The sequence below is a fragment of the Hydrogenophaga sp. IBVHS1 genome (assembly GCF_002127265.1).
In the GTDB taxonomy this organism is placed as follows: domain Bacteria; phylum Pseudomonadota; class Gammaproteobacteria; order Burkholderiales; family Burkholderiaceae_C; genus Hydrogenophaga.
In genome coordinates, this window is sequence record NZ_NFUU01000002.1 from 221529 (window position 1) to 277799 (window position 56271).

Sequence of the window (56271 nt, forward strand, 5' to 3'; positions counted from 1 at the left end):
CGTAGCCGATCTTGGTGTCCTTCAGGCTCTTGCCGTCGAACAAAATCTCGCCGCTGTCGATCGGCACCAGCCCGGCGATCATGTTGATCAGCGTGCTCTTGCCGCAGCCGTTCGGCCCGAACACCGACACGATCTTGTGCTTGGGAATGTCGAGGTCGAAGTTCTCGTACAGCGGCCAGCCGGCAAAGTACTTGGTAAGCCCGCGAATGGTGATGTGCGTGCCGGACGGCCCGGGCTTGAATTCGGGCGCCGGCACGTCAGCGTCAAAGGCCGGGGCATTGAGTACAGCGTTCATCTTCCGCTCCAGTGGACGATCTTCCGTTCGATCAAGAGAAAGAGGACATTCAATGCGTACCCCAGCGCACCGGCCGCCAGGATGGACGCGTACATGTCCTTCACGTTCATCACCTGCTGCGAGTTGATGATCCGGTTGCCCAGGCCGCTGTCGGCACCAATGAACATCTCGGCCACGATCACGATCACGAGCGCCATGGACACAGCCGAGCGCAAGCCCACGAAGCTCGGTTGCAGGCTCTCCCACACCAGCACGTCCTTGAACACCTGCCAGCGCGTTGCGCCCATCACCTTGGCCGCCATCACGCGCTGCTTGCGCGCATTGATCACGCCGTACGCGCTGTTGAACACCACGATCAGCAGCGCGCCGAAGGCCGCAATGGCGACCTTGTTGATGTCGGACACGCCGAAGATCATGAGGAACAGCGGGATCAGCGCCGACGACGGCGTGGAGCGGAAGAAGTCGATCAGAAACTCCACGCTGCGGTAGGCCTTCTCGTTGCTGCCGAGCAGCACCCCCAGCGGCATGCCGACGATGGCCGCGATCAGAAAGGCCTGCACGGTGCGCCACACCGTCACCGCGAAATCACCCAGCAGCGGACCACCGGCCAGGCCACCCAGCAGCGCGCCGAGCGCGTCGATCGGCGGCGGCAGCAAGATGGCCTTGATGAAGCCGGTGCGCACGGCCAGGTCCCAGATGATGAAGAGCACGACCGGTCCCACGAAGGGCAGGGCCTTGCCCCAGTCGGTCTTTTTCGACACCACCGGTGCCGCGTTGGCGGCCGGGGGTGTCCAGGGCTTACCGGTGGCCTCGGCGCTGGCGGGCGTGGTGGCAGCCATCGTGCTCAGCCCTTGTAGAGCATGGTGTCGACCATCAGGCGCGAGCTGAAGATGCCCTTCTCGCTGAACAGGTCGAAGAACTTCTGGAAGTGCGCCACGTCGGCGGGGGTGAACTCGTTGTACATGGTGTACGCGGCCAGCGGCACCTCGCCGGTGAGCGCGCCCTCGATGGCGGTGTAGCCCTTCAGGTATTGCCGCGCCTCCACCGACTTGGTGCGCACGTAGTTCACGCCCTTGCCGTAGGCCGCCACAAACTTCTTCGCCGCGTCCGGGTTCTTCTTGATGAAATCCGAAGCGAGCGAAGCCGAGCCGCCGAACCATGGCGCCTTGGGATCGCCCAGCACGTAGCGCGCGATCACGCCGGCTTCCAGCACCTTGGTGGTGCCGTTCATGCGGCCGATGGTGCCCGTGGGTTCGAGCGTGTAAGCGCCGTCGATCTGGCCGGCCGCGAGCGCGGCCACATGCTGGCCGATCGGCAGCTCCACCACCGTGGCACCCACTGCGCCGCCGCGCTCCAGCACGGTTTTGGCCAGCGTCACGTTCTGAATGCCGGGGCCGGACGCGACGCGCTTGCCCTTCAGGTCAGCCATCACCTTGGCCGGGCTCGCCACCGGCACGATCACTTCGTCGAGCACGTTCTTTACGTTGCTTGGGTTGGAGCAGAAGATCTTGAAGGTGCCGGGCTGGGCGATTTCACCGATGGCGATGTTGGCCGAGCCGGTGCCATTGGCGGTGCCGTCGGCGCGGCCCGAGAGCACCGCTTCCATTACCTGCTGCGCGCCAGCGAACTTGAGCGGCTCCACTTCCAGACCGGCTTCCTTGAAGTAGCCCAGCTCGATCGCCGAGTAGAACGGCAGCCCGGCGGCGATCGGCCAGTAGCCGATGCGGATCTTCGGCCCGGTCTGCGCGCGCAGCACGTTCGGCGTACCCAGTACACCCAGCACCGCACCGGCAGCGCCGATCTGCAGCACGCGGCGGCGGCGCGCGTCGGCGGGGGAAGGCAAAGGGGCTTGAAAGTGTTTCATGGAGAACTCCTGCTGGGTTGAAAACAATGGAATGGAAACCGTTCAGGTGGTGGCCACAGGCGCGGCCTTGAGCGAGGCGATGTAGGCTCGCCAGCCGCCCAGGTGGGTGATGTCGGTGGCACCATCGAGCGCCAGCGGCTCGCACAGGAAACCCTGTACCTGGCTGCCATCGGTGAGCGTGAGCGTGCCGATAGAGAGCGGCTGCGGCACCAGCGCGACGAAGCTGCCGTAGTGCGCCAGCGGCATGTTCCACACCTCGACCTCGATGCACTCGCCTTCGCCGCTCGCCACCCGCAGCAGGCCAGGCTTGGGCGGTGTGGTGCGGGGCAGGGCATACAGGCGGTACTGCGCGGCGGTGTGAGTGCGCGCGGCCAGCGTGGCGCCGCGCTCGGTGAGCTGGGCATTCAGCGGCATGCCCGAGAGGTGCGCGCCCACCACCGCCACCCGCACCGTGGGCGCGCTCGTCAGCCCTGGTATGGGCTGCGGCGCGTGCAGCGGCACACCCGTGGCGCCCTGCGTGAGGCCGGTGGCGTGGTGAAAGCGCTGCCCGAGTTCGGCCAGTTGCCAGTCCGAACCGCAGCGGCCAATGAGCGTGATGCCGAAGGGCAGGCCGTCGGGGCGCATGCTCGCTGGCACCGAGAGCGCGGCGTAGTCGAGCAGGTTGACGAAGTTGGTGTAGGCACCGAGCTGGCGGTTCAGCACCACCGGGTCGGCCTGCATGCGCGCGATGGTGTGGTGCGTGGGCGCGGTCGGCACCACCAAGAGATCGATGCCCTTCCACAGCGCCTCTGCCTGCTGGCCCAGCTCGGCCAGGCGCGTTTGCGCGGCCACCAGATCGCTCGCGCTGTAGCCTCGGCCCGATGCAATGATGCTGCGCACCGGCTCGATCACCTCGACCTCGTGCACGTCGAAGAAGTTGCGAATCGCCTCGTGCCGCTGCGCCACCAGCGCGCTGCCGTAAAGCATCTCCGCGCAGGCCGAGAGCGGCGCGAAATCCAGCGGCACCGCTTCGCCGCCCTGCGCTTTCAGTTGCGCCAGCGCGTCGTCGAAGGCGGCGCGAGCGGCCTCGTCGCCAAAGAACTCCAGCTCGGCAGGCACACCGAAGCGAAACCGCGTGCTGAATGGCTCGCTGGCCAGGCCCAGCGTGCGCGAATAGGGGTCTGCGGCGTCGTGGCCCAGCGCCGCCGCCAGCACGCGCACGGCGCCGGCCACCGTGGGGGCAAAGATGGAGACGCAGTCCACCGCCTGTGCGGCCGGCACCACGCCGCGCGCACTGATGAGCCCCCGCGAGGGCTTGAGGCCGACGATGTTGTTCAGCCCCGCCGGCACCCGGCCCGAGCCGGCGGTGTCGGTGCCCAGCGCGAAGTCGACCTGGCCCGTGGCCACCACATAGGCCGACCCCGAACTGGAGCCGCCCGACACATACAAGGGGTTGATCGCGTTGGGCACCGCGCCGTAAGGCGAGCGCGTGCCGCTCAGGCCGCAGGCGAACTGGTCGAGATTGGTTTTGCCCAGCACCAATGCACCAGCTTCGAGCAAACGGCGCACCACGCTGGCGTGGGCATCGGGCCGGTACGCAAAGGCCGGGCAGGCCGCCGTGGTGGGCCAGCCTGCCACGTCGATGTTGTCCTTCACCGCGAAGGTCAGGCCCGCCAGTGCACCGGTGGGCGCCCCGGCAATGGGCTGCGCCGGGTGGTGAATCCACGCCTGCGGCGCCAGCGGAGCCGCAGGGGTCGGGAGGGTTTTTTCTTGCACCATGTTTAAGCATTCCATCTTGGATACAAGATCACATGCAAGATGAATGCCAGCCGATGACTGGAAAGTCCCGCCACGGTCCTGACACAAAGCGCCGCTCCAATCGGCGCATGAAGACCGTCGACCTGATCTATTTCAATGCCGGTGGTGGCCACCGGGCCTCGGCACTTGCGCTTCAGGCCGTGCTGGCCGCGCAGGAATGGCCCTGGCGGGTGCGCCTGGTGGACCTGTTCGAGGTGCTCGACCCGCGCCAGCGTTTTCGGGCCATGACCGGCAAGGCCCCGGAGGACTGGTACAACCGCCGCCTGGCGCGCGGCTGGACCATCGGCATGGCGCAGGAACTCAAGCTGCTGCAGGGACTCATTCGCCTGTCTCACCCCATGCTGGTTCGCCAGCTCCAGCAGCACTGGCTGCACACCGAGCCCGACCTGGTGGTCTCGCTGGTGCCCAACTTCAACCGCGCCATGTTCGAGAGTCTGGCCAGCGCATTGCCCGGCGTGCCCTACGCGACCCTGCTCACCGACCTCGCCGATTTCCCGCCGAACTTCTGGATCGAGCGCGACCAGCCGCAGCACTTCATCTGCGGCACGCCGCGCGCGGTGTCGCAGGCCCGCGCCATGGGACACGACGCCAGCCGCGTGCACGCCACCACCGGCATGCTGGTGCGGCCCGAGTTTTATCTGCCCAGGAGCAGCGCCGACCGGTCCCATGCGCTGCGCCAGCTCGGGCTCGACCCCGCGCGTCCCACGGGCCTCGTCATGTTTGGTGGCCACGGCTCGAGGGCCATGCTGGGCATCGCCGAGCGCCTCTCGGCCAGCACGCAGCTCATCTTCATCTGCGGCCACAACACCGCACTGGCCACGCGCCTGCGTGAACTGCCCACCGGTGCACCGCGCCATGTGGTCGGCTTCTGCAGCGACGTACCGGGCCTCATGCAGTCCGCCGATTTTTTCATCGGCAAGCCCGGCCCGGGCAGCCTGAGCGAAGCGGTGCAGATGGGCCTGCCCGTGATCGTGACGGACAACGCCTGGACCATGCCGCAGGAGCGCTACAACGCCCAGTGGGTGCGCGAGCAGCGGCTGGGCATCGTGCTCCGGAGCTTCAGAACCATCGAGCGCGCGGTGGCTGAACTGCTGTCGGATCTGAACGGGTTTCGGCACAGCGTGCGCCGGGTCAACAACCGCGCGCTGTTTGAGGTGCCGCACATCCTGGACCGCATCCTCGCGCAGGCCGACACAGTGCGTTCGCCCGCGCTCCCCACGCAACGTTTCACCTCGACACCCGGGGGATAGGCACAACATGGAGCGCCGGTCAGAATGGTGCCCATGCTCCTGGCCCAGATCTCCGACCTGCACATCAAACCGCCCGGCCGGCTGGCCTACGACAAGGTCGATACCGCCGCCTTCCTGCGCGCTGCGGTGGCGAGCCTCCTGCAGCAAAACCCGATGCCCGTTGCGATCCTGGCCACCGGAGATCTGGTGGACGGGGGCCACGCCGAGGAATACGCCCACCTCCAGGAGATCCTCTCGCCGCTGGGCCTTCCCTGTTACGTGGTGGCCGGCAACCACGACGAACGCCATGGCCTGCGCACGGCATTTGACGGGCCGGGCTTCGAGTACCTGAATCAGACCGGTGAATTCCTGCAGTACGCGGTGGACCTGGGTGCGCTGCGCCTGCTGGTGCTCGACACGGTGGTGCCCGGCGAAGGCCGTGGACAACTCTGCGAACAGCGCTTGCGCTGGCTGGACGAACGCCTGGCCGAAGATCGCCGCCCGACCCTGGTGGCCATGCACCACCCCCCTTTCGCCAGCGGCATTGAATACATGGATCACTTCGGCCTGGAGAACGCCGACGCGTTCGAGGCTGTCATCTCACACCATCCGCACGTGGAGCGCATCCTCTGCGGCCACCTGCACCGCAGCATGCAGTGCCGCGTGGGCGGCGCTGTGGCCAGTGTGTGCCCCAGCACCGCGCACCAGGTGGCGCTGGATCTGCGCCCCGGTGCCACCGGCGCCTTCGTGATGGAGCCGCCCGGCTACCAGCTGCACCACTGGCACAGCGGGCGCCTTGTCACGCACACCTGCCCGGTGGGGGATTTTGCGGGGCCGTTTCCGTTTGGCTGACTGCTGCTGTCGAAGCGGTGACAGTGCAGGCTTATTTTTACAAAGCGCACGCTTGCTATAAATAGAGCCCGCTGCTAAGGTGCGCTCCATGAATCTGGAGACACCCGATACCGAAGCGCCGCGCCGGGCCCGCGGCCGCCCGCGCAAGACCGCCGATGAACGCGACGATGGCAACCGGCGGCGCGAGCTGATCGAAGGCGCGGCGCGGCTCTTTCGGCAGCAGGGCTTTGGTGCCACCACCACGCGCGACATCGCAGCTGCCGTGGGCATGCAGGCGGGCTCGCCGTTCTATCACTTTGAAAGCAAAGAGGCGCTGCTGGCAGCGGTGATGCTCGAAGGCATGCAGGGCGCGCTGCGGCGCCAGAACGCCGCGCTAGCCAAGCTCGCCGAAAACGCCACCGCCCGCGAGCGCCTGCACACCCTGGTGCGCAACCATTTCGACGTGCTGCTGGGTCCCGACAGCGACTTCATTCCCGTGATGCTTTACGAGTGGCGTTCCATCGACGCGGCGCAACGCGGCGAGGTGAACCGCCTGAAAGACGAGTACGAGGGAGCGTGGTCGCCGGTGTTGCAGGCCCTGCACGAAGAGCGCCGGCTCGCGGCCGATCCGGCGCTGGCGCGACTCATGATCTTCGGCGCGCTCAACTGGTCGGCCCAGTGGTACGCGCCGCCCTCGGGCCGCAGCGCAAAAGCGCGCGGGCGCGCCTCGCTCGATGAACTCACCACCTCGGCGTTGCAACTCTTTCTGAAGGAGCCGACATGAACCCGCACGACCACAAGGGCTACCGCTCGGCGTTCGCATCGGGTCTTTTTGCGGGCCGCGTGGTGGTCGTCACCGGTGGGGGCTCGGGCATAGGCCGCTGCACCGCGCACGAACTGGCCAGCCTGGGCGCGCATGTGGTGCTGATTGGCCGCAACCTCGCCAAGCTGCAGGACGTGGCCGGCGAGATCGTGGCCGATGGCGGGCGCGCCAGCTTCCACGCCTGCGACATCCGCCAGGAGGACGCGGTGCGCACCGTGGTCACCGCCATCGTCGGCGCGCACGGCCGCATCGATGGCCTGGTGAACAACGCCGGCGGCCAGTACATCACGCCGCTGGAGAACATCAGCGCCAAGGGCTGGCAGGCGGTGGTGGACACCAACCTCACCGGCGGCTTCCTCATGGCGCGCGAATGTTATGTGCAGAGCATGCAGGCGCACGGCGGCGCCATCGTCAACATCATTGCCGACATCTGGGGCTCCATGCCGGGCATGGGCCACAGCGGCGCAGCGCGCGCGGGCATGGTGAGCTTCACCGAAACGGCGGCCATGGAGTGGGCCCGGAGCGGTGTGCGTGTGAACGCGGTGGCGCCGGGCTACATCGCCTCCAGCGGCATGGACCACTACCCCGCCGAGGCCGGCCCCATGCTGCGCGAGATGCGCGAGACCGTGCCTGCCGGTCGTTTCGGCAACGAAGCCGAAACCTCCGGCGCCATCGTCTACCTGCTCTCGCCGGTGGCCAGCTTCATCAGTGGCACGGTGCTGCGGGTGGATGGTGCGCGCCCTCAGGTGCGCATGGGCTGGGGCCAGGTGGCCGCGCCGGTTGACGTGCAGACGCGCGACGCCGTGAAACCCTTCGATGGGTTTCACCGGTATGTCACGCCGAAGGTGTTCCAGGAATGACGTCGCACGATGTTTGAATCTTCATTCAACCCGAAGAGCCCGCAGGCCCTGCAGCGGCGCGAAGCCATGCTCGCGCGCATCGCGCAGCTCCGCGCGCTGGAAGACCGCGCCGCGCAGGCCTCGGCCAAATCGAAGCCGGTGTTCGACAAGCGAGGCCAGTTGCTGCCGCGCGAGCGTGTGGCCTTGCTGCTCGATCCCGGCACACCCTATGTGCCGCTGTGCTCGCTGGCCGGTTTCCTGCAAGATACGAAAGACCCCGAAAAATCCGTGCCCGGTGGCGGCATCGTGGCAGGCATGGGCTTCATCTCGGGTGTGCGCTGCATGGTGGTGGCGAGCGATTCGGGCATCGAGGCCGGCGCCATCCAGCCGCGCGGGCTGGAAAAGATCCTGCGCGTGCAGGAGATCGCGCTGCAGAACAAGCTGCCCTTCGTGCACCTGGTGGAGAGCGCCGGCGCCAACCTCACGAAGTACAAGGTGGAAGGCTTCGTGCAGGGCGGCTCGCTGTTCCGCAACCTGGCGCGCCTCTCGGCCGCGGGCATCCCGGTCATCACCGTGCAGCATGGGTCAGGCACGGCGGGTGGCGCGTACATGCCGGGGCTGAGCGACGTGGTGATCATGGTGCGCGGGCGCTCACGCGCTTTCCTGGCCGGGCCACCGTTGTTGATGGCGGCCACCGGCGAGGTGGCGACCGAGGAAGAACTGGGCGGGGCGGAGATGCACACCGGGGTGTCGGGTTTGGGGGAGTACCTGGCGGAGGACGATCGGCAGGCGTTGGGGTTGGCTCGGAAGGTGCTCGAACAGTTGGCGCAGGGAGCCCCCACCCCGACCCTCCCCCAGGGGGGGAGGGAGTTTGAACCCGACGACCTCCTCGCCCTCATGCCCCCGCACCACCGCGAACCGGTCGACATGCGCGAAATCATGGCCCGCATCGTCGACGCTGCCGACCTGCTCGAATTCAAATCCCTCTACGGCGCCGCCACCCTTTGCGCGCAGGCCCGCATCGGCGGCCACGCGGTGGGCATCATCAGCAACAACGGCCCCATCGATGTGGCCGGTGCGAACAAGGCCACGCACTTCATCCAGTGGATGTGTCAGCTCGGCCATCCGATCATCTATCTGCAGAACACCACTGGCTACATGGTGGGCAAGGACAGCGAGCAGGGCGGCATGATCAAACACGGCAGCAAGATGATTCAGGCCGTGACCAACGCCACCGTACCGCAGATCACCATTCAGTGCGGCGCGTCTTTTGGTGCCGGCAACTACGGCATGTGCGGGCGCGGCTACGAGCCGCGTTTTCTCTTCAGCTGGCCGCAGGCGAAAACGGCGGTGATGGGCGGCGAGCAGGCGGCGCGCACCATGCAGATCGTGGCCGAGGCGGGCATGGCGCGCAAAGGCATCACGCCAGACCCGGCTCAGATGCAGGCGCAGTTCGACCAGATCGTGAACGTGTTCGAGACGCAAGCCGACGCGTTCTACACCAGCGGCCTCGTGCTCGACGACGGCGTGATCGACCCGCGCGACACGCGCGCCGTGCTCGCCTTCTGCCTCGACACGGTGGTCGAAGCCCACGCAAAAACCCTGCGACCCATGCAGTTCGGTGTCGCGCGCATGTAAATCACAAGGACGACAAGGAGACACCCATGCAGTTCACCCACGAACACCGCGAGATCCAGAAAACGCTCAAGCGTTTCATCGACGAGCAGATCAACCCGCATGTGGACGAATGGGAGGCCGCCGAGATTTTTCCTGCGCACGAGGTGTTCAAGGGGCTGGGCAAGCTCGGCTTGCTGGGCCTCACCAAACCCGAGGCGCAGGGCGGCGGCGGGCTCGACTATTCCTACGGCATGGCCATGGCCGAAACGCTGGGGCACATTCACTGCGGCGGCGTGCCCATGGCCATTGGTGTGCAGACCGACATGGCCACGCCCGCGCTGGCCCGCTTCGGCAGCGATGAACTTAAGCGCGACTTTCTGGCGCCCGCCATCGCTGGCGACATGGTGAGCTGCATCGGCGTCTCCGAACCCGGCGCTGGCAGCGACGTGGCTGGCATCAAGAGCGTGGCCCGCAAGGACGGTGACGACTACGTGATCAGCGGCCAGAAGATGTGGATCACCAACAGCCTGCAGGCCGACTGGATGTGCATGCTGGTGAACACCAGCGACGGTCCCGCGCACAAGAACAAGAGCCTGGTAATGGTGCCCATGCGCGAGGGCGGCAAGCTCGTGAAAGGCATCGAGGTCGCGCAGAAGATCCGCAAGATCGGCATGCACAGCAGCGACACCGGCCTGATCTATTTCGATGAAGTGCGCGTGCCGCAACGCTACCGAATCGGCCAGGAAGGCGCGGGCTTCATCTACCAGATGCAGCAGTTTCAGGAAGAGCGCCTGTGGTGCGCCGCCAGCACGCTGCAGAGTCTCACCAACTGCATCGAATGGACGGTGGAGTGGGCGCAGGAACGCAAGCTGTTTGGCGCCTCGTTGTCCGATCAGCAATGGGTGCAGTTCAAGCTGGCCGAGCTGAAGACCGAGGTGGAATCCCTGCGCGCACTCACCTACCAGGCCTGCGAGCACTACATTGCCGGGGAAGACGTGACCGAGTGGGCCACCATGGCCAAGCTCAAGGCCGGCCGTCTGAACCGCACCGTTCCCGACACCTGCCTGCAGTTCTGGGGCGGCATGGGCTTCACGCTGGAGAACAAGGTCTCGCGCATGTACCGCGATGGCCGGCTCGCATCCATCGGCGGCGGGGCGGACGAAGTCATGCTGGGCATCCTTTCAAAAATCATGGGCATCGCGAAGAGACCCGTCAAATGAACAACGTCTTTCAGATCGATCGCGATGGCGGCATGGAGCGCTGGACGCTCAACGACCCCGACACCCGCAACGCGCTCAGCGACGCCATGGTGCTCGGCCTGTACGAGGCCACGCTGCGCGCGCAGAAAGATACCTCGCTGCGGATCGTGGTGCTTACCGGTGCGCCCGGCGCCTTCAGTGCTGGTGGCAGCCTGGGGAGTTTTGCCAGCGCCATTGGCCAGCCGCTGGCACCGGGCGAGGCCGACCCGGTGATCCCCATGAGCCGCCGCTTCGGCGATGTGCTGCATGCGCTCTGCGCGCTGCCGCAGATGCTGGTGTGCGCTGTAGACGGCGCGGCCATGGGCGGTGGCTTTGGTTTGTTGTGCTGCGCCGACCACGTCATCGCTACCCAGCGTTCGGTGTTTGCGACGCCGGAAGTGACGCTCGGCCTGCCACCTGCGCAGATCGCGCCCTTTGTTTGGCAGCGCCTGGGCGACGCGCGTGCGCGCCAGTGTCTGCTGCAGGGGCGCAGCTACCGCGGCGCCGAGGCCGAGGCGTTCGGCCTGGTTGATGAACTGGTGGCCGACAACGCGCTCGAATCTGCGCTGCGCCACCGCCTGACGGAGATGCTGCGAACCGCGCCCGGCGCCATGGCCTGCTCCAAACGGTTGTTGCAGTTGCTGCGCGATGAGGTCGCCGACCTGCGCGACGAAGCGGCCATCGCGTTTGCCGATGCCCTGCGTGGCCCTGAAGCGGCGGCCGGCATCGCTGCGTTTGCCAGGAAGCAGCCCGCGCCGTGGGTGGGTGGGGGCGAGAACAAGTGAAGCGCCTGCTGATCGCCAACCGGGGTGAGATCGCCCGCCGCGTAATCCGCACCGCGCACGCCATGGGCATTGAAACCGTGGCGGTGTATTCGGAGCCCGATGCGGCGGCGCTGCATGTGCGCGAGGCCACCACCGCGTTCGCACTCGGCGGCGCCCGCTCGGCCGATTCCTACCTGCGCGTGAGCCGCCTGCTGCAAGCCGCGCGCGCCACCGGCGCCGATGCTGTGCACCCGGGCTACGGCTTTCTCAGCGAGAACGCGGATTTTGCGCAAGCCGTGATCGACGCCGGTCTCATTTGGGTCGGGCCGCCGCCAGCGGCCATCCGCGCCCTCGGCAGCAAGTCGGCCGCGAAGGCGCTGGCACACCTCCAGGGCGTGCCCTGCCTGCCCGGTTACTTCGGCAGCGACCAGCAAGAAAGCACCTTCATCGCTGAGGCCGAGCGCGTCGGCTTTCCGCTGATGGTGAAGGCGGTGGCTGGTGGTGGTGGGCGCGGCATGCGGCTGGTGACCGACGCATCGCAATTGCCGGCTGCGCTGCAGGGCGCGCGCTCCGAAGCGCTGGCGGGTTTTGCCAATGGCGACCTGCTGATCGAGCGCGCGCTGCTGCGTCCCCGGCATGTGGAGGTGCAGGTGTTTGCCGATGCGCACGGGCACTGCATTCATCTGGGCGAGCGCGATTGTTCGGTGCAGCGCCGGCACCAGAAGATCGTGGAAGAGTCGCCCAGCCCGGCGGTGTCGCCGGAGTTGCGCGAAGAATTGGGCCGCTGCGCGGTGGCACTGGCGCAGGCGGCGGGGTATGTGGGCGCGGGGACGGTGGAGTTTCTGCTGGAGGGCAATGCGTTCTACCTCATGGAGATGAACACGCGCCTGCAGGTCGAACACCCCGTCACCGAAGCGCTCACGGGGCTCGACCTGGTCGAGTGGCAGCTTCGCATCGCGCGCGGTGAAGCCCTTCCCCTCACACAAGACCAGGTGCAGCTCAACGGCCACGCCATCGAAGTGCGCCTGTGCGCCGAAGACGTGCACTACACGCCCCACACCGGCCGCGTGCTGCACTTCGTCGAACCCGTCCTGAGCAAAGGTCTGCGTTTCGACCATGCCCTGGAAGCCGGCTGCGAAGTCACCCCGCATTACGACGCCATGCTCGGCAAGCTCATCGCCCATGCACCCACCCGCGCAGAGGCCAGCGAACGCCTGGCCCACGCGCTGGACGACCTGCAGTTGCTCGGCCTGCCCACCAACCGCGCGTTCCTCGCCGCCTGCCTGCGGCACCCGGTGTTCAAAGCCGGCGATGCGTTGATTCCCTTTCTGGCCGAACACGGCGACAGCATCCGCGAAACCCTGCAGCCACCGGCCGAAGCGGTGCTGGCCGCCGTGCTGGCGGCTGCGTTTCACCAGCGCCCCCCGGCGCAGGCCCTGCCGTGCCCGTTTGCGCGCTCGCTGCGCTGGCAGCACGGCGAGCAGGTGGTGGAGCCCGTGGTGCGCGAAACCGGCCACGGCGATTTGAGCGTGGCGCTGGGCGAACGCAGTGCGCAGGCCAGCTTGAACACCGACCGCGTGGTCATCGACGGCATGGCGTGGCCCGTGGCCGCTGCGGCACTGGGCAACGGCCGATGGCAAGTGCAGGCCGGCGCACACACACTCGAACTCACCGACCTCAGCCTCGCACCCCGCGAACGCGCCGGTGGCGCCAGCGCCGCGCGCGAACTGCGCGCCCCGTTCAACGGCAAGCTCATCGCCGTGCACGCCGAGGCGGGCGTGATCATCGCCAAGGGCGCGCCGCTGCTGGTGATCGAATCCATGAAGCTCGAGCACACCCTGGCCGCCCCGCGAGACCTCACCGTCGAAGGCATCTCGGTGACGGCAGGCCAGCAGGTGGCGCCGGGTCAACTTCTGGTGACGTTCTCCGCATGAACACGGCAGAAGACCGCGCCGCGCTCGTCGACACGGTGAAGCGCTTCGCCACGCAAGCCATTGCCCCGCACGTGACCGCGTGGGACGAAGCCGGCGAGTTTCCGCGCGCCCTGCACCAGCAGGCCGCCGAGCTCGGCCTTCTCGGCCTGGGCTACCCCGAGCACCTGGGCGGCACGCCGGCGCCCTGGCGCGCGCGCAATGCCTTGTCTCAAACCCTCGCGCGCTTTGGTGGCAGCGGCGGCGTAATGGCCAGCCTCTTCACCCACAACATCGGTCTGCCGCCCATCTTGAAACACGGCACGCCCGAGCTGCAGGCCGAGGTGATTCCGCCCGTGCTGCGCGGTGAGCAGATTGCCGCACTCGGCATCACCGAACCCGGTGGGGGCTCCGATGTGGCCGCGCTGCGCACCACCGCGCGGCTCGATGGCGACCACTATGTGATCGACGGCGAGAAAGTGTTCATCACCTCCGGCATGCGCTGCGACTGGATCACGCTCGCCGTGCGAACGGATCTGCAAAGCAAAGGCGCCAGCGGCATCAGCATGGTGGTGGTGCCCTGCAGCGCACCCGGCATATCCCGCAGCCGGCTGGAGAAGATGGGCTGGCACTGCTCCGACACCGCGCACCTGCGCTTCGACGGCGTGCGCGTGCCGGCGCGCTACCTGCTGGGCGAAGAGGGCGCAGGCTTTCGCATGGTCATGACCAACTTCAACGGCGAACGGCTGGCCATGTCTGCCATGGCGCTGGGCTTTGCCGAGGCGTGTTTTGATGAAGCCCTGGCCTGGGCGCGCCAGCGCAGCACCTTCGGCGCGCCCCTCATCGAACGTCAGGTGATCCGCCACAAACTCATGGACATGCAGATGCGCATCCACTCCACCCAGGCCTGGCTCGATGCGCTGGGCGACCGAGTGGACGCTGGGGATGATGGCAACGTTCCATCGCCGGGCCGCCCCAAGGTGGAACAGCCCCCCTGGGGGGCAGCGACCCATGCGGAGCAGGGGAGCGTGGGGGCACACAGTGATTGGGTCGCGCAAGTGTGCCTGCTCAAGAACCACGCCACCCAGACCATGCAGTTCTGCGCCGACGCTGCGGTGCAGATCCTCGGCGCCATGGGCTTCATGCGCGGCACCGTGAGCGAGCGCGTGTACCGAGAAGTGAAGGTGATGATGATCGGCGGCGGCGCCGAGGAAATCATGAAGGAACTCGCCGCACGACAATCGGGCCTATGAGCAAGACCACCACCACCATCCCCGCCAAACCGGTTGAATTTGAACCCGAGTTCCTCGCGGCTCTCACGCAGATGTTCGAGGAAAGAATCGTCTTCAACCACGTGCTCGGCTTGAAGATCACCAGAATCCGCCCCGAGATGGTCACCGCCCGCATCGACATGAAGCCCGAGCTGATGGGCAGCTTCGTGCACAACCGCCTGCACGGCGGTGTGGTCAGCGCCGGGCTCGACGCCATGGCCGGCCTCGCCTGCATGGCCGCCATCGGCGCCCGCCACATGGACGAAGCCCCCCTGCAACGCCTGCACCGCTTCGCCAAGCTCGGCACCATCGACCTGCGCGTGGACTACCTGCGCCCCGCCATCGGCGACCACTTTGAACTGCGGGCGGAAGTGATGCGCCTTGGCTCGCGTGTGGCCAGCACCCGCATGGAGTTTCTGGGGGCGGATGGGAAGTTGTTGTCTACCGGGGCGGGCGCTTACATCGTGTCTTGATGGGTCACAAACATGCAACCACCAAATATGTTCCCTTCATCGCTGAGTTCGTGGGTCCCTGCGCTTGCGCTCTGTCTTCTCGCCCACGCTCCGCATGCCCAGGCACAGTCCTACAGGGAGTCCATGAGCGCGATGGCGGCGCAGGAGTTCTATGGCGACGTCCAGCGGCGAATCAGCGCTTCCACGCACGATGGCCCTACCTACTACCTGCGTGGAAACTACACGCTCACGCCGGAGCAGGAGCGTTACCTGGAAGAACGGCGCCAGAACGACGAGAAGCTCAACGAGCTCCGCAAAGACCCCGTGCTCATGCGCTATGTCAATGGCCACTGGCAGCACTACCAGGCCAGGGCGTCGGCCCAGCCTGGCGAGTTCTGCGCCGCAACGTACACCAACCTGCACGGCTCCATCACCCTGAACGGGGTCGACAAGTCGTGGGAGGGCGGCCTGCTGACGTTCATTGGCAAGAACATCCCCAAGCCGAACCAGTTTCGTGAGATCACGGCCACCCTCACGCAGTCGGGTGACGCGCCCGCCACCGTGAGGATCTTCAACGCCCAGGCAAGCCCAGCCATGCATGGCCACGGAACGCTCATCTTTGCGGTTCCGAGCATGAAGGCCGCGCTGGCCGGCATGTCGGAGAAGCAAGATTTCGTCATCACCATCGAAGGGCAGGAGGTGTTCCGGATGGGGTGGAAAGAAGGCAAGTCTGCCCGTGACAACTTGCAGAAGTGCATGCGTCAGAGCTGACAAGCCTCAAGCGCGTCCTCCGTTGCTAGCGATCAACCCGCCTTGTCCTTCGGCGGCTCCGGCGCCGCATCGAACAAATCCACCGGCGGCACCTTCAGCAGCGCCTGCGCCTCCGCCACCGTGCCCGCCAGCCACTGTCCCACGTCACCCCGCTCGATTGGGATCACGCTGCGCTTGTCCTGCAAATCGGGCGGCAGCGGCTGGCGCGTGGCCGGGTCCACCTCGGGCTTGTGCATGCGGCCCATGAGCGGGTGGCCGTTGGCGTGCAGCGTGAGCATGGTGTAGCTCTCGTGCGCCTCGCCCGAGCGGCGGTCCACCCAGCGGTGCCACAGCCCCGCCAGACCCCAGGGCTCGCCATCGGCCCGCTGGAAGCGCCACCACACATTGCGGCCCGTCTCCCAGTTGGGCTCGTAGAACGCCGTGGCCGGAATGATGCAGCGCTGCCCCCGCGCCCACGCATCCCGAAAACTCGCCTTGCTCGCCATCTCTTCCGAGCGCGCGTTGTAGGTGGCGAACTTCACATCCGGCGACACCGCAAACGGCGGAATCAACCCCCAGCGCCCCGCCACCAGCTCCAGAGAGAACCCCTCCACATCACCGCGCGAGCGCCGCAGAAAAGGACCCGTCTGCCGAGGAAACAACTCCACCCCGAACACCTGCCGCAACCAGGTCTCGCTGTTGTCGCGGCCGATGTGCCAGCCGCGCTCGATGGCGGCTTGTTCGGGGGAGATGTAGCGGGTGCACATGGGGGCGGCGGTGCCTAGTGAGCGCGAAACACCACGCTTCGATGGAATTCCATGAACGGCTGGTGTTGGGCATGCAGGGACACGCGCATGTCGGCGGAAATGCCCAGCTTCTCGGGCTCCGTGAGCTGTGGAGACAGCGTGATTGGCCCGGCAGGGGAGAACGTGATCAGCCCCGAGTCAAACGCCTTGTCCAGGTTCGGCGTGAGCAACAAGCCGTTAAACCCTTCGAGCCGTTCCTTGCTGTTGCAGTCGCGCCAAGGCTTGATGTGCGACGCCACCAAGAGGTTCGTGTCTTTGAAGCCTGTGACCGCACAAACCTTCCAGTGCGCCAGTACCCTTTGCCGGAACACGCCTTGGCCAATGCGCGACTTCACCAAGTTCAAGCGTTCCGTCGCGTCCAATCCCGGGTCGCTCAAGATTTGGTCGATGTCCTCTTCCACATCGCCGCTGTGGCCGTCGGCCAAGTACTTGGCGAACTGCGCCAAGGCGGCGCTGTACATCTGCTTGCCGGTCTCGTTTCGCTGCAGAAAGTTCGGCAACCGCTGAATCCCCACCGTCACAGCCTTCAGGGCCGCCTCGCTCCGCAGCGCAGTGAGCGGGCCGTCGGTCAGCTTGGCTTCCATTGCCCAGGCTGACAGCGGCCCTTTGATGGTCCCCGCGTAGTTGGAGATCGACTTGTCGCTCAGGCCGCGAAGGCGCATCCAGTCTTCAAACGTCATGACGCGCCACTCCCTGGCCGTTGTGTTGGCCTTAAGGATACCGTCAGGGGGTATGGGGTATCGTGGCTTTTCGCAAGCCGCTTCCTGGGGAAAAACCGAATACCCGTCGCTATACTGCGCCGGTCACGTCACAAAAAGGCGTGATCGGGCTTGGCAGCCCGATGCACCGCGGCAACGCAAGCCGCAGTTTTCTATCCGCAGAAGCCCTGCGGCTTGCCTGTTCGTGCCCCAGTTTTGGCGGCTCGATCAGGGAGCCGTGAGGCTCGCCGGTTCGTGCAAGCGGTGCCCGGTCTGCCAACCTGTTCGAGCCGCCGCCCTCGCTTCATCGCGAGGGCGGCGGTAGATGCAATCACCGCACTCGCAGGGAGGCTGACATGGCCAAGTTCAATCTTCGTGGCGCATTTGCTGGCGCCGACTCCAAGCCCATCAATCCCAGAATCGTCATCCTGGCCACAGAGGCAGCCGATCAGGCTTCGCTTCTGGCCGTGATGGTGAAGACGTACACGGCACTGGAGAGAATCGTGACGTACGACCAAGATTCACTGGAACGAGCGGCCACGCGAGAGGGTCTTGGCTCGTTGATTCGAGCGCTGAATGTGGAGATGGAGAGGCAGGTGGGGACGTTGGTCCACAGCACGAGTGCACTGCGTGACTTTGCGCTGAATGAGTGTGACGGATGGTGACGAAGATAAAAGGGCCTCACAGCCGGAACATTCAAGGCCCGTCCTTCCGGTCAATATGCAAAAACAAGGATTGACCTGCGCGGTCGATCTGCTGTATATCTACACAGTCTTCGTGGAGGGCGAATTGACGCGCAATGAAGATGTTTGCCTTAGCGCGTTGACAAGCAGAGGCTGGATACACAAACAACAATCACAGACCAACGAAGATGCAAACCTTTCGATTCATCGACCTGTTCGCCGGCCTCGGCGGGTTCCATCTGGCGCTGGACCGCCTCGGTGGCAAGTGTGTCTTCGCAGCCGAGTGGAAGGAGCACCTTCGCGACCTCTACAAGGAGAACTTCGGCCTGAGGCCGGAAGGCGACATCACGCTTGTCCATCCGCAGGATGTCCCGGATCATGACGTTCTGACTGCGGGCTTTCCATGCCAGCCATTTTCCAAGGCTGGCGAGCAGTTGGGCTTCGAGTGCACCGAGCAGGGCAATCTGTTTTTCAATGTCGCCTCCATCCTCCAGGAGAAGAAGCCTACCTACTTCATCCTCGAGAACGTCCCCAATCTACTGAAGCATGACGAAGGCCGTACGTGGGAGGAAATCCAGAAGATTCTCACCGAGCAACTTGGGTATCACGTGCGAGCCGAGCGCTTCTCACCACACAACTTCGGCATTCCGCAAATTCGTGAACGCGTCTACATCGTGGGCTCCCTACTGCCGTTGGATGCATTCGCTTGGCCTAAGACCAGCGACGCCGACACTAACATCGATACGGTGCTCGACGATAAGCCCGCCGACGCGAAGAAGCTGTCTGCCCAAGTAAATGAGTGCCTAGAGGTCTGGGCCGAGTTCCTGAATGCCGTCCCGTCCACTGTAGAACTTCCGTCGTTTCCGCTCTGGTCCATGGAGTGGGGCGCTACCTACCCGTACGAAGAGACCACACCCCACGAGCTACAAAGGCAATACGGATACGACGGACTGAAGGGCTTCAAGGGGAGCCACGGGGCAAAGATGGGGTACCTGAAGACTTTCGAAGAGCGGTGGGCGGCGCTTCCTAGTCATGCTCGAACGCCACAGGCAAAGTTCCCAAAGTGGAAGCAGGACTTCATCCGGCAGAACCGCCAGTTTTATGAAGACAACAAGACTTGGATTGACCCTTGGCTGCCAAAAATTCTGAAGTTCCCGTCAAGCCTCAAGAAGTTCGAGTGGAACATCAAAGGCGGTAAGAGAAACATCTGGGATTACGTCATTCAGTTCCGAGCTTCTGGCGTTCGTGTCAAGCGCCGCACTACCGCTCCCAGCTTGATTGCGATGACGGACACTCAGGTCCCCATCATTGGCTGGCAGCGGCGCTACATGACCCCTCACGAGTGCGCGCGCCTCCAGAGCCTCGACGGGCTCAAGAAGCTCCCTGATAGCCCCACGAAGGCGTTCGCTGCCCTTGGCAATGCTGTGAATTCGAAGGTGGTGGAAATGGTGGCCAAAGCACTGCTCGGCACTCACACACCGGCCGAGGTAAAGCGTAAGCGCAAAGAACTCGAGGAGGCCTAATGCCCGCAGCAGGCGACCTGGGACCTATCGAAATCCGGCCTGAAGTAACGATGCTGTCGGTGCTTCGGCACCTGAACTACAAGCCATGGTTCGCAATCGCGGAGTTCATCGACAACGCGGTGCAGAGCTACGTTAGCAACCGAGATGCGCTTGTTGCCTTGCACGGCCCCGACTACAAACTTAAGGTAGATGTCCGTTTGGACACCTCAGGCCCAGGCAGCATTGTCGTTACCGACAATGCTGCCGGCATCTCCGCGGCCGACTTCCCACGTGCCTTCCGAGCTGCACAGGTCCCTACCGACCGGAGTGGCTTGTCCGAGTTCGGAATGGGCATGAAGAGCGCGGCGTGTTGGTTCGCGCAGACGTGGAGCGTGCGCACGAAGGCGATCGGGGAGCCGGTAGAACGCACCATTGCCTTCGACATACGGCACATCGTTGACAACTGCATCGAAAGCTTGGACACGATTGTTCGAGAGGAGTTGTCACCTGCGCCGTACACCGTCGTGACGCTGCGTGGCCTGCACCACGTTCCGCAAGGCCGAACCGTCGGCAAGATGAAGGAGCACTTGGCGAGTATTTATCGGATGTTCTTGCGCGACGACCGGCTTGAGTTGACCTTCAACACGGAGCCATTGGCGTACACATCTGCGTCGGTCCTTACGGCCGTTCCGTACTCGTCGCCAGGCGCGCCGATTCCAGATACCGAGCCGGTCGAATGGACGAAGTCGATAAACCTGGACTTTGGCAAGGGGCAGCGAGTCACAGGTTTTGCTGCGCTCAGAGAGGTCGGCTCGACGCCGTACGCTGGCTTCGCACTATTTCGACGTGACCGCCTCATCGAGGGCAGTTACGACGAAACCTACCGGCCCAGCTTCATCTTCAAGCAGACCAACAGCTACCAATACCAGCGCATATTCGGTGAGTTGCACGTTGAAGGCTTCGAAGTCAGCCATACAAAGGATGGCTTTCGCTGGGAAGAGTACGAAGACATCTTCCTGGAGTACCTCAAAGCCGCTCTCGAAGCAGAGCCGCTAGACCTGATTGCGCAGGCTGAGAACTATCGGGCGCTGCCGTCCCGCAAGACCATTGGGGCTCGAGCCGCCGCTGCGACTGAGACGGTCGCCAAGCACCTCTCGGATGACGTCGCTCCTCTACTGGTCGACGCGCGCAAGCATCCTGCGGCCCCTGAGTCGCTGCCACCGGCGTTGGCGGATGTCGACCTCAAGGCCTCGGAGCGCACGGTAACGCTTGACGATGGAACGTACAAGTGGATCGTTACGCTCAGAACGTCTATCGACCCTGCACGCGAGGATTGGGTCTCCGTCTCCAAGGATGATGTCGTAGTAGGAGATGAGGACAGAGTGCGACGCCTCGGTATCGACCTTTCCCTGGCGCATCCATTCTCAGCCGAGTTCCTTGGGGCAAACAACGAGAACGTGGAGTTGTTTTTGCGCGTCGCCACAGCAGTGAGCATCTCGTTAGTGCTCTCCGAGGACCTTTCGGGAAACCCACCCGAGAGTGTCCTATACCACTTCAACTACCTGCTGAGGGGTACGCTGGCCCGTGCCCCAATGACGAATGGCAACCACAATCCAAATACTGAAAACCGTGAAGCCTCCCCTGCTGTGGGAGCCTAAGCCCAAGGACTTCACCAACGCCTTCCTCGAAAGCAAGGCGGCGGAACCGAACGGTCCGAATATCAATGAGCTGACGTCCGGACCCAAGTCAGTACTGCACGAGTCCTTGTGCATCCTTGGCCGCTGCTTGCCTCCCACTGAACCTGCCGGCCGCGAGACTGGCCTGGTAGTGGGGTATGTTCAAAGCGGCAAGACAATGTCGTTCGAGACCGTCATCGCTCTGGCTCGGGACAATGGCTATGGGCTTGTCATTGTGTTGGCAGGCACGAAGAATACGCTCCGAAGCCAGTCCGAGGACCGCTTGAAGAAGGACCTCGGTCTGGTGAATGGCAGCGACCATTGGCACCACTTCTCCAATCCAACCAAAAAGCTGCGCTCGAAAATCGAAGGCCGGATTGATGACTGGAGCAAGAAGCATTCGCGCAAGTCGCTGCTAGTCACGGTCCTCAAGCATGGCGGGAACCTCGACAAGCTCACCGAGGTACTTGGCTCCGTAAACCTCACCGAAGTGCCTACGCTCATCGTGGATGATGAGAGCGACCAGGCGAGCCTCAATACGAACGCCAGCAGAATTCGTACGAACCGGGTGCCGGCAACGGCAATGAGCACGACCTACGAGCGCATCCTCGGTTTGCGCGACGTGCTGCCGCATCACTCGTACCTTCAGTACACGGCAACACCTCAGGCCAATCTGCTTTTGGCCCAGACAGATCTTCTCAATCCTTCGTTCTCCGAGCTCGTAACGCCGGGCGACGCCTATACGGGGGGCTATGCCTTCTTCAAGGGAGCTGCGGGCTTGACGGTGGACATACCTCCCGGCGATGTACCGACCGCGCAGACTCCGCTGAAGAGCCCACCGAAAAGTCTTCTGAGTGCGCTCCGATGTTTCTTGCTTGTTGCGGCTCAGCACGCGTTGACGCGTGACCGAAAGAGCCTCAAGCCGAAGGACCGGAACCGTTCGATGATGGTTCATCCTGCTGCGGCTACAGCATCACACAAGGTCTACAAAGGCTGGGTGGAGAGGGCGTACCGAAGCCTGAAGAAGATGATTGGCGACGAGCACACGACGAAGCCGGCAGCCGTAGCGGCCATCTTCCAATCGGAGTACGCCTCGCTCTCCAAGACCCACCCGGGCATCAAGCCACTGGGGGACCTCATCGAGGCAATGGTCGAGGATGTCTTCACAGATCTCGACCATGCGGAGGTCAACAGCACTCCCGAGGCCAATGAAGTCGATTGGACAGCCACGCGCTACTGGATTCTCATCGGCGGTGCCAATCTTGACCGCGGTTACACCGTGGAAGGACTCTGTATTACGTATATGCCCCGTGCGCTCGGTGGCTCACCCGCTGCGGATACGTTGCAGCAGCGGGCGCGTTTCTTTGGCTACAAGAAGTCCTATCTCGGTCTGTGCCGGGTGTTCTTGCAAGCGGGTGTACGGCAGGCATTCACCGAGTACATCGAGCACGAGGACTTCATCCGCGAGGCCCTCGAGAAGCATCGAGGGAAACCCCTGCGGGACTGGCGGCGGGACTTCATCCTGACCCAGATGCTTAGGCCCACACGACTCAACGTTATCGGCCTCGGCACTCGTCGAGTGCTCGTCGACGAGTGGATGGTTCCGAGGGTCCTTCATCGAGATGCCGCGGCGGTTGCGGTCAATCACAAGCTGTTGGATGATGTTGAAAATCACTGGAGCGCAGGCTTCACACGCGTTAACGCGGCGACGATTCCGCAACTAGCGCCTGCTAAGGGGCAGTCTCCCAATGACCTCATCGAAGCCGTCCCGCTGAAAACAGTGCTCGACGATTTTCTACTGAAGGTCGAGGTGAAGGACCCCGGCGATGCCGAGGAACACGGTGCAATGCTTGTAGCGCTTGGCAGTCTGCTGGCCAAGGACCCATCACTGAAGGTTGATGTGTACCTGATGAACAACCTTAAAGCGGGCTACAGAAGTCGTGTTGGTACTGGAAGTCTCGCCGCCAGCCATCCTTGGGCACCCATCAACCAATACTTCAGCGCGAGCGCGAACTCAGTCAACGACAAGAGCTTCTTCACCCCAGACCGCCTTTCGTTACAGCTGCGGCGGTTCAATCTTGGTCACCACCTCAACCGGGCTGACTTGGCCGATATCCGAAATGTCGCCTGGTACGCGCTGCGTGTGCCCAAGCGCTTCGGTAAAGACTTGCTGGTAGAAGCGCGCGGCTGATGGACTTGTACGACGAGTTTCAGGCGCTGGTATCCGCCACATCCTCTACCGAGTTCGCGGCGGTACCGGTCGGCGCGCGCCAGAATGACTTCTTGGCAAAGAGTGCCGACGGTGCGCCCATCTTTCTCGTCAGCGACTCCAGCGCCGCCGCATACACGCCCGGGACTACTCTGAAACACCTGAGCGTCCAGTTTCACCTGACCTGCCGAGTGCAATCTGCAGCGGGCCCCGTTGACGGGCAGTTCGCGCTCATCGCGTGCGACGCGGAAGTTCCAGAACTGTACGAACTTTTCGTCAGGTGTGTGGGAGCCGCGATCAATCAGCTCCCAGACGCTGCGAAGACTCCGGACATCGAATCGAGTGTGAGGTCGTTGCTGAACCTTTTTCGCGCAATGAACGCTCCGGGTGGGCGCGAGATTGCCGGTCTTTGGGCAGAACTCTTCGTCATCGTCCAATCCGTCAACGTTTCGGCCGCAGTTCGGGCGTGGCACGCGAACACATTCGAGCGATTCGACTTCTCATGGCCTGGTGGCGTACTTGAAGTGAAGGCCACGCAGAGTGGGGCGCGTGTTCACGAGTTTTCGCTCGAACAACTGGTCGTTCCGTCAGCGGGTCTTGGGCTGGTCGCCTCGCTGCTTCTCCAACCTCAGACGAACGGCGTTGGTGTTATGGATTTGGCGAGCAAGGTTGACGCGGCTCTTCACGATGAAGGCGACCTTCGACAACGTCTTTGGTCGAACATCGCGACTTCACTTGGAAGCGAATTCAGCGAGAAGTTGGATCGGCGCTACGACCTGAGCTTCGCGGAGCGCCAAGTGGCAATGTTCAACATGGCTGACGTCCCAGCGCCGGAGCGGCCGATTGATCCCCGTGTCACCTCCCTCCGATTTCGTTCCGACCTGACAACAGTGACTTCAACTGTTGCCGAATCAGGGCTCAAAGCCCTATCGTGCCTCTTCCGGGCTACCTGAAGCCGTCGCTTGCGAGGGATGGCGCCTGACTTGTCTGGACTTGATCAGAGGCGCAAGGCTACGCGAAGCGCGCCGCCAGCAGTGGCCGGCGTCAACTGCACTTCGATCAGCGGAAATTCATGGCAGCGGCCGACCGCACTGCCGAATGACTGCAAGGTGTGGGTCAGCGTAAGCACGGCGGCCAAGGTCGGCAGCCGCTGCAGATCAGGCCTTTGGCTGCACGCGTAAACACCCCGCGCATTCCTTTTCGCATCCATTGCTTATCATGAAGGTAAGTCTCTGTTACCGGGCGTCCCTTGCCATACTGCCAGTGTCGTAGCGCGACCACATCGCAATCGCCGTCCTAGTGATGAAGGCGCCAACTTCTTTCCAAGCTCCTCTAGTTAGTGCGTCCATCCATGCAGTCCGCCCCTCACGATCCGGCCAACCCCCCCGCCGCGCGCCCATCCCCCTGGCCGCGCCGCGCGCTCTGGGTCGCCCTGCTCCTGGGCACCGGTTTCGCCGCCTGGTGGTTCCTCCTGCGCCCACCCGCGCCACCCCCAGCCACGCGCGGCCCTTGGGACATTCCCATCCCCGTGCGGGTGGAAACGGCGCTGGTGGAAGACTTCACCGTGCAGGCCCGCGCCGTGGGCACGGTGGCGCCGTACAACACAGTCACGGTGCGCAGCCGAGTGGCGGGGCAACTGGCGCGTGTGCTGGTGCGCGAGGGGCAGAAGGTGACGCGCGGGCAGTTGCTGGCCGAGATCGATCCCGAGCCTTTGCGGGTGGCGCTCTCGCAGGCGCAGGGGCAGCAGCAGCAGAACCAGGCGCAGCTTCGCAATGCAGAGAGCGAGCTGGCGCGGTACGACATGCTGTTCAAGCGCGACGCGGTGGCGCGCCAGGTGCTGGACAGGCAGGCCGCGCTGGTGCAGCAACTGCGCGGCACGCTCAAGAGTGACCAGGCGCAGGTGGACAACGCGCAGTTGCAGCTGTCTTACACGCGCATCGTGGCGCCCATTGCCGGGCGCGTGGGCCTGCGCCGGGTGGATGCGGGCAACCTGATTTCGGCGAACGACGCCAGTGGTTTGTTCACCTTGACGCAAACTCAGCCGGTGTCGGTGATCTTCAGCGTGCCCGAGCCGCTGGTGGCCGATGTGCGCGCGGCGCACGATGGAAGCAAAACGCCGCCGCAGGCCGAAGCGTGGGATAGGGACAACCGCGCGCGCCTGGCGCTGGGCCGGCTGGACACGCTGGACAACCAGATCGACGCGGCCACCGCCACGCTGCGGCTCAAGGCGCGCTTCGAGAATGCGGACGACGCGCTGTTTCCCAACCAGTTCGTGAACGTGCGGCTTTCGCTGCGGCAGTTGCCCGGGGCCATCACCATTCCCACCGATGCCGTGCAGCACGGTTCGCGCGGGAGCTATGTGTATGTGATCACCGATGGCCATGCGAAGGTGCGCACCCTCACGCTCGGCCCGGCGAGCGGCGGGCGTACGGTGGTGACCAAGGGCCTGGCCGCCGGTGAGCCGGTGGTGCTGGAGGGCCTGGACCGGCTGGAAGACGGCCGCGCGGTGAACATCGTGCAGCAGGCGGCGCAGGTGCCGGCTGCTTCGCCGCTGGCTCCGGACGCGAAGTGAAGACCCTTCGACAAGCTCAGGGCGAACGGATGGGTGGGGACTGACATGTCCATCTCCCGCCCCTTCATCCTGCGGCCGGTCGCCACCTCGCTGTTGATGCTGGCGATGCTGATTGCGGGCTTGCTGGCGTGGCGGCAGTTGCCGGTGTCGGCTTTGCCGCAGGTGGACTACCCCGTCATTCAGGTGTTCACCTTCCAGCCCGGCGCCAGCCCGGACGTGACCGCGCGCACCGTCACCGCGCCGCTGGAGCGGCGGCTGGGGCAGATTCCGGGGCTGGTGCAGATGTCGTCCACCAGCTCGGGCGGGGCTTCGGTGATCACCATGAAGTTCGCGCTGGAGGTGAACCTGGGTGTGGCCGAGCAGGATGTGCAGGCCGCGCTGCAAAGCGCCAACAGCCTGCTGCCCTCCGACCTGCCCGCGCCGCCGATCTACCGCAAGGTGAACCCGGCGGACTCGCCCATCCTCACGCTGGCCATCGGCTCTGAAACGCTGCCGCTGCCGCGCGTGGTGGATCTGGTGGACACGCGCATGGCGGGCCAGCTCTCGCGCCTGCAGGGCGTGGGGCTGGTGAGCCTGGCGGGCGGGCAGCGCCCGGCCATTCGCGTGCAGGCCAACAGCCGCGCGCTCGCCGCCAACGGGCTCACGCTGGAAGAACTGCGCACAGCCATTGCCGCCGCGAACAACAACCAGCCCAAAGGCAGTTTTGACGGCGCGCTGCGCAGCACCATGCTGGACGCCAACGACCAGCTGCGCTCCGCCGCCGAATACCAGCGGCTCATCGTGGCCTGGCGCAATGGCGCGCCCCTGCGCCTGGCCGATGTGGCGCAGGTGGAAGAGGGCGCGGAAGACCGGTTCCTCGCCGCCTGGGCCGGCATGGCCTGCGCCGAAGGGCAGACCGAGGGCTGTGGCCTCGCGCCGGCGGTGCTGCTGAACATTCAGCGCCAGCCGGGCGCCAACGTGATCGCCGTGGCCGACCAGGTGCGCACGCTGCTGCCGCAGCTCACGGCCACGCTGCCGGCCACGGTGAAGGTGCAGGTGGTGTCGGACCGCACCGAGAGCATCCGCGCTTCGGTGCGAGACGTGCAGAAAGAGCTGCTGTTCGCCATTGCGCTGGTGGTGCTGGTCACCTTCGTGTTTCTGCGCACGCTGCCGGCCACGCTCATTCCCAGCGTGGCGGTGCCGCTCTCGCTCATCGGCACCTTCGCGGCCATGTATTTGCTGGGGTATTCGCTGAACAACCTGAGCCTGATGGCGCTGACCATCGCCACCGGTTTCGTGGTGGACGACGCCATCGTCATGCTGGAAAACATTGCCCGCCACCGCGAGGAAGGCGCCGCGCCGATGGAGGCCGCGCTCAAGGGCGCGAGCGAGATCGGCTTCACGCTCATCTCGCTCACGGTCTCGCTGGTGGCGGTGCTGATTCCGCTGCTGTTCATGGCCGACGTGGTGGGCCGCCTGTTCCACGAATTCGCGGTCACGCTGGCGGTGGCCATCGGCATCTCGCTGGTGGTGTCGCTCACGCTCACGCCCATGATGGCCGCGCGCATGCTGCCCCGGCCGGCCACGCACGGCGCGCAGCGCGATTGGTTGAGCGGCACCATCGAGCGCTACGGCCGCGGGCTCAACTGGGTGCTGGCGCGCCAGCCGCTGGCGCTGCTGGTACTCGCCGCCACGCTGCTGCTGACCGCACTGCTCTATATATATGTACCGAAGGGATTTTTCCCGGTGCAGGACGCGGGCGCCATCCAGGTGGTGACCGAAGCGCCGCAGAGCGTGTCGTTCGGCGCCATGGCCGAAAGACAGCAGGCGCTGGCCGAAGCGTTGCTGAAAGAGGCGCCGGTGCACAGCGTGTCGTCGTTCATTGGTGTGGACGGCAGCAACGCCACGCTCAACAGCGGGCGCATGCTGCTCACGCTGGCGCCGCACGCCAACCGCTCGGTGTCGGCCAGCGAGCTCATTGAACGCCTGCGCGAACGCGCGCGCGGCATCTCGGGCATTCAGGCCTGGTTCCAGCCGGTGCAGGAGCTGGGCATGGAAGACCGCATCAGCCGCACGCAATACCAGTTCACGCTCAGCTCGCCCGACCGCAACGTGCTGGCCGAATGGACCGGCCGCATGCAGCAGGCGCTGGCTGAGCGTCCCGAGCTCGCCGACGTGGCGAGCAACCTGCAGCGCGAAGGCCTGCAGGCGTTTCTGGAGATCGACCGCGACGCCGCCGCGCGCCTGGGCCTGCGCATGAGCGACATTGCCTCGGCCTTGCAGAGCGCCTTTGGCCAGCGGCAGGTGAGCACGCTGTTCACGCACGCCAGCCAGTACCGCGTGGTGCTGGAAACGGACGACGCGAAGCAGGGCGGGCTGCAGGCATTGGAGGGCGTGTTCGTGAAGCCCGCCACCGGTGGCGCCACGGCGGTGCCGGTGCCGCTTTCGGCTGTGGCGCGCGCGGTGGAGCGGCGCGCGCCGCTGGCCATCGACCACCAAGGCCAGTTCCCGGCCGTCACGCTGTCGTTCAACCTTGCGCCCGGCCATTCGCTGGGCGAAGCGGTGGCGGCCATTGAAGAAGTGCAGGCGCAGGTGGCGCTGCCGGCGTCGGTGGAGCTGGCCTTTCAGGGCGCGGCGGAGGGCTTCCGCAACTCGCTGGCCAACACGCTGTGGCTGGTGCTGGCGGCGGTGGTGGTGATGTACCTGGTGCTGGGCATGCTGTACGAAAGCGCGGTGCACCCGCTCACCATTCTGTCCACGCTGCCATCGGCCACGGTGGGCGCGCTGGCCGCGCTGCTGCTGGCCGGGCGCCCGCTCGATCTCATCGCCATCATCGGCATCGTGCTGCTGATTGGCCTGGTGAAGAAGAACGGCATCATGATGGTGGACTTCGCGCTCGACGCGCAGCGCCGACTGGGCCTGTCGCCGCGCGAGGCCATCCACCGCGCCGCGCTGCTGCGCTTCCGCCCCATCCTCATGACCACACTCGCCGCGCTGTTCGGCGCCGTGCCGCTCATGCTGGCCAGCGGCTCGGGGGCAGAGCTGCGCCAGCCGCTGGGCATCGTCATGGTGGGTGGGCTCATCGTCAGCCAGGTGTTGACGCTGTTCACCACGCCGGTGGTGTACCTGGCGTTTGATCGGTTGACGCGGCGGCGCAAGGCAGTGGCGGCTTCATGAACGCGCTGGCCCGCTTCTTCATCCGCCGCCCGGTGGCCAGCTGCATGCTCGCCATCAGCATCGTGCTTGCCGGTCTGCTCGCCCTGCGCATGCTCCCCGTGGCACCGCTGCCGCGGGTGGATTTTCCGGTGATTCAGGTGCGTGCCAGCCTGCCCGGCGCCAGCCCCGAGAGCATGGCGTCCACCGTGGCCGCGCCGCTCGAACGCGCGCTGGGCAGCATCGCCGGGGTGATCAGCATCCGGTCCAGCAGCAACCAGGGCAGCACCAACGTGACGCTGAACTTCGACCTCGATCGAGACATCGACGAGGCCGCGCGCGAGGTGCAGGCCGCCATCAACGCCTCGCGCGGGCAGCTGCCCTCGGGCATGACGGGCAACCCCACCTTCGTGAAGATCAACCCGTCGCAGGCGCCCATCATGGCGCTCGCACTCTCATCGCCCCGGCTGCCGCCTTCGGCGCTGTACGACAACGCCTCCACCGTGCTGGCGCAGAAGCTGGCGCAGATCGTGGGCGTGGGCGAGGTCTCGGTGGAGGGTTCTTCGCTGCCGGCGGTGCGGGTGCAGGCGCGGCCCGATGCGCTGGCGCACCAGGGCATGTCGCTCGACGACGTGCGCCGCGCCATTGCCGACGCCAACGCCTGGCGCCCGCTGGGCCAGGTGGAGCAGGGCGCACAGCGCTGGCAGATTGCGCTGCCCGCGCCGCTGCGCACGGCGGCCGACTTTGCGCCGCTGGTGGTGCGCAATCAAAACGGCGCGCTGGTGCGCCTGTCCGACGTGGCCGATGTCACCGACTCGGTGGAGAACCGCTTCACCAGCGGTTACCACAACGACCAGCCCGCCGTGCTGCTCATGATCAGCCGGCGCGCGGACGCCAACATCGTGCAGACCATCGACGCCATCCACGCGCAGTTGCCTCAGTTGCGCGCGCTGCTGCCGGCCGACGCGCAACTCAGCGCGGTGATCGACCGCTCGCCCGGCATCCGCGCCACGCTGCGCGAAGCGCGCTTCACGCTGGTGCTCTCGGGCGTGCTGGTGCTGCTGGTGGTGTGGGGGTTTCTGGGCAGCCTGCGCACCGCGCTCATTCCGGCGCTGGCCTTGCCGGTGGCGCTCATCGGCGCGTTCTCGGTGATGTGGTGGCAGGGCTTTTCGCTCAACAACCTCTCGCTCATGGCGCTCATCGTGGCCGCCGGCCTGGTGGTGGACGACGCCATCGTGGTGATGGAGAACATCCAGCGCCACATCGAGCGCGCGCGCGCCGCGCAGGCCGCTGCGGGGCAAAAGGAAGTGGGCCGGCGCACCGTGTGGCGCGCGGCCATGCAGGGCGCGGGCGAGGTGGGCTTCACGCTGCTGGCCATGAACCTCGCGCTCATCGTGGTGTTCCTCTCCATCCTGTTCATGGGGGGTGTGGTGGAGCGGCTGTTCCGCGAGTTCTCCATCACGCTGGTGGCGGCCATGCTGATCTCGCTGGCGGTGTCGGTCACGCTCACGCCCGCGCTGTGCGCCCACGGCCTGCCCGCCGGGCCGCGCACGCGAGCGCCCGGGCCGGTGGCACGCTTCATCGCCAGCCTGCTGGCCGATGTGCAGTCGGGCTACGCGCGCAGCCTCGGGTTTGCGTTGCGCCACGGCGTGTTCACTTTGCTGTTGCTGGCGGGCACGGTGGCGCTGAACGTGTGGCTGTATGTGGCCATCCCAAAAGGCATGCTGCCGCAGCAGGACACCGGGCAGCTCGGAGCCTTCGTGCGCGGTGACGACGGGTTTTCTTTCCAGGGCATGAAGCCCAAGTCCGATGCGTACCGGCGCATCCTCATGGCCGACCCGGCGGTGGCCGACGTGGCCGGCTCCAGCGGCGGTCGCCACGGCATCAGCAACTCGTGGTTTCGTGTGCGCCTGAAGCCACTGGCCGAACGCGGTGAGTCGGCGCAGGCGGTGGTGGCGCGGCTGCGTGCCACAGCGCCGCCCATGCCCGGCGGTGTGCTCTACATGTCGGTCGATCAGGACATTCGCCTCTCCAGCGGCGGCGGCGAAGGCGAATACCTGTTCGTGATGCGCTCCGATTCGCTGGCGGATCTGCGCGCATTCACCAAACCCGTGGGCGAGGCGCTGCGTGCGCTGCCCGAGCTGCGCGACGTGGACTTTGGCGCTGGCGAAGATGCGCAGCAGGTGGTGCTGGATGTGGACCGCGAAGCCGCTCGCCGCCTGGGCGTGCGCATGGACACCGTGACCACCGCGCTGAACAACGCGTATTCGCAGCGGCAGGTGGCCACGCTGTACGACCCGCTGAACCAGTACCGTGTGGTGATGGAAGCCGACCCGCGCGGCAACAGCGAGCCCACGTCGCTGGAAAAGCTGGACCTGCAGAACGACGCCGGCCAGCGCGTGCCGCTCTCGGCCATTGCCACCTGGAGCTACGGCCTCACGCGCGACCGCGTGCAGCACGACGCGCAGTTCGCCTCGGCCGGCATCAGCTACGCGCTGGCGCCGGGCGTGAGCCTGCAGCAGGCGCAACAAGCGATCGACCGCGCGGTGGGCGGCCTGCTGCTGCCCACCAGCATTTCCACCGGTGAGCGCAGCGGCGACCCGAGCAGCCTGCGTGCCACGCTCAAGCGCCAGCCATGGTTGCTGCTGGCGGTGCTGGTCACGGTCTACCTCGTGCTCGGCATGCTCTACGAGAGCCTGCTGCACCCGATCACCATCCTCTCCACGTTGCCTTCGGCTGGCGTGGGTGCCTTGCTGGCCCTGCGCATTTCAGACACCGAGTTCAGCCTGATCGCGCTGCTTGGCCTGTTCCTGCTGATCGGCGTGGTGATGAAGAACGCGATTCTGATGATCGACTTCGCGCTGGCCGCGCAGCGCACGCGCGGGCTGGCGCCGCAGGAGGCGATTCACGAAGCCGCGCTGCGCCGGCTGCGCCCCATCTTGATGACCAACCTGGCCGCGCTGCTGGGCGCGGTGCCGCTGGCGCTGGGCCTGGGCGAAGGCGCCGAACTTCGGCGACCGCTCGGCATCGCCATCATCGGCGGGCTGGCCGTGAGCCAGCTGCTCACGCTGTACACCACGCCGGTGGTTTATCTTGCACTGGAGCGCCTGCGCCGCCGTGTGTGGCGCGTCCGGCGTGAAGATCCTCCGGTCGTCCGACCTGCCTGAACCCATGCCGCCATTGCCGTTTCAATTCCGCCGCATCGCGCTCGCCACGGGGGTGCTGCTGCTCGCCGCCTGCGCCACCGTCGACGAACACCGCTCGCCCGAGATCGCGTTGCCACCGGCGTTCGTGTACGCCACCATGCCGTCGAACGCGGCAACGATTAAGGCGGACTGGTGGCGCGTGTACGGCGACGCGGAGCTGAACCGCTTGCTGCAACGCGTGGGCGAGTCGAATGCCGAACTGGCCCAGGCCGAGGCACGCTGGCGGCAGGCCATGGCGCAGGTGGATGCCGCGCGTGCGCTGGCGTTTCCGCAATTGGGTGTGGGCGCTTCCATCACCAGAAGCGGCGGCACTGCCAGCAGCACCTTGGGCGGCGGCACCGGCACGCGTCAGATCTACGCGACCGGCCTCGATCTGTCGTGGGCACCCGATGTGTGGGGCCGCGCCGCGCGCACGCGCGTGGCCGCCGAGGCGGATGCGGACGCGCTGGCCGCGCTGCGCGACGCCGCGCGGCTGGCCCTGCAACTCACCGCCGCGCAGGGCTACGTGCGCATGCGCGCGCTCGATGCCAATCTGGCGCTGCAGCTGCAGGCCGATGTGGCCTATGCGCGTTCGCTGCAGGTGACGCGCCTGCAGTACGAAGCCGGGCTGGTGGCGCGCGCCGATGTGATCCAGGCCGAGACACAACTGCAATCGCTGCGCACGCAGGCCTTCACGCTCCAGCGGCAGCGGGCGCTGGAAGCCAATGCGCTGGCGCTGCTGGCGGGTGCCACACCAGCCGAGGTCCCGCTGTTTCCTATCGACACCGCACTACCCGCCGTGCCGCCCGTGCCTACCGCCTTGCCCGGCGAGCTGCTGCGCCGGCGGCCCGATCTGGCGGCCGCCGAACGGCAGCTCGCTGCGGCGCACGCCCGGCTGGGCGTGGCACAAACGGCGTGGCTGCCCGACTTCACGCTCTCTGCCAGTGGCACGCTGCAGGCCAGCAACCTCGCGCGCTTGCTCGACGCGCCGGCGCGCGTGTGGTCGCTCGGGCCGCAGCTGGCGGCCACGTTGTTCGACGGCGGCGCGCGCCGCGCCAACGAAGTGGCGTTCAACGCCGCCTACGACGAACAGGCGGCGGCCTGGCGCGGTGGCGTGCTCGCGGCGGTGCGCGAAACCGAAGACGCGCTGGTGCGCGTGTCGACCTTGGCCGAGCAGGAGCAGCAACAACAGCGGCTGGTGGAACTGGCCAGCGAGAACGAGCGCGTGGTGGGCTTCCGCTACGAGGCCGGCGAAATCAGCTTTCTCGAAGTGGCCACGGCGCAGAACCTGGCCCTTTCGGCGCGCCGCGCGGCGATCGACGTGCGCGCGGAACGGCTGGCGGCCAGCATGGCGCTGGTGGCCGCACTCGGCGGCGGATGGCAGCCGCCCGCGCCGGTGCGCTGAGCGTTACCGCGCCGGCCGGCGCAGCGGCCGAACCCACCACCACGCCAGCGCCACCAGCAAGGCGAACCCCGTGTAAGCCGCCACGAAGACCCACCACGGTGCTTCCCAGTACAGAAGGCGAGAGAGCCAGTGCTCGATGAAGCTCTCGCCATAGCTGCCTTGTCCCGCGATGCGCCGCAAGTCCTGCTCCCACACCGTGAGCGGACACAGTTGCCCCAGCCAGGCCTGCCCGGCAATGAAGACCATCAAGCCCAGGTGCGTGAGCCGCAACCCGAAACGCCGCACCCAGCGCCAACCCAGAGCGCCGCCCAGCAACACCAGCGGCAACAGCCCGACCACGAAGACGACGATGCCCACGTGCAGGGCCAGGATCGCGTCGGCCAGCAGGGTGGCGGTGGTGGGGGAGAGTGTCATGGAGGTCGTGTCGCAGAAAACCGATTCTGGCGACACGTTTGGCGCTTGTGTCACTGGCGGCGACAAGTATCTGCTCAAAAATGGCGAATATCCGATCAAAACTGTTAATATCCGCTCAATATGAGCAGATACTGAGCGGATACCAGCATGAAAATCACGCGCGAACACGTACTTGAGGCGTTGCGGCGCCAGGCGGAAACCGATGAATCGGGGATGTCTTCCTCAAAGGTGCTTGAGATCACCGGGGGCAGTTCTGCGACCGTGCGCCGTCACCTGGCCGCGCTGTCTGCCGATGGCGAACTGGTCCGTGACGGCCATGCGCGGGCGACACGATATCGGCTGGTCAGCCAACAGCCCTTGCTCGCGGCCGAACCCGAATCTCTTGCAGCATGGTCGCCTGCTGCACGCCAACTGCGCCGCAGGCTGGACGTTCCTCTGGCCGCACGTAACCCGGTCACCTACCAGCGCGAATTCGTGGACCGCTACGTGCCCAACACCACGTGGCTGATGCCGCAGGAACTGGCCAACGAGCTCTACCGCCTCGGGCGCATGCAGGACCAGCAGCCGGCGGGAACCTATGCCCGCAAGGTGCTGGAGCAATTGCTGATCGACCTTTCGTGGGCGTCGTCCCGTCTGGAGGGCAACCGCTACACGCTACTCGCCACAGAGGAACTCTTCAAGCGGGGAGGAGCGGGCACCGATGTGGATTCGGTGATGCTGCTCAACCACAAGGCCGCCATCGAGTTCCTGGTGGACGCCGTGCCGATGCAGGGACTCTCGACTTCGCTGGTGAGGAACCTGCACGCGGTGTTGATGCAGGACTTGCTGGCCGACAGCGAAGCGCTGGGCGCCATACGGCAGAAGGTGGTCAACATCAGCGACACCGTCTATGTGCCGACCCAGGTGCCCTCGCTTCTCGAAGAGATGCTGGAGAGCGTCGTCGAGAAAGCAAAGCTCATCAAGAACCCCATCGAGGCGGCTTTCTTCCTGTGGGTGAACCTGGCCTATTTGCAGCCATTTGAAGACGGCAACAAACGCACCAGCCGCCTGGCGGCCAACATCCCACTGATGCTCTACAACTGCGCGCCGTTGTCCTTCCTCGATGTGGATGTGCACGATTACGCGCGGGCCATGCTCGGTGTGTACGAGTTTCGCGATGTGTCGCTGGCCGCAGATCTGTTCGGCTGGGCTTACCGACGCTCGCTGAAGAAATATGCCGTGGTCAGGGAATCGTTGGGGACGCCCGACCTGACGCGGCTGCGTTACCGCGAGAGCCTCACCGATGCCATGGGCATGGTGGTCCGCGAGCGCAGGCCCGTGCAGAGCGCATTGGAAGAGCTGGCGCTCACCGACGACTCGGCACCCGGATTTCGGGCACTGCTGCTGGAGGAACTGGGCAAACTGGAGGTGTTCAACTGCGCCCGGTACCGCCTGACCCTGTCGGCCACCGAGGCCTGGATTGCCGCAGGTCGACCGCACTGAACATAAAAAAACCGCCAGCACACAAGGCACTGGCGGCTGCACGCAGAGCCTGCCAAAGCAGGCGGCGTCATAGCTGTGGATTCAGATCACTTGGAGGCGTCGAGCTTCATGTATTCACCCACCACCTTCCAGCGGTTGTCGACCAGCTGCGAGTAACGCGTGGCGTTGCTGCCCAGGCGCTTTTGCGGGCCGAAGGTCATCTCGGAGCTGCCGAAGATATCGGGCGGGATGGTCATGGTGTCCATGGCCTTGATGAAGCTCTCGGTGGTCAGGTTGTTGCCCGCTTTGCCGGCGGCGCGCAGGAAGGCATCGATCACCGTGTAACCGTACACCGAGAACACGGTGGGGTCTTCGTTGAACTTGGTCTGGTACTTGTTGGCCCAGAAGCGGATCGGTTGCGAGGCTGCGTCGGTGTAGGGGTTCTGAACCGTCATGGCGGCGTAGAAGCCGTTCATGGCCGGGCCGCCCAGCTTGTGGATGAGGTCGGTGTAGGCGGCGCTGGAACCCACGAAGGTCGGGTTGAAGCCCAGGCGCTTGGCCGTGGCGATGCCGCCGATGGTCTCGCGGATGATCGTGCCCATCACCACCAGGTCGCACTGCTCCGAAGCCAGCTTCTGCATCTGGCTGGCGAAGTCGGTGGCGCCGCGCTTGTAGGTGGTTTCCACCGCCAGCGTCATGCCGGCGGCTTTCAGGCCGTCTTCGGCGCCGCGCTTCACTTCCAGGCCGAACTCGTCGTCCTGGTACATGGCGCAGACCTTCTTGGCGTTCTTCTCTTTCGCCAGCTTGGGCACCACCAGCTTCATCTGGTCGTAGTAGGTGGCGGCGAAGCTGTACTTGAGCTTGTGGAACGGCTCGTACATTTCGCGCGCGGCCGTCACGGGGAAGAAATTGATGACGTTCTTCTGGAACTGCACCGGCATGGCGGCCATGTTCTGCGCGGTGCCGATGTGGCCCACCATCATGAAGATCTTGTCCTGGTTCACCAGCTTCTGCGCGGCCAGCACGGCATTGCGCGGGTCGTACTTGGAGTCTTCCACCAGCAGCTTGATCTTGCGGCCGTTGATGCCGCCCTGCTCGTTGACTTCGTCCACGCGCAGCATCATGCCCAGGCGCACCTGCTTGCCGAAGCCGGCAATGGGGCCAGACAGATCCTGGATCGAGCCGAGCACGATTTCGTCCTTGCTCACCCCTTGCGTCTGCGCATGGGCTGCGCCGGCCGCCAGCGCCAGCGCGGCTGCGGCGGCAGTGGTGAAAGTGAAACGGGTCTTCATGGTGTTGTCTCCTGGAGGGTGGTCGGTGAGGGGTTGGAAAGACGGATGTTTCAGCGGTACATGGCTTCGATCTGGGGCTCGTATTTCGTCTGCACCAGCTTGCGCTTGAGCTTCATGGTGGGTGTGAGTTCTTCGTCTTCCGCGCTGAGCTGGGTGTCGAGCAGGAAGAACTTCTTGATCTGTTCGACCCGGGCAAATTTCTTGTTCACGCGGTCGATCTCGGCTTGTATGAGGCCTTGCACCTCGGGCGCGCGGGTGAGGCTGGCGTAGTTGGAAAACGGCACGTCGTTGTCCTGCGCATACTTCTCCACGTTCTCCTGGTCGATCATGATGATGACGGTGAGGTAGGGCCGCTTGTCACCGATCACCACGGCGTCGGTCACGTAGGGCGAGAACTTCAGTTCGTTCTCCAGCTCGCTGGGCGTGATGTTCTTGCCGCCTGCGGTGATGATGATGTCTTTCATGCGGTCGGTGATGCGGAAAAACCCTTCCTCATCGACCACGCCCACATCGCCCGTGTGCAGCCAGCCATCGGCGTCGATGGTCTCGGCGGTTTTCTCGGGCAGATTCAGGTAGCCCGTGAACACATTGGGTCCGCGCACCAGAATCTCGCCGGTGGCCGGGTCCAGCTTCACTTCGTTGTAGCTGGCCGCGGGGCCGATGCTGCCGGGCTTGATGCGATCGGCTGGTATGCCGGTGGACGCGCCACAGGTTTCCGTCATGCCCCACACCTCGAGCATGGGCACACCCAGTGCCAGGTACCAGCGAACGAGATCGGGCGAGATGGGTGCGGCACCCGTGACGAGGAAACGCGCGCGGTGAATGCCGATCAGCTTGCGCACGTTGTCCAGCACCAGCAGCCGCGCCACCGTGAAGCGCATGCGCAGGCTGGAAGGCACGGGCTGGCCGGCCATCACGAGGTCCGCCACCTGCTGGCCCACGCCGATGGCCCAGGCGTACGCGGCCTGTTGCGCCTTGCTGGCTTCCTTTAGCGTGATCATCACGCCCGAATAAAACTTTTCCCAGACACGCGGCACGGCCGTGAACACCGTGGGCGCAATCTCGCGCACGTTCTCCGGCACGGTTTCGGGGTTCTCCACGAAGTTGAGCTTCGCGCCGGTGTAGAGCGAGAAATACTCACCGCCCATGCGTTCGGCAATGTGGCAGAGGGGCAGGAAACACATGCATTCGTCCTGCTCGCTGCGCGCAATCAGCGTGTTGTAGCCGCGCACGGTGTACACCAGCCCGTGATGGTTGTGCATGGCCCCCTTGGGCCGGCCCGTGGTGCCCGAGGTGTAGACCAATATGGCGAGGTCGTTGGGCTTCACGGCGGCCACGCGCGCTTCCACCTCGCCCGGGTGCTGCTGCAGGTGGGTTCGACCCTGCTCGCGCAGCGCGGCCAGGCTCATCACCTGCGGGTCGTTCAGCTCGCGCAGGCCTTCCATGTTGCACACGATGATCTTCTTCAGCCGCGGTAGTTGGGCCCGCACTTCCAGCGCCTTGTCCAGTTGCTCGTCGTCTTCCACAAACAGCACGGTGGTGCCCGAATCGGCGCAAAGGTATTGCACTTGCTCGGCCGCGTCGGTGGGGTAGATGCCATTGGCCACGCCGCCGGCACTCAGCACCGCCAGGTCGCACAGCACCCATTCGATCCGCGTGTTGGAGAGGATGGACGCGGTCTCACGCGCCTCGAAACCCAGCGCCATCAGGCCATGGGCAATTTCACGCACCGCCTCGCCGGTCTGGTTCCAGGTCCAGCTGCGCCAGATGCCGAAGTCCTTCTGCCGCATCCAGATGTTCGGCCCACGCTCCTTCACGCCGTTCCAGAAAAGGGCCGGAATGGTGTCGCCTTGCAGCACCACCTCGGTCTGCGGTTTGATATGCGAGAGGTCCCAGAGGTAGCTCATGATCCTTATCTCCAGTTCTTCTTTTTCTTCCAGCGCCGCTCGCCGCGCTCGCCGGTTTCCTTCATGCCCAGGTAGAACTCCTTGATGTCGTCCTTCTCGCGCAGGTGGGCGCAGGTGTCTTCCATCACGATGCGGCCGTTCTCCAGCACGTAGCCGTAGTCGGACGCGTTGAGCGCCATGTTGGCGTTCTGCTCCACCAGCAGGATCGTGGTGCCGCGTTCGCGGTTGATGCGCACCACGATCTCGAAGATTTCTTTCGTCAGCTTGGGCGAGAGGCCCAGGCTGGGCTCGTCGAGCAGGATCAGATCGGGATTCGCCATGAGTGCGCGGCTGATGGACAGCATCTGCTGCTGGCCGCCCGAGAGCAGACCGGCATCCTGCGCGGCGCGTTCGCGCAGGATGGGGAAATAGTTGAACACCGCCTCCATGTCGCGCGCCACGCCGTCGCGGTCCTTGCGGGTGTAGGCCCCCATCTGCAGGTTGTCGCGCACGCTGAGCAGCGGGAACACCTCGCGCCCCTCGGGCACATGGCTAAGGCCCTGCTGCACGATGAACGCCGGGTCCTGCGCGGTGATGTTTTCACCCTTGAATTCGATGCTGCCCTTGCGCGGATCGATGATGCCGCTGATGGTTTTGAGAATGGTGGTCTTGCCCGCGCCGTTGGAGCCCAGCACGGTGGCGATTTCGCTGCGGCGCACCTGCAGGCTCACGCCGCGAATGGCCTTGATGGGGCCGTAGGCGCTCTCCACATTCAGCAGCTTGAGCACCGGCGCGTCGGTCGTCGGAATGCTCATGCGGCCACCTTGTGGTTCTCGCGCCGCAGGCTCGACACATCGTCCACCGAGCCCAGGTAGGCCTCGATCACGCCCGGGTCGCTCTGCACCTGCGCGGGCGTGCCGGTGGCCAGCTCGGTGCCCATGCTCATGGCGAGCACGCGGTCGCTCACCTTCGAGACCAGGCTCATGTCGTGTTCCACCATCAGCACCGTGATGCCCAGCTCCTTCTGGATGTCGCTGATCCAGAACGCCATGTCTTCGGTTTCTTCCACGTTCAGGCCTGAGGAAGGTTCGTCCAGCAGCAGCAGGCGCGGCTCGGTGCACAGCGCGCGCGCCAGCTCCACCACCTTGCGCACGCCATACGGCAGGCCCGCCACCAGCGATTCGCGGTGGTGCTGCAGGTCCAGCAGGTCAATGACGTGCTCCACCTTCTCGCGCGCTTCCACTTCGGCCGCGCGCGTTTTGCTGGTGAAGAAGATTTCGCTCCACAGGCCCGTGCGGCGGTGTGTGTGGCGCCCGATCAGCAAGTTCTGAAGCACCGTGGCGTGCTCGAACAGCTCGATGTTCTGGAAGGTGCGCGCAATGCCCAGCTTGGCAATGCGGTGCGGCGCCTGGTCGGTCAGGCGCAGCGTGCCGTCGGGCCCGGCGTAGTCGATGGTGCCGGTGGTGGGCGTGTAGATGCGGCTGATGAGGTTGAACACCGTGGTCTTGCCCGCACCGTTGGGGCCGATCAGCGTGAACACTTCGCCGCGCTTCACGTCGAAGCTCACGTTGTTCACGGCCAGCACGCCGCCGAAGCGCACGCTGAGGTTTTTCGCCGAGAGAAGGATGTCGTCTTGGTTCATTTCAGGCGATCCGACTTCTGGAAGGTTTTCTGGCGCTTGAACATGCCCTTGCGGTAGAAGGGGAACAGCTGGAAGTAGGCGCGCACCTTGAGCCAGCGGCCATACAGGCCCATGGGCTCGAACAGCACGAAAGCGATCAGCACCATGCCGTACACCGCGCCTTGCAGGCCGGCCGCCTGGCCAATGGCTGCGGGCAGGAAGTCTTTGCCGAGCGAGATGAGCTGGGGCATGACGATGAGGAAGATCGCACCCAGGAAGGCGCCGTGGATCGAGCCCAGCCCGCCGATCACCACCATGAGCAGCAGGTCGATCGACTGGATGATGCTGAACTGCTCCGGCGAGAGGAACTGGATCTTGTGCGCGTACAGCGCACCGCCCACACCGGCCAGCGCGGCCGACACCGCAAAGCTCAGCGTCTTGTAGCGCGCCAAGTGAATGCCCATGCTCTGCGCGGAAATCTCCGAATCCCGAATGGCCACGAAGGCGCGGCCGGTGGACGAGCGCATGAGGTTGACCACGCCCAGCGTGGCCAGCACCGTGACCACCAGGCAGAGAAAGTAGAACTCGTTGGTGGAATCGAGCTCCCAGCCGAAGAAGCTGGGGTAGTTCACCATCAGGCCCTTGTTGCCACCGGTGAGCGATTCCCAGCGCGCAATCACTTCCTCGACGATGAAGCCGAAGGCCAGCGTGGCCATGCCGAGGTAGATGCCTTTCACGCGCAGCGCTGGCAGGCCCACCACCATGCCCACGGCCGCCGAGAGCAGGCCGGCACAGGCCAGTGCAATCGGAAACGGAATGCCGGCGTTGACCATGATGGCCTGCGTGTAGGCGCCCACGCCAAGGAAGGCCGCGTGGCCGAGCGAGAACAGCCCCGTGAAGCCCGCCAGCACCATGAGCCCGAGGCCCACGATGGAATAGATCAGCACGAAAGTGAGCTGCGCCAGCCAGTATTCCTGGATCACCCACGGCGCTGCCACCAGAAAAAGGCCCAGCAGGCTGTACCAGAACGTGTGCCCGCCGTGTTTGGCGAGCTTGATGTCCTGGTTGTAGTCGGTCTTGAAGATGAATCGCATGACGTGGTGGCCTCAGACCTTCTTGCGCAACTTCTCGCCGAACAAGCCGTTGGGCTTGAGCACGAGCATGAGCAGGACCACCACGTAGGGGGCCACGTCCTTGAAGCCTTCGGGCAGATAGAAGCCCGAGAGCGCTTCGACGATGCCGATGATCAACCCGCCCACGATGGCGCCGGGCAGGCTGCCGAAGCCGCCCACCACCGCCGCAGGGAAGGCCTTGAGGCCGATGAAGCCCATGTTGGCGTGCACAAAAGTAATGGGTGCCAGCAGCAGGCCCGCAATGGCGGCCACGCCCGCCGCCAAACCCCACACCAGGCCGTTGAGCCGCTTCACCGGAATGCCCATGTAGTAGGCCGCCAGCTGGTTCTGCGACGACGCCTGCATGGCGACGCCGAGCTTGCTGTAGCGGAACATGGCAAACAGGCCGGCGCACAGCAGCGCGGTGGAGCCGATCACCACCACCTGTTCGGCCGACACCACCAGCCCGCCCATGCGCAGCACCTCGTTGGCGTAGGGCACCGGCAGCGTGTGGGTTTCGGTGCCGATGTCCGGGATCATGGTGATGAGCCCGCGCAGCACATAGCCGACACCGATGGTGAGCATGACGATGGAAAACGCCGGCTGCCCCAGGATGGGGCGAATCACCACGCGTTCGAGCACCACGCCGAACAGGCCCATGCCGATGATGGCCGCCGGCACCGAAAGCCAGAACGGAAAGCCCAGCATGGTCATGGCCGCCAGACCGAAGAAGGCGCCGACCATCATGAGGTCGCCCTGGGCGAAGCTCACCGTTTCGGTGGCCTTGTAGATCAGCACGAAGCCCAGCGCGATGAGTCCGTAGATACATCCCTGGGCCACGCCGCTGATCAGCAGCTGCAGCAATTGCACTCGATGTCTCCTGTGTGTTCTTGGTCGCCGTGGCGGCGGGGTTTGCTGCAAACTCTGTTGCAATCTGCCCAGCAGGTGAGCGCAATTTATAGCTGTCTTGCATGAGACTGCCGCTAGGGGTTGTCCCCCATCGGGAGTCGCGGACGCGCCATCAAGATGAAGTCCACCATGAAATCCATTCGAATCGGCGCCGGCCTCGGGTTCTACGGCGACAACTGGGAGCCTGTGGCCGCGAGCATCGAGCGCGGTGGTGTGCAGTTCATTGCCAGCGACCACCTGGCCGAACTCACCCTGGCGATCCTGCAGAAAGACCGGCAGCGCGACCCGGCGCTGGGTTACGCGCGCGACGTGGTGCCCATGCTCATGAAGCTCTGGCCGCTCATGCGCGAGCGCGGCGTGCGCTTTGTGTGCAACGCCGGTGGCCTGAACCCGCACGGCGCGGCGCAGGCGGTGCTGGCGGCCTATGCCCTTAAGGGCTGGAAGGCGCGCGTGGCGGTGGTGAGTGGCGACGACGTGTTGCCTCGCCTGCAGGACGAAGCCGCGCCAGCCGGCGACTTCGCCCACCTGTTCACCGATGAACCGGTGGCGCAGGTGCGCAGCCGCCTGGTGTTCGGCAACGCCTACCTCGGTGCGCGGCCGATCGTGCAGGCGCTGGACGAGGGCGCCGACATCGTGATCACCGGCCGTGTGGCCGATGCGGCGCTGCTCCTCGGCCCGCTGGTGCACGGCCTGGGCTGGAAACTCGATGGCGCCACGCGCAGCGAAGACCTGGACCGGCTGGCGCAAGGCCTCACCGTGGGCCACTTGCTGGAATGCTCGGGCCAGGGCAGCGGCGGCAACTTCGGCAGCCAGGGCGCCTGGCAGGCCATTCCGGACCTCGCGCACATCGGCTACCCGATCGCGGAAGTGTGGGAAGACGGCAGTGCGCTCATCACCAAGGCGCCGGGCACGGGCGGGCGCGTGAACTTCGACACCGTGCGCCAGCAGCTGCTGTACGAAGTGCACAACCCGCACGCCTACTTTTCGCCGGACGTGGTGCTCGACATGGGCGGCATTCAGTTGAAGGACGAGGGTGACGATCGCGTGCGGCTCACCGGTGCGCGCGGCACCGCGCCCACCGACACGCTCAAGGTGGTGGCGGGTTTTCGCGATGGGTACAAGGCCGAGGTCACCTGGGGGTTCTCGTGGCCCGATGCCTGGGACAAGGCGCAGGCTGCGCAGAGCACCATCCGCACCCTGTTGAAAGACAAACGCATCCCACACGACGAGCTGTACGTGGAGTACCCGGGGCTGAACTCGGCGCACGGCGCGCTGGCACCGTTGCCCGCAGCCGACGCGTTGAACCAGAGCAACGAGATCTGGACACGGCTGGTGCTGCGCACACCCGACAAGGCCGCAGCTGATGGCTTTGGCCGCCTGTTTCCCTGGATGGGCCTGAGCGGGCCGGCCTACACCTGCGGTTTCACGGGCTTGCACAACACCAGCGAACTGCTGGGCATCTGGCCGACGCTGATTCCACGTGCCGATGTGGAAGCCGGCGTGAAGGTCGACGTGTTGGGAGCGGCAGCATGAGCTCCCTGCGCATTCCACTGGTGCGCATTGCCCACGCCCGCAGCGGCGACAAGGCCGACTGGGTCGACTTCGGCCTGTTCGCGTGGAACGAAGCCGGCTACCGTTTGCTCGTGCGCGAAGTTACCGCCGAGCGTGTGCAGGCCCATTTCGCGCCCTGGTTGCCCGGCGAGGTGGACGCCTGGCCGCTGCCCAACATCCTGGCGCTGAAGTTCGTGCTGCGCGGCGCGCTGCAAGGCGGTGGTGCGCGCAACCTGCGGCTGGACAACCTGGGCAAGGCGATGGCGGGCGCGCTGTTGCGAATGGAGATCGATGTGACACAGGACGAAGTGAACGAAGCCATGAACCAGCCGCGTGTGGGGGTGTGGCCATGAATGCCGTGACGACAGAGAAATTGGGCGATGTCTGGGTGGTCACCCTCAACCGCCCCGAGGTCCGCAACGCGGTCGACAGCCCGACCGCCCGAACCCTGCACGACACCTTCCTTGCCTTTGAAGACGACGCCGCCGCGAAGGTGGCGGTGTTCCACGGCGCGCACGGTCACTTCTGCGCGGGCTGGGATCTGCAGTACGGCGCGCGCCTGTCCGAGTCGGGCGACACCGGTGGGCTCGATCTCGATTTCGATGCCGACGACACCCGCCCGCTCGGCCCCATGGGGCCGTCTCGGCTGCAGCTCTCCAAACCCGTGATCGCCGCCGTCAGCGGCGCGGCCGTGGCCGGCGGCATGGAGCTTGCGCTTTGGTGCGACATGCGCGTGGTGGAAGAAGACGCGTACTTCGGCGTCTACTGCCGCCGCTTCGGCGTGCCGCTGATCGACGGCGGCACGGTGCGCCTGCCGCGCCTGATCGGCATGGGGCACGCGATGGACCTGATTCTTACCGGCCGCAAGGTGGAAGCGTCAGAGGCACTGCAGATGGGCCTGGCCAACCGCGTGGTGCCCACCGGCCAGGCGCGCGAGGCTGCCATTGCGCTCGCGCGGCAGATCGCCGCCTTTCCCCAGGCCACCATGCGCGCCGACCGCGAGAGCGCATTGCGGCAGTGGGATTTGCCGCTGGGTGAAGCGCTGCACCAGGAATGGGTGCGCGGGCGCGAGCGCATTCCCGATGCACTGGAAGGCGCACGGCGCTTTGCTGCCGGGCAGGGGCGTCACGGGAAGTTCTGAGGGCGCACGATGAAGCGCGCGTGGCTTCTTGCGGGTCTGCTTGCCGCTGTGGGCTTGGCACAGGCGCAGCCCGCACCCGGTGGGTGTGGCGAGGTGGTGCTCATCGATGCGCAACCGGGCAGCACACAGCGCTATGCCTTTCAGCCACCTTCGGGCACTGCGGCGCCTGTCACCTTTCTGCTGCTGCCGGGTGGTGACGGTTACCCGAAGCTGGACGCGCAGGGCTGCGCGCTCCGGCTCAAGGGCAACTGGCTGGTCCGCTCGATGCACCTTTTTCAGGCGGCCGGCTTCGGCACCGCGCTGGTGGACGCGCCCACGGGCTTTCACGGCGAGGACGGTCTGGGGGGTTACCGCGTCGATGCCCGCCACGCGCAAGACCTTGGCCGAGTCATTGCCGATGTGCGGGCGAAAACGCGGGGCGCGGTGTGGGTGCTGGGCACCAGCCGGGGGGCGATCTCGGCGGTGAATGCCGCCTCTCGGCTCACCGGTGAAGCCGCGCCCGATGGTGTGGTGCTGTCTTCGTCGGTGGTGTCCGGTCAGCTGGGCGCGCGCAAACCGTGGGTGGCGCACTCGGTTTTCGATCTGCCGCTGGAGAACATCCGCCAGCCCTTGCTGGTGATGGGCCACGCGGCGGATGCCTGCATCCGGTCGCCGGCTGCGCTCATGGAGCGAATCACGGCGCGCACACAGGGCGTGCGCGAGCAGGTCGTCACGGTCACGGGCGGGCCGGGTGGCGCCCACCTTTCCAGCGTTGACGCCTGCGAAGGTCGGTCCCCGCACGGTTTCATCGAACAGGAGGCCGAAACGGCGGCGGGCATCGCGCGCTTTGTGCGCGGCGGCCGCTATTAGGATCGGGTGCATGCGCGCCCTCGATTCCGAACCTGCTGATGTCCTCGTCCTGCAACACCTGAACGAGGACGGCCCCGGCTATCTGGGCGAGTGGCTCGATGCTCAGGGCATCGCGTGGCATGTGCGCTGCGCCGAGGCCGGGGAAACCTATCCGCCGAGCCTGCGCGGCTACCGGGGGCTGGCGGTGCTGGGCGGCGCGTGGGGCGCCAACGACGACCGGCCCACGCTGCGTCAGGCCGAGGCGCTGATTCGAGAGGCCGACGCGCTGGGCATTCCGGTGATCGGCCATTGCCTGGGCGGCCAGCTGCTGGCGCGGGCTCTGGGTGGGAGCGTGCGGCCGTTGCCCCGGCCCGAAGTAGGCTGGTGGCCGATCGCGCACACGGGCAGTGCGGCGGCGCTCGCGTGGTTTGGCGCCGAGACCGCGCACACGGTGTACCAATGGCACCAGGATGGATTTGTCGACCTGCCGCCGGGCGCCGAGCTGCTGGCCTCATCGCCAGCTTGCGCGCACCAGGCGTTTGCCATCGGCCCGCACCTGGGCATGCAGTTTCACATCGAGATCACGCCGCAGAAGATCGCCATCTGGCTGGACCAGCCGGGTGAGGCCTACCGGGCGAACGTGCCACGCTTCCCGGACAGCGTGCAGGACCCCGCTTCCATGAACGCCGCCACGCCGCGCCATCAGGCCGGCAGCCAGGCGCTGGCCGACCGCATCTACGCCACCTGGCGCTCCCGCTGGACCGGCTGACGGGAGATCAACCCGCCAGGCCCGGCAGGTTCAAACCGTCGCGCGGAATGGGCCGGGGTTTGCCTTCCAGGTCGATCGCCACGTAGGTCAGGCTGGCTTCGGTGACCTTCACGTACTGCCCCTGCGAGAGGAAACGCTCGGCGTACACCTCCACCTGCACCGTGATGGAGGTGCGCCCCACGCGCGTGACGTGGGCGAAGAAGCTCAGGATGTCGCCCACGCGCACTGGTTGCTTGAAGATGAACTGGTTCACCGCCACGGTGGCCATGCGCCCGCGCACGTAACGGGCCGGCAGCACGGCACCGGCCAGGTCGACCTGCGCCATGACCCAGCCCCCGAAGATGTCGCCGTTGGCGTTGCAGTCGGCTGGCATGGGAATGACCTTGAGCACCAGTTCCCGGTCTTTCGGCAGGGTGGTTTCGGGGTTCGGGCTTGATTCGAGTGACATGGGCACAATCTCTGGACGACGATCTCCATTCTCCTGCATGCGCCCCGATTCCTCCGCCCAACCCGCCATCGCCTTGCCCGCTAGCCCCGGCGCGCCCAATTCGAAGGCGGCTCCACGGTCCGACTGGGCCACCCTCAAGCGCCTGTTGCCCTACCTCTGGCAATACAAGGTGCGCGTGGTGCTGGCGCTGGCCTTCATGGTGGCGGCCAAGATGGCCAACGTGAGCGTACCGCTGCTGCTCAAGCAGCTGGTGGATGCCATGACCATCAAACCGGGCAGCGCGGAAGCGCTTCTGGTGGTGCCGCTGAGCCTGCTGCTGGCCTATGGCCTGCTGCGTTTGTCCACCAGCGTGTTCACCGAACTGCGCGAACTCGTGTTTGCCAAGGCCACCGAAGGCGCCACGCGCAGCATCGCGCTGCAGGTGTTCGGCCACCTGCATGCGCTGAGCCTGCGCTTTCACCTGGAACGCCAGACCGGTGGCATGACGCGCGACATCGAACGCGGTACGCGCGGCGTGCAGTCGCTCATTTCCTATTCGCTCTACAGCATCATCCCCACGCTGATCGAGGTGGCCATGGTGCTGACGCTGCTAGGCACGCAGTTCGACATGGGCTATGTGTGGATCACGCTGGTGGCGCTGGTGCTGTACGTCACCTTTACGGTGATCGTGACCGAGTGGCGCACGCAGTTCCGCCGGCAGATGAACGAGCTCGAATCCACCAGCCAGAGCCGCGCCATCGACTCGCTGCTGAACTACGAGACCGTGAAGTATTTCAACAACGAAACCTTTGAAGCGCGGCGCTACGACGAGGCGCTGGAAAAACTTCGCCGCGCCCGCATCAAGAGCCAGACCACGCTGTCCATGCTCAACGCGGGGCAGCAACTGGTGATCGCCGTGGCGCTGGTGCTCATGCTGTACCGCGCCACGCAGGGCGTGGTCAGTGGTGAGCTCACGCTGGGCGACCTTGTGATGGTCAACGCCTTCATGATCCAGCTCTACATTCCGCTGGGCTTCCTGGGGGTGCTCTACCGCGAGATCAAGCAAAGCCTGACCGACCTGGACAAGATGTTCGTGTTGCTGGAGAAGGAACGCGAAGTGGCCGACGAGCCGGGCGCGCAAGCACTGGCCCTGGCAGGCCCGCCGGCGGTGCGCTTCGAGAACGTGCATTTCTCCTACGAGCCGGCGCGCGAAATCCTGCACGGCATCAGCTTCGAGATTCCGCCCGGCAAAACGGTGGCCGTGGTGGGGCCATCGGGCTCCGGCAAGAGCACGCTGGCAAGGCTTTTGTACCGCTTCTACGACGTGAGCAATGCGGACGAGGGCGGCCGCATCACGCTGGATGGCCAGGACATCAAGGCGGTCACGCAATCGAGCCTTCGCCAGGCCATCGGTATCGTGCCGCAGGACACCGTGCTGTTCAACGACACCATCGAATACAACATCCTCTACGGCCGCCCGGACGCCGGGCACGAGGCGGCGGTGCAGGCGGCGCAGGCCGCGCACATTCACAGCTTCATCGAACGCCTGCCGCTGGGCTACCGCACCATGGTGGGCGAACGCGGTCTGAAGCTCTCGGGCGGTGAAAAGCAGCGCGTGGCGATTGCGCGCACGCTGCTCAAGAACCCACCCATCGTCATCTTCGATGAAGCCACCTCGGCGCTCGATTCGGCCAACGAACGCGCCATTCAGGCCGAACTGAAGACCGCAGCGCGCAACAAGACCACGCTGGTGATCGCGCACCGCCTGTCCACCGTGGTGGACGCGCACGAAATCCTGGTGCTGGTGAACGGCGAGATCGTGGAGCGCGGAGCGCATGCAGATCTGGTGGCTCGTGATGGCGTGTATGCGGGGATGTGGGCGCTGCAGCAGAGCGGGGCTGATTGAACGGAGGGCTGGTGTAACTCCCACCCGTTCGCCCCCCAGCGCCGCTCCATAATCGCGCCCCATGGAAACCAAATGGCTTGAAGACTTCGTGAGTCTTGCGGAAACCCGAAGCTTTAGCCGATCGGCGCAGCTGCGCCACGTCACCCAGCCGGCCTTCTCCCGCCGAATTCAGTCGCTCGAAGCCTGGGCCGGCACCGATCTGGTGGACCGGTCTTCCTACCCCACACGCCTCACGCCGGCCGGCCAGACGCTGTACGACCAGGCGCTGGAGATGCTGCAGGCGCTGCAAAGCACACGCGCCATGCTCCGCGCGCACACCGCCGCAGCGCAGGACGTGATCGAGTTTGCCGTGCCGCACACGCTGGCGTTCACTTTCTTTCCGTCCTGGCTCTCGGGCTTGCGCGAAACCTGCGGTCCGATCAAGAGCCGGCTCATCGCCCTCAACGTGCATGACGCGGTGATGCGGCTGGTGGAGGGCAGTTGCGATCTGCTCATCGCCTACGACCATGCCGCGCAGCCCATTCAGCTCGACGCCGCCCGTTACGAAATGCTGCCCTTGGGCAAGGAACTGCTCGCGCCCTATGTGAAACCCACGCCCAAGGGCGCGCCCATGTACGCGCTGCCGGGCACCGCGGGCCACCCGCAGCCTTACCTGGCCTATGCCCCGGGCGCTTACCTCGGCCGCGCGGTCGACCAGATGCTCAAGCAGAGCAGCACGCCCATGCACCTGGACCGCCTGTACGAAACCGACATGGCCGAAGGCCTGAAGGCGATGGCGCTCGAGGGCCACGGCATCGCCTTTTTGCCCGCCAGCGCGGTGCGCAACGAAGTGGCCGCGCGCAAGCTGGTTTCGGCGGGCGACGGGCTGGAGACGTCGCTGGACATCCGCATCTACCGCGCGCGGCCGCTGGACGCGCAAAAAGGCAAGCGGGCGGTGCAGGTGTTCTGGGACCGGCTTGGCGAGAGCCTGGGCACGCCGGCGGTTTGAGACAATCGGGGCATGAACGCCCCTCGAACCCCGCTCGATAGCCTCACCCTCACGCGCCCCGACGACTGGCACCTGCATGTGCGCGACGGCGATGCGCTCGCCACCGTGGTGCCGCACACCGCCGCGCAATTCGGCCGCGCGATCATCATGCCCAACCTCAAGCCGCCGGTGACCACGGCGGCGCAGGCCATCGCTTACCGCGACCGAATCCGTGCCGCCGTGCCGGCCGGCTTGAGTTTCGAGCCGCTGATGACGCTCTACCTCACCGACAACCTGCCGCCCGACGAGATCGCGCGGGCGAAGGACGCGGGCGTGGTGGCCCTGAAGCTTTACCCGGCAGGCGCCACCACCAACAGCGATGCCGGCGTGACAGACATCCGCAAGACGTACAAGACGCTGGAAGCCATGCAGCGCGCCGGCCTGCTGCTGCTGGTGCACGGGGAAGTCACTTCGCCCGACATCGACCTGTTCGACCGCGAGGCCGTGTTCATCGAAGAACAGCTCATTCCGCTGCGGCTCGATTTTCCGGAGTTGAAGATCGTGATAGAGCACATCACCACGAAGGAGGCCGCGCAGTACGTGAGCGAAGCGGGTCGATTCACCGCCGCCACGCTCACCGCGCACCACCTGCTGTTCAACCGCAACGCCATCTTCACCGGCGGTATCCGTCCGCACTACTACTGCCTGCCCGTGCTCAAGCGCGAGACGCACCGCCAGGCCCTGCTGGCTGCGGCCACCAGCGGCAGCGACCGCTTCTTCCTGGGCACCGACAGCGCGCCGCACCCGGCGCACCTGAAGGAGCACGCCATGGGCTGCGCTGGCTGCTACACCGCGCACGCCGCCATCGAGATGTACGCCGAGGCCTTCGATTCGGTCAACGCGCTTCACCAGCTCGAAGGCTTCGCCAGCGTCCACGGCCCGGCCTTCTACGGCCTGCCGCGCAACACCGGCACCATCACCCTCCAGCGCGAAAGCTGGACCACACCCGAGAGCTTCCGCTTCGGCCAGGCGGATCTGAAACCGCTGCGCGGCGGCGAGGCGCTGCCGTGGAGGCTGGTGGCCTGACGCCCCGGATCGACTGGAACGCGCCGTGGCTCGCGCCGCTGGCGCACCACGGCAAGGCGGTGTCGCTCGCCATCGACCGGGGCCAACCGCTGCCACACGCGCTCGGCGCCCAACCCGCTTGCCCGGTGCGTTTCGTCCCGCAAGAAGCACTGCCGCCCGGCGTGGCCTACGAGCAGTTCATTTTCGACACTGCTCAGGTGCCCACCCGCGAGAACCTGCACGACTTTCTCAACGGCCTGTGCTGGCTGCGCTTCCCGCTCGCCAAACAGCGCTTGAATCGCCTGCAGGCGGCGGAGATCGGGGCGGTGGGCGTGGGCGCCGTGCGCGGAGCGGTGCGCGACGCCCTCACGCTTTTCGACGAAAACGCCGCGCTGCTGCAAGCGCCCGATGCGATCTGGCAAGCGCTGCTGGCGCGCGACTGGCGGGCGCTGTTCGTCACGCACCGCGCGCTGTGGGCAGAGGCCCGGCTGGTGCTCTTCGGCCATGCGCTGATGGACAAACTGGTGGCGCCGTACAAGTCCATCACCGCGCACGTGTTCCGCGAGCCGGTTCCTCTCTTGCTGGGCGATGAACTGGCCAGGTGGGACGCCTGGCTGGCCGACCGGCTGGATGCGCCGACCCTGGCGTGCAAGCCGTTCACGCCGCTGCCGGTGCTGGGAGTGCCCGGTTGGTGGCCTGCGAATGAAGCCCCCGGTTTCTATGACGATCCGTCCGTGTTCCGGCCGCCGCGCGCTTGATTTCCGGGCCCGTGGCCCCATACTGGTTTCTCGGTATCATGCGCCGTCCCGAAGGGGGCTGCACCTGGTGCCGACACCCCCGAAGCATCGGGAACCTGGATGATCCGGAAGGATCAGAAGCGCAGCCGGCGACCCACCGCCGCTGCAACAACGGAGAAAACATGAAGCGCATCCTGCTGTTTGTTCTGACCAACTTCGCCGTCATGGCGGTGCTGTTGATCACCACCCGCATCCTGGGCGTGGACCGGTTTCTCACAGCCAACGGGCTGAACATGACGGCGCTGGCCGGGTTCTCGCTCGTCATCGGTTTTGGTGGCGCCATCATCTCGCTGCTGATCAGCAAGCCCATGGCCAAGTTCAGCACCGGCGCGCGCGTGATCAACCAGCCGCAAACGGCCGACGAGGCCTGGATCGTGGAAACCGTGCGCCGCTTTGCCGACAAGGCCGGCATCGGCATGCCCGAGGTCGCCATCTTTGAAGGCGCGCCCAACGCGTTCGCCACGGGTGCGTTCAAGAACTCGGCGCTGGTGGCGGTGTCCACCGGTCTGCTGCAGAACATGACGAAAGAGGAAGTCGAGGCCGTGATTGGCCACGAAGTGGCGCACGTGGCCAATGGCGACATGGTCACCATGACGCTGATCCAGGGCGTGATGAACACCTTTGTGGTGTTCCTCAGCCGCCTCATCGGCTACGCGGTCGACGCCTTCCTGCGCCGTGGCAGCGACAGCAACTCCGGTCCAGGCATCGGCTACATGATCACCACCATCGTGATGGACATCGTGCTCGGTTTCCTCGCGGCCATCATAGTGGCCTGGTTCAGCCGCCAGCGCGAGTTCCGCGCCGACGCGGGCGCCGCCGGCCTGATGGGCCGCAAGCAACCCATGATCAACGCGCTGGCCCGCCTGGGTGGCCTCACCCCCGGTGAGCTGCCGAAGACCATGCAGGCGCTGGGCATCACGGGTGGCCTGGGCAAGCTGTTCTCGACGCACCCGCCGATCGAGGAACGGATCGCGGCACTGCAAAAGAGCTGAACACCGTCGGCGGAACAAAGAAAAAGCGACCCTCGGGTCGCTTTTTTTCTTGGGGATTTCGCCTCTCAGCGTTGCCGGTCCCAGCGGTTGTCGTTGTTGTTGCCGCGGTGGTTGTCCCAGCGGTTGTTGTCGCGGTGGTCGTGGCGGTCATGGCGCCGGCCATCGTCGCGGCGCGGGTCGTAATAGCCCGGGCCCCAACGGTAACCATGGATCGGCACCACGGCTTGTCCGCCGTAGGGGTAGTACTGCGTGCCGATGGTGATGCGGGTGGTGGGCTCCACGTATTGCACCTGCGGGCGATAAGCCGGGTAGGTCACGACCGGTGGCGGGGGTGGCATGGCGTCTGCCGGCGTCACGTTCAGGCGCACAAAGCGGCCAGGGTCCTGCGGCATCTGCACGCGGTACTGGCGGCCAGCGTATTCGTAGACCACGTCGTAGGAAACCGGGCGGTTTTCGTAGTAGGTCTGCGTGCTGCACTGGCGGTAGGTTTCGGTCTGGGGCTGACCGGGGCCTTCGACGCGGTTGCCGACGATGGCGCCACCGATCAGGCCGATCACCGTGGCGGCGGCTCGGCCGCTGCCGTTGCCGATGGCATTGCCCATGGCGCCGCCGGCGATGCCGCCGATGAGCGCGCCGGCGCCAGACTTCTGGCCCTGGTAGGTCACGCTTTCATCGCTGCAGACCTCACGTGGCACGGCCACTTGCTGGATCACCGGCGTGCTGCTGATGACGCGGCCTTGTTCTTCCTGAGCCTGTGCGAGGCCACTGCCGGCCAAGGCAAGCAGGCCGGTCATCACGGGAATCAGAGCGGGGGTTTTCATGGGGGAACTCCTGATGGGGGTAGTCTGAACTCTGCGCCCGCTGTGTCAAGCCGGCATGCGCTCTTTGTAAATATTCGTTGCAGCTTCGTGAGAAATGCCCAGCAGGTCACACGCCAGCGCTTCCGCCACCTTCAGGCCGTCCACGCCAGCCGAAAGAATGCCCCCCGCATAGCCGGCGCCTTCGCCGGCCGGGTAGAGGCCGCGCGTGTTCAGGCTCTGGTGGTCGGCGCCGCGCGTGATGCGCAGCGGCGATGAAGTGCGGGTTTCCACTCCGGTGAGCACGGCGTCTGCCATGTCGTAGCCCCGGATCTTGCGGCCGAACACCGGCAACGCCTCGCGCATGGCCTCGATGGCGTAGGCGGGCAGGGCGGGCGCCAGATCGCCAAGGTTCACCCCCGGCTGGTACGACGGCTCCACGGCGCCGAGCGCGCTGGAGGCCTGCTGTTTCAGGAAATCCCCCACCAGTTGCCCGGGCGCGTTGTAGTTGTTGCCGCCGAGCTGGTAGGCGCGGGCCTCGAGCGTTCGCTGCAGCACGATGCCGGCCAGGGGGTGTGTCGTGCCCTGTCGTGCCAGTGTGCGGGCCTGGTCGGCGTAGCGTGAACCATCCACCTCGCCGAACGCAGCGGCCCAGAGCGGCTGATCCTGTGGAAAAGTCAACGGGAAATCGGCGGGCTCGATGCCCACCACCAGGCCCGCGTTGGCGTTGCGCTCGTTGCGCGAGTACTGGCTCATGCCGTTGGTCACCACGCGGCCGGGCTCGGAGGTGGCGGCCACCACCATGCCGCCCGGGCACATGCAGAAGCTGTAGACCGTGCGCCCGTTCTTTGCGTGGTGCACCAGCTTGTAGTCGGCTGCGCCCAGCAGCGGGTGCCCGGCGTGTCGGCCCCAGCGCGCGCGGTCGATCAAGCCCTGCGGGTGCTCGATGCGAAAGCCCACCGAGAACGGCTTGGCTTCCATGAACACGCCCGCGTCCCACAGCTGCGCAAAGGTGTCGCGCGAGCTGTGGCCTGGCGCCAGCACCACGCGCCGCGCCGCCAGCTTGAACGATTCGCCGGTGTCCAGGCGCTTCACGCTCAGCGCGGCCACGCGTTGCGCCGCACCTTCGGGAGCCAGCTCGAATCCCTGTACCTGGTGCTGGAAGCGGATCTCACCGCCGAGCGCAACGATCTTCTCGCGCATGGCCTCGACCACGCGCACCAGCTTGAAGGTGCCAATGTGCGGGTGCGCGGTGTAAAGAATTTCGGGTGGCGCGCCGGCTTCAACAAACTCGTGCATGACCTTGCGGCCCAGAAAACGCGGGTCTTTGATCTGGCTGTAGAGCTTGCCGTCGGAAAACAGCCCGGCACCCCCTTCGCCATACTGCACATTGCTTTCGGGGTTGAGCACATGGCGGCGCCACAGGCCCCAGGTGTCTTTGGTGCGTTCGCGCACCGGCTTGCCGCGCTCGAGCACGATCGGCTTCAGCCCCATCTGTGCCAGTGCCAGCGCGGCGAACAGGCCGCAGGGTCCGAGCCCCACCACCACGGGCCGATCGGCTTCGTCGGTCGGCCAGTTCGCAGGCGCGCGCCCGGGCGGGTGCCATGCCATGTCGGGTGTGGGTTGCACATGCGGCTTGCCCGCGTGTTGCGCCAGCAACGTGGCTTCCTGCGCCGGGTCGCCCAGCGCCACATCGACGATGTAGACCGCCAGCAGGTCCGCCTTGCGCGCGTCGAAACTGCGTTTGAAAACCTGCAGTTCCGCAATGGCTTGTCTGTCGATGCCCAGGGCGGCAGCCGCCAGTTTCGTCAGCGCGTCCACGGGGTGCGGTGGCGGTTCGCGGTCGAGGTCGGTCTCGGCGGGTGCGTCGGCAGCGCGGCGGTGTTCCGCTGGCACGTCGGCCAGCGGCAGCTTGAGTTCGGAGAGTCGGATCATGTGTCGTGGGGCTTGTGTTGATCAAGCAGATGACGGAGGCCGCGTATTGTCGCCAATGCCTGGTCGATCCAGGCGGTGCCTCTAAATAACCCGGGTAAAAATAATAAACCCGGGTATAATTCAGCGCATGACTGCCTCCAGCTCCCCTTCCTGCACCGCCTTCCTGGGCGCGCGCCGCGTGGCCTTCGGCACCTATGAAGCCGTCGCGAAAACCCTCGCTTCGCTCGACCCCTCCGCCGGTGGGGTGCTGGTCTTCGACGACGCCACCGGTGCGCAGGTCGATCATCCCTGGCCACCGGGTTACCCCGAGTTGCCCAGCAGAGCGGCCTCCCCCCCAGTGCCGGCGACCGGGCCGCAAGTCGGGCGGCCGCGCATGGGCGTGGTGGCGCGCGAGGTGACCCTGTTGCCGCGCCACTGGGAATGGCTGGCGCAACAACCCGGTGGCGCGTCAGCAGCGTTGCGGCGCCTGGTCGAGGAAGCCCGTCGCGTCCATGGGGATCGCGATGGCCAGCGGATCGCCAAGGAGCGGGCTTACCGCTTCATGAGCGCCATTGCGGGCGGTTTCGCGGGCTTTGAGGAAGCGTCGCGCGCGCTCTTCGCCCAGGACGCCGAAGCCTTTGCTCAGCGCATCGCAGACTGGCCACCCGACGTGCAGGCGCATCTGTCCTGGCTGGCCCGAGACGCCTTCGCACTCGCGGTCTGACGTTCAACGTTTCTTTTCTGGAATCACATGGTCCCGCAGCACCCTGTCCAGCGCCCGCTCTGGCGCGTCTACCTCGTTTTTCTCCTGCCCATGGTGTTGTCCAATATCCTGCAGGGGCTGTCGGGCACGATCAATGGCATCTATATCGGC

At 65.7% G+C, this 56271-nt stretch carries 50 protein-coding genes (2 of these 50 running past the window's edge); 33 read left to right on the forward strand and 17 right to left on the reverse strand.

What is annotated here, in order from left to right; genetic code table 11:
• The 4 genes in view from CAP37_RS15830 to atzF are tightly spaced (at most 42 nt apart) and all read right to left on the reverse strand, a layout consistent with a single transcriptional unit that may run on beyond the window.
• On the reverse strand, positions 1 to 295 hold the 5' portion of the coding sequence (locus CAP37_RS15830) for an ABC transporter ATP-binding protein (protein WP_086125195.1). The gene continues 530 nt to the left of window position 1, outside the view; only the first 295 of its 825 coding nucleotides appear in the window; it begins with the start codon at positions 293 to 295; the stop codon falls past the left edge of the window.
• Positions 292 to 1134 (reverse strand): ABC transporter permease, encoded by an 843-nt coding sequence (locus CAP37_RS15835; RefSeq protein ID WP_086125196.1) that lies wholly within the window; start codon positions 1132 to 1134, stop codon positions 292 to 294. Before CAP37_RS15835 ends, CAP37_RS15830 begins: the two co-directional genes overlap by 4 nt.
• Before the next feature lie 5 nt (positions 1135 to 1139).
• Positions 1140 to 2159 carry an ABC transporter substrate-binding protein gene (locus CAP37_RS15840; RefSeq protein WP_086125197.1) on the reverse strand — a complete coding sequence of 340 codons (1020 nt, stop codon included), beginning with the start codon at positions 2157 to 2159 and terminating at the stop codon, positions 1140 to 1142.
• A gap of 42 nt (positions 2160 to 2201) precedes the next feature.
• A complete protein-coding gene (atzF, locus tag CAP37_RS15845) occupies positions 2202 to 3917 on the reverse strand; it encodes an allophanate hydrolase (protein ID WP_086125198.1) in 1716 nt (571 codons plus the stop codon).
• A gap of 107 nt (positions 3918 to 4024) precedes the next feature.
• On the opposite strand from atzF, the gene CAP37_RS15850 reads away from it, so the two are divergent.
• From CAP37_RS15850 to CAP37_RS15900, 11 genes are all read left to right on the forward strand, one after another.
• On the forward strand, positions 4025 to 5206 hold the full coding sequence (locus tag CAP37_RS15850) for a glycosyltransferase (protein WP_086125199.1): 1182 nt from the start codon (positions 4025 to 4027) through the stop codon (positions 5204 to 5206).
• Positions 5207 to 5239: 33 nt separating this feature from the next.
• Positions 5240 to 6037: a phosphodiesterase gene (locus tag CAP37_RS15855; protein WP_086125562.1), complete on the forward strand. Its 798-nt coding sequence runs from the start codon at positions 5240 to 5242 to the stop codon at positions 6035 to 6037.
• Positions 6038 to 6125: 88 nt separating this feature from the next.
• Positions 6126 to 6800: a TetR/AcrR family transcriptional regulator gene (locus CAP37_RS15860; RefSeq protein WP_086125200.1), complete on the forward strand. Its 675-nt coding sequence runs from the start codon at positions 6126 to 6128 to the stop codon at positions 6798 to 6800.
• Complete coding sequence (locus CAP37_RS15865) at positions 6797 to 7699, forward strand: SDR family oxidoreductase (RefSeq protein ID WP_086125201.1); 903 nt, start codon at positions 6797 to 6799, stop codon at positions 7697 to 7699. Before CAP37_RS15860 ends, CAP37_RS15865 begins: the two co-directional genes overlap by 4 nt.
• 9 nt (positions 7700 to 7708) lie before the next feature.
• Positions 7709 to 9316 (forward strand): acyl-CoA carboxylase subunit beta, encoded by a 1608-nt coding sequence (locus tag CAP37_RS15870; protein WP_086125202.1) that lies wholly within the window; start codon positions 7709 to 7711, stop codon positions 9314 to 9316.
• A gap of 26 nt (positions 9317 to 9342) precedes the next feature.
• Positions 9343 to 10515: an acyl-CoA dehydrogenase family protein gene (locus tag CAP37_RS15875; protein WP_086125203.1), complete on the forward strand. Its 1173-nt coding sequence runs from the start codon at positions 9343 to 9345 to the stop codon at positions 10513 to 10515.
• A complete protein-coding gene (locus CAP37_RS15880) occupies positions 10512 to 11318 on the forward strand; it encodes an enoyl-CoA hydratase/isomerase family protein (RefSeq protein ID WP_086125204.1) in 807 nt (268 codons plus the stop codon). Before CAP37_RS15875 ends, CAP37_RS15880 begins: the two co-directional genes overlap by 4 nt.
• Positions 11315 to 13231 carry a biotin carboxylase N-terminal domain-containing protein gene (locus tag CAP37_RS15885; protein ID WP_086125205.1) on the forward strand — a complete coding sequence of 639 codons (1917 nt, stop codon included), beginning with the start codon at positions 11315 to 11317 and terminating at the stop codon, positions 13229 to 13231. The genes CAP37_RS15880 and CAP37_RS15885 overlap by 4 nt, the downstream gene beginning before the upstream one ends.
• Positions 13228 to 14460 carry an acyl-CoA dehydrogenase family protein gene (locus CAP37_RS15890; protein WP_086125206.1) on the forward strand — a complete coding sequence of 411 codons (1233 nt, stop codon included), beginning with the start codon at positions 13228 to 13230 and terminating at the stop codon, positions 14458 to 14460. Before CAP37_RS15885 ends, CAP37_RS15890 begins: the two co-directional genes overlap by 4 nt.
• Positions 14457 to 14951, forward strand: coding sequence for a thioesterase family protein (locus tag CAP37_RS15895; RefSeq protein WP_086125207.1), 495 nt, complete (start codon positions 14457 to 14459; stop codon positions 14949 to 14951). Before CAP37_RS15890 ends, CAP37_RS15895 begins: the two co-directional genes overlap by 4 nt.
• Positions 14952 to 15074: 123 nt before the next feature.
• Positions 15075 to 15701 carry a hypothetical protein gene (locus CAP37_RS15900; RefSeq protein ID WP_143435959.1) on the forward strand — a complete coding sequence of 209 codons (627 nt, stop codon included), beginning with the start codon at positions 15075 to 15077 and terminating at the stop codon, positions 15699 to 15701.
• Positions 15702 to 15733: 32 nt separating this feature from the next.
• On the opposite strand, the gene CAP37_RS15905 is transcribed toward CAP37_RS15900, so the two are convergent.
• Entirely contained in the window at positions 15734 to 16447 is a 714-nt protein-coding gene (locus CAP37_RS15905) for an SOS response-associated peptidase (RefSeq protein WP_086125209.1), read from the reverse strand.
• A 14-nt stretch (positions 16448 to 16461) separates the two neighbouring features.
• Positions 16462 to 17166, reverse strand: coding sequence for an HNH endonuclease (locus tag CAP37_RS15910; RefSeq protein ID WP_086125210.1), 705 nt, complete (start codon positions 17164 to 17166; stop codon positions 16462 to 16464).
• Positions 17167 to 17540: 374 nt separating this feature from the next.
• Here CAP37_RS15910 and CAP37_RS15915 point away from each other — a divergent pair, with 374 nt between their 5' ends.
• The 5 genes from CAP37_RS15915 to CAP37_RS15935 all read left to right on the forward strand — a co-directional run bounded on the left by CAP37_RS15915 (position 17541) and on the right by CAP37_RS15935 (position 24207).
• Positions 17541 to 17849 (forward strand): hypothetical protein, encoded by a 309-nt coding sequence (locus CAP37_RS15915; RefSeq protein WP_086125211.1) that lies wholly within the window; start codon positions 17541 to 17543, stop codon positions 17847 to 17849.
• Between the two features lie 206 nt (positions 17850 to 18055).
• Positions 18056 to 19390, forward strand: a complete 1335-nt coding sequence (locus tag CAP37_RS15920) for a DNA cytosine methyltransferase (RefSeq protein ID WP_086125212.1) — start codon at positions 18056 to 18058, stop codon at positions 19388 to 19390.
• Positions 19390 to 21027, forward strand: a complete 1638-nt coding sequence (locus CAP37_RS15925; RefSeq protein WP_086125213.1) for an ATP-binding protein — start codon at positions 19390 to 19392, stop codon at positions 21025 to 21027. Before CAP37_RS15920 ends, CAP37_RS15925 begins: the two co-directional genes overlap by 1 nt.
• Entirely contained in the window at positions 20999 to 23236 is a 2238-nt protein-coding gene (locus CAP37_RS15930) for a Z1 domain-containing protein (protein WP_256927024.1), read from the forward strand. Before CAP37_RS15925 ends, CAP37_RS15930 begins: the two co-directional genes overlap by 29 nt.
• Entirely contained in the window at positions 23236 to 24207 is a 972-nt protein-coding gene (locus CAP37_RS15935; RefSeq protein WP_086125215.1) for a PD-(D/E)XK motif protein, read from the forward strand. Before CAP37_RS15930 ends, CAP37_RS15935 begins: the two co-directional genes overlap by 1 nt.
• Positions 24208 to 24251: 44 nt before the next feature.
• Here CAP37_RS15935 and CAP37_RS21835 read toward each other — a convergent pair whose 3' ends face one another.
• Positions 24252 to 24392: a hypothetical protein gene (locus tag CAP37_RS21835; protein ID WP_218776871.1), complete on the reverse strand. Its 141-nt coding sequence runs from the start codon at positions 24390 to 24392 to the stop codon at positions 24252 to 24254.
• A gap of 213 nt (positions 24393 to 24605) precedes the next feature.
• On the opposite strand from CAP37_RS21835, the gene CAP37_RS15945 reads away from it, so the two are divergent.
• From CAP37_RS15945 to CAP37_RS15960, 4 genes are read left to right on the forward strand one after another with little or no spacing between them, the layout of a single operon-like run.
• The gene (locus CAP37_RS15945; protein ID WP_086125217.1) at positions 24606 to 25826 is read left to right on the forward strand and encodes an efflux RND transporter periplasmic adaptor subunit; all 1221 of its coding nucleotides are present in this window, start codon (positions 24606 to 24608) and stop codon (positions 25824 to 25826) included.
• Between the two features lie 45 nt (positions 25827 to 25871).
• On the forward strand, positions 25872 to 28982 hold the full coding sequence (locus CAP37_RS15950; RefSeq protein WP_086125218.1) for an efflux RND transporter permease subunit: 3111 nt from the start codon (positions 25872 to 25874) through the stop codon (positions 28980 to 28982).
• The gene (locus CAP37_RS15955; RefSeq protein ID WP_086125219.1) at positions 28979 to 32125 is read left to right on the forward strand and encodes an efflux RND transporter permease subunit; all 3147 of its coding nucleotides are present in this window, start codon (positions 28979 to 28981) and stop codon (positions 32123 to 32125) included. Before CAP37_RS15950 ends, CAP37_RS15955 begins: the two co-directional genes overlap by 4 nt.
• Before the next feature lie 4 nt (positions 32126 to 32129).
• Positions 32130 to 33548: an efflux transporter outer membrane subunit gene (locus CAP37_RS15960; protein WP_086125563.1), complete on the forward strand. Its 1419-nt coding sequence runs from the start codon at positions 32130 to 32132 to the stop codon at positions 33546 to 33548.
• Positions 33549 to 33551: 3 nt separating this feature from the next.
• On the opposite strand, the gene CAP37_RS15965 is transcribed toward CAP37_RS15960, so the two are convergent.
• On the reverse strand, positions 33552 to 33962 hold the full coding sequence (locus CAP37_RS15965; protein WP_086125220.1) for a DUF2784 domain-containing protein: 411 nt from the start codon (positions 33960 to 33962) through the stop codon (positions 33552 to 33554).
• Between the two features lie 147 nt (positions 33963 to 34109).
• On the opposite strand from CAP37_RS15965, the gene CAP37_RS15970 reads away from it, so the two are divergent.
• Positions 34110 to 35444, forward strand: coding sequence for a Fic family protein (locus tag CAP37_RS15970; protein WP_086125221.1), 1335 nt, complete (start codon positions 34110 to 34112; stop codon positions 35442 to 35444).
• A gap of 86 nt (positions 35445 to 35530) precedes the next feature.
• Here the strand turns inward: CAP37_RS15970 and CAP37_RS15975 are convergent, their stop codons facing one another.
• Genes CAP37_RS15975 through CAP37_RS16000 form a run of 6 tightly spaced genes read right to left on the reverse strand, consistent with a single transcriptional unit; the run spans position 35531 to position 42204 of the window.
• Complete coding sequence (locus tag CAP37_RS15975; protein WP_086125222.1) at positions 35531 to 36715, reverse strand: ABC transporter substrate-binding protein; 1185 nt, start codon at positions 36713 to 36715, stop codon at positions 35531 to 35533.
• A gap of 50 nt (positions 36716 to 36765) precedes the next feature.
• On the reverse strand, positions 36766 to 38622 hold the full coding sequence (locus tag CAP37_RS15980) for a long-chain fatty acid--CoA ligase (protein ID WP_086125223.1): 1857 nt from the start codon (positions 38620 to 38622) through the stop codon (positions 36766 to 36768).
• A gap of 5 nt (positions 38623 to 38627) precedes the next feature.
• Positions 38628 to 39416, reverse strand: a complete 789-nt coding sequence (locus CAP37_RS15985; RefSeq protein ID WP_086125224.1) for an ABC transporter ATP-binding protein — start codon at positions 39414 to 39416, stop codon at positions 38628 to 38630.
• Positions 39413 to 40243: an ABC transporter ATP-binding protein gene (locus CAP37_RS15990; RefSeq protein ID WP_086125225.1), complete on the reverse strand. Its 831-nt coding sequence runs from the start codon at positions 40241 to 40243 to the stop codon at positions 39413 to 39415. Before CAP37_RS15990 ends, CAP37_RS15985 begins: the two co-directional genes overlap by 4 nt.
• Positions 40240 to 41316 carry a branched-chain amino acid ABC transporter permease gene (locus CAP37_RS15995; protein WP_086125226.1) on the reverse strand — a complete coding sequence of 359 codons (1077 nt, stop codon included), beginning with the start codon at positions 41314 to 41316 and terminating at the stop codon, positions 40240 to 40242. The genes CAP37_RS15990 and CAP37_RS15995 overlap by 4 nt, the downstream gene beginning before the upstream one ends.
• 12 nt (positions 41317 to 41328) lie before the next feature.
• Positions 41329 to 42204, reverse strand: coding sequence for a branched-chain amino acid ABC transporter permease (locus CAP37_RS16000; protein WP_086125227.1), 876 nt, complete (start codon positions 42202 to 42204; stop codon positions 41329 to 41331).
• 168 nt (positions 42205 to 42372) lie between these two features.
• Between CAP37_RS16000 and CAP37_RS16005 the strand changes: the two genes are divergently transcribed.
• The 5 genes from CAP37_RS16005 to CAP37_RS16020 are packed head-to-tail and all read left to right on the forward strand — an operon-like array spanning position 42373 to position 46532.
• Positions 42373 to 43776 carry an acyclic terpene utilization AtuA family protein gene (locus tag CAP37_RS16005; RefSeq protein WP_086125564.1) on the forward strand — a complete coding sequence of 468 codons (1404 nt, stop codon included), beginning with the start codon at positions 42373 to 42375 and terminating at the stop codon, positions 43774 to 43776.
• Complete coding sequence (locus CAP37_RS16010) at positions 43773 to 44147, forward strand: hypothetical protein (RefSeq protein WP_086125228.1); 375 nt, start codon at positions 43773 to 43775, stop codon at positions 44145 to 44147. The genes CAP37_RS16005 and CAP37_RS16010 overlap by 4 nt, the downstream gene beginning before the upstream one ends.
• Positions 44144 to 44935, forward strand: a complete 792-nt coding sequence (locus CAP37_RS16015; protein WP_086125229.1) for a crotonase/enoyl-CoA hydratase family protein — start codon at positions 44144 to 44146, stop codon at positions 44933 to 44935. Before CAP37_RS16010 ends, CAP37_RS16015 begins: the two co-directional genes overlap by 4 nt.
• Before the next feature lie 9 nt (positions 44936 to 44944).
• A complete protein-coding gene (locus CAP37_RS21745; protein ID WP_179190253.1) occupies positions 44945 to 45784 on the forward strand; it encodes a hypothetical protein in 840 nt (279 codons plus the stop codon).
• A 10-nt stretch (positions 45785 to 45794) separates the two neighbouring features.
• A complete protein-coding gene (locus CAP37_RS16020) occupies positions 45795 to 46532 on the forward strand; it encodes a type 1 glutamine amidotransferase (RefSeq protein ID WP_179190254.1) in 738 nt (245 codons plus the stop codon).
• Positions 46533 to 46539: 7 nt separating this feature from the next.
• Here CAP37_RS16020 and CAP37_RS16025 read toward each other — a convergent pair whose 3' ends face one another.
• Positions 46540 to 46980 carry an acyl-CoA thioesterase gene (locus CAP37_RS16025; RefSeq protein WP_086125231.1) on the reverse strand — a complete coding sequence of 147 codons (441 nt, stop codon included), beginning with the start codon at positions 46978 to 46980 and terminating at the stop codon, positions 46540 to 46542.
• Positions 46981 to 47017: 37 nt separating this feature from the next.
• Here CAP37_RS16025 and CAP37_RS16030 point away from each other — a divergent pair, with 37 nt between their 5' ends.
• The 5 genes from CAP37_RS16030 to htpX all read left to right on the forward strand — a co-directional run bounded on the left by CAP37_RS16030 (position 47018) and on the right by htpX (position 52686).
• Positions 47018 to 48865 (forward strand): ABC transporter ATP-binding protein/permease, encoded by a 1848-nt coding sequence (locus CAP37_RS16030; RefSeq protein WP_086125232.1) that lies wholly within the window; start codon positions 47018 to 47020, stop codon positions 48863 to 48865.
• A gap of 61 nt (positions 48866 to 48926) precedes the next feature.
• Complete coding sequence (locus tag CAP37_RS16035) at positions 48927 to 49853, forward strand: LysR substrate-binding domain-containing protein (protein WP_086125233.1); 927 nt, start codon at positions 48927 to 48929, stop codon at positions 49851 to 49853.
• Positions 49854 to 49865: 12 nt separating this feature from the next.
• Positions 49866 to 50918 (forward strand): dihydroorotase, encoded by a 1053-nt coding sequence (gene pyrC, locus CAP37_RS16040; protein ID WP_086125234.1) that lies wholly within the window; start codon positions 49866 to 49868, stop codon positions 50916 to 50918.
• Positions 50900 to 51655 (forward strand): DUF3025 domain-containing protein, encoded by a 756-nt coding sequence (locus tag CAP37_RS16045; RefSeq protein WP_256927025.1) that lies wholly within the window; start codon positions 50900 to 50902, stop codon positions 51653 to 51655. Before pyrC ends, CAP37_RS16045 begins: the two co-directional genes overlap by 19 nt.
• Positions 51656 to 51816: 161 nt before the next feature.
• A complete protein-coding gene (gene htpX, locus CAP37_RS16050) occupies positions 51817 to 52686 on the forward strand; it encodes a protease HtpX (protein ID WP_086125235.1) in 870 nt (289 codons plus the stop codon).
• Between the two features lie 65 nt (positions 52687 to 52751).
• On the opposite strand, the gene CAP37_RS16055 is transcribed toward htpX, so the two are convergent.
• Both CAP37_RS16055 and CAP37_RS16060 read right to left on the reverse strand, forming a co-directional pair.
• Complete coding sequence (locus tag CAP37_RS16055) at positions 52752 to 53507, reverse strand: glycine zipper 2TM domain-containing protein (protein WP_373271095.1); 756 nt, start codon at positions 53505 to 53507, stop codon at positions 52752 to 52754.
• Between the two features lie 45 nt (positions 53508 to 53552).
• Positions 53553 to 55418, reverse strand: coding sequence for an NAD(P)/FAD-dependent oxidoreductase (locus CAP37_RS16060; RefSeq protein ID WP_086125236.1), 1866 nt, complete (start codon positions 55416 to 55418; stop codon positions 53553 to 53555).
• Between the two features lie 127 nt (positions 55419 to 55545).
• Between CAP37_RS16060 and CAP37_RS16065 the strand changes: the two genes are divergently transcribed.
• Both CAP37_RS16065 and CAP37_RS16070 read left to right on the forward strand, forming a co-directional pair.
• On the forward strand, positions 55546 to 56121 hold the full coding sequence (locus CAP37_RS16065) for a DUF2239 family protein (protein ID WP_086125237.1): 576 nt from the start codon (positions 55546 to 55548) through the stop codon (positions 56119 to 56121).
• A 27-nt stretch (positions 56122 to 56148) separates the two neighbouring features.
• Positions 56149 to 56271, forward strand: partial view of an MATE family efflux transporter gene (locus tag CAP37_RS16070; RefSeq protein ID WP_086125238.1) — the start only. It continues 1239 nt past the right edge of the window; the window shows 123 of its 1362 coding nt (coding positions 1–123); the start codon lies at positions 56149 to 56151; its stop codon lies off the right edge, out of view.

What these genes read in the sequence shown, in the direction of transcription:
- CAP37_RS15990 (WP_086125225.1), bottom strand. Translation starts at nt 40,243, where the DNA reads ATGAACCAAGACGACATCCTTCTCTCGGCGAAAAACCTCAGCGTGCGC.
- CAP37_RS15985 (WP_086125224.1), bottom strand. Translation starts at nt 39,416, where the DNA reads ATGAGCATTCCGACGACCGACGCGCCGGTGCTCAAGCTGCTGAATGTG.
- CAP37_RS15835 (WP_086125196.1), bottom strand. Translation starts at nt 1,134, where the DNA reads ATGGCTGCCACCACGCCCGCCAGCGCCGAGGCCACCGGTAAGCCCTGG.
- CAP37_RS16035 (WP_086125233.1), top strand. Translation starts at nt 48,927, where the DNA reads ATGGAAACCAAATGGCTTGAAGACTTCGTGAGTCTTGCGGAAACCCGA.
- CAP37_RS15855 (WP_086125562.1), top strand. Translation starts at nt 5,240, where the DNA reads ATGCTCCTGGCCCAGATCTCCGACCTGCACATCAAACCGCCCGGCCGG.
- CAP37_RS15890 (WP_086125206.1), top strand. Translation starts at nt 13,228, where the DNA reads ATGAACACGGCAGAAGACCGCGCCGCGCTCGTCGACACGGTGAAGCGC.
- CAP37_RS15970 (WP_086125221.1), top strand. Translation starts at nt 34,110, where the DNA reads ATGAAAATCACGCGCGAACACGTACTTGAGGCGTTGCGGCGCCAGGCG.
- CAP37_RS15865 (WP_086125201.1), top strand. Translation starts at nt 6,797, where the DNA reads ATGAACCCGCACGACCACAAGGGCTACCGCTCGGCGTTCGCATCGGGT.
- CAP37_RS15975 (WP_086125222.1), bottom strand. Translation starts at nt 36,715, where the DNA reads ATGAAGACCCGTTTCACTTTCACCACTGCCGCCGCAGCCGCGCTGGCG.
- CAP37_RS15950 (WP_086125218.1), top strand. Translation starts at nt 25,872, where the DNA reads ATGTCCATCTCCCGCCCCTTCATCCTGCGGCCGGTCGCCACCTCGCTG.
- CAP37_RS15915 (WP_086125211.1), top strand. Translation starts at nt 17,541, where the DNA reads ATGGCCAAGTTCAATCTTCGTGGCGCATTTGCTGGCGCCGACTCCAAG.
- CAP37_RS21745 (WP_179190253.1), top strand. Translation starts at nt 44,945, where the DNA reads ATGAAGCGCGCGTGGCTTCTTGCGGGTCTGCTTGCCGCTGTGGGCTTG.
- CAP37_RS15895 (WP_086125207.1), top strand. Translation starts at nt 14,457, where the DNA reads ATGAGCAAGACCACCACCACCATCCCCGCCAAACCGGTTGAATTTGAA.
- CAP37_RS16065 (WP_086125237.1), top strand. Translation starts at nt 55,546, where the DNA reads ATGACTGCCTCCAGCTCCCCTTCCTGCACCGCCTTCCTGGGCGCGCGC.
- CAP37_RS15850 (WP_086125199.1), top strand. Translation starts at nt 4,025, where the DNA reads ATGAAGACCGTCGACCTGATCTATTTCAATGCCGGTGGTGGCCACCGG.
- CAP37_RS15875 (WP_086125203.1), top strand. Translation starts at nt 9,343, where the DNA reads ATGCAGTTCACCCACGAACACCGCGAGATCCAGAAAACGCTCAAGCGT.
- CAP37_RS15880 (WP_086125204.1), top strand. Translation starts at nt 10,512, where the DNA reads ATGAACAACGTCTTTCAGATCGATCGCGATGGCGGCATGGAGCGCTGG.
- CAP37_RS15905 (WP_086125209.1), bottom strand. Translation starts at nt 16,447, where the DNA reads ATGTGCACCCGCTACATCTCCCCCGAACAAGCCGCCATCGAGCGCGGC.
- CAP37_RS16010 (WP_086125228.1), top strand. Translation starts at nt 43,773, where the DNA reads ATGAGCTCCCTGCGCATTCCACTGGTGCGCATTGCCCACGCCCGCAGC.
- CAP37_RS16025 (WP_086125231.1), bottom strand. Translation starts at nt 46,980, where the DNA reads ATGTCACTCGAATCAAGCCCGAACCCCGAAACCACCCTGCCGAAAGAC.
- CAP37_RS15860 (WP_086125200.1), top strand. Translation starts at nt 6,126, where the DNA reads ATGAATCTGGAGACACCCGATACCGAAGCGCCGCGCCGGGCCCGCGGC.
- CAP37_RS15965 (WP_086125220.1), bottom strand. Translation starts at nt 33,962, where the DNA reads ATGACACTCTCCCCCACCACCGCCACCCTGCTGGCCGACGCGATCCTG.
- pyrC (WP_086125234.1), top strand. Translation starts at nt 49,866, where the DNA reads ATGAACGCCCCTCGAACCCCGCTCGATAGCCTCACCCTCACGCGCCCC.
- atzF (WP_086125198.1), bottom strand. Translation starts at nt 3,917, where the DNA reads ATGGTGCAAGAAAAAACCCTCCCGACCCCTGCGGCTCCGCTGGCGCCG.
- CAP37_RS16030 (WP_086125232.1), top strand. Translation starts at nt 47,018, where the DNA reads ATGCGCCCCGATTCCTCCGCCCAACCCGCCATCGCCTTGCCCGCTAGC.
- CAP37_RS15955 (WP_086125219.1), top strand. Translation starts at nt 28,979, where the DNA reads ATGAACGCGCTGGCCCGCTTCTTCATCCGCCGCCCGGTGGCCAGCTGC.
- CAP37_RS16015 (WP_086125229.1), top strand. Translation starts at nt 44,144, where the DNA reads ATGAATGCCGTGACGACAGAGAAATTGGGCGATGTCTGGGTGGTCACC.
- CAP37_RS16055 (WP_373271095.1), bottom strand. Translation starts at nt 53,507, where the DNA reads ATGAAAACCCCCGCTCTGATTCCCGTGATGACCGGCCTGCTTGCCTTG.
- CAP37_RS15960 (WP_086125563.1), top strand. Translation starts at nt 32,130, where the DNA reads ATGCCGCCATTGCCGTTTCAATTCCGCCGCATCGCGCTCGCCACGGGG.
- CAP37_RS15945 (WP_086125217.1), top strand. Translation starts at nt 24,606, where the DNA reads ATGCAGTCCGCCCCTCACGATCCGGCCAACCCCCCCGCCGCGCGCCCA.
- CAP37_RS15935 (WP_086125215.1), top strand. Translation starts at nt 23,236, where the DNA reads ATGGACTTGTACGACGAGTTTCAGGCGCTGGTATCCGCCACATCCTCT.
- htpX (WP_086125235.1), top strand. Translation starts at nt 51,817, where the DNA reads ATGAAGCGCATCCTGCTGTTTGTTCTGACCAACTTCGCCGTCATGGCG.
- CAP37_RS15920 (WP_086125212.1), top strand. Translation starts at nt 18,056, where the DNA reads ATGCAAACCTTTCGATTCATCGACCTGTTCGCCGGCCTCGGCGGGTTC.
- CAP37_RS16060 (WP_086125236.1), bottom strand. Translation starts at nt 55,418, where the DNA reads ATGATCCGACTCTCCGAACTCAAGCTGCCGCTGGCCGACGTGCCAGCG.
- CAP37_RS15870 (WP_086125202.1), top strand. Translation starts at nt 7,709, where the DNA reads ATGTTTGAATCTTCATTCAACCCGAAGAGCCCGCAGGCCCTGCAGCGG.
- CAP37_RS16020 (WP_179190254.1), top strand. Translation starts at nt 45,795, where the DNA reads ATGCGCGCCCTCGATTCCGAACCTGCTGATGTCCTCGTCCTGCAACAC.
- CAP37_RS15980 (WP_086125223.1), bottom strand. Translation starts at nt 38,622, where the DNA reads ATGAGCTACCTCTGGGACCTCTCGCATATCAAACCGCAGACCGAGGTG.
- CAP37_RS16005 (WP_086125564.1), top strand. Translation starts at nt 42,373, where the DNA reads ATGAAATCCATTCGAATCGGCGCCGGCCTCGGGTTCTACGGCGACAAC.
- CAP37_RS15840 (WP_086125197.1), bottom strand. Translation starts at nt 2,159, where the DNA reads ATGAAACACTTTCAAGCCCCTTTGCCTTCCCCCGCCGACGCGCGCCGC.
- CAP37_RS15900 (WP_143435959.1), top strand. Translation starts at nt 15,075, where the DNA reads ATGAGCGCGATGGCGGCGCAGGAGTTCTATGGCGACGTCCAGCGGCGA.
- CAP37_RS15910 (WP_086125210.1), bottom strand. Translation starts at nt 17,166, where the DNA reads ATGACGTTTGAAGACTGGATGCGCCTTCGCGGCCTGAGCGACAAGTCG.
- CAP37_RS15995 (WP_086125226.1), bottom strand. Translation starts at nt 41,316, where the DNA reads ATGCGATTCATCTTCAAGACCGACTACAACCAGGACATCAAGCTCGCC.
- CAP37_RS15925 (WP_086125213.1), top strand. Translation starts at nt 19,390, where the DNA reads ATGCCCGCAGCAGGCGACCTGGGACCTATCGAAATCCGGCCTGAAGTA.